Here is a 57671-nt window from a genome sequence, read left to right on the forward strand (position 1 = left end):
GTGGGGTTTAGTCCGGGCCGCCCCGGGGTCCCGCCGGGGCCCGTCGGGGGGATTCCGGTGCCCGGGACCGGTCCGGGCCGGCCCGGACCGTTCCCGGCAACGGCGGCTGGTGGCCGGTGGCCGGTTACCCCGTGATGGAACGCGTCGGCCGGACGCACCAAGCGGCCGCGCTGCTGTTCCGGGCCGCTTCGTTCGGCCGCCGCCCGTACGCCGTCGCCCGTCCGCGCGACCGCGGACCCCGGCGGCGCTCCGGCCGGGTGACCGCGGACCCCGGCGGCCGTCCGGCCGGGTGAGCGCGCCGGATGCCCCGGCGGCTATTTGAGCAGCCGGGACATCCGCCGGTCCGCGAGCGGGCGCCCACCGGTCTGGCACGTCGGGCAGTACTGCAACGACGAGTCGCTGAACGACACCTCCCGGATGGTGTCGCCGCAGACCGGGCAGGGCTCGCCGGTCCGCCCGTGGACCCGCAGCCCGCTCTTCTTCTCCGCCTTCAGACCCGCCGCCGCAACGCCCCGCGCACGGTCGACGGCCTCGCCGAGGGTGCTGCGCAGTGCCTCGTACAGCCGCGTGACCTCCTCCTCGTCCAGCCGGCCGGTCTGTTTGAACGGGGACATCCGCGCGGCGTGGAGGATTTCGTCGCTGTAGGCGTTGCCGATACCGGCGATGAGGCTCTGGTCGCGGAGGGCGCCTTTGATCTGCCGGTGCTCCCCCGCGAGCACGGCGGCGAAGGCGTCCCGGCCGAAGGCGTCGGCGAGCGGGTCGGGGCCGAGCCGGGCGATCGCGGGCACGTCCGCGGGGTCCCTGACGAGATGCACCGCGAGGCGTTTGGTGGTGCCGGCCTCGGTGAGGTCGAATCCGGCGCCGGACGCGAGGGCGGTCCGCAGGGCGAGCGGGCCCTTTCCGGGGCGCGGGGGCACGGCGGGCAGTTCGTCGTACCAGCGCAGCCAGCCCGCGCGGGCGAGATGGCAGACGAGGTGGAGCCCGCCTGCGGTGATGTCGAGCCATTTGCCGTGCCGTCCGACGGCGGTGACCGAAGCACCCTCGACGGCGCTCAGGGGCGGGTCGTAGGTCTTGAGGACGCTGATGGCCAGGGGCAGCACCCGGGTGATGCGCAGGCCCGTCACCCTGGTGTCGAGGAACTCTCGCAGTGATTCCACTTCGGGCAGTTCGGGCATGGCTCCAGCCTGCCGCAGGCCGGGCTGACCCGCAGGTCCACCGGGTACCGGAGCGTTGTCGCGGAGGGCCGGGGCGAGGGCGCCGACGGGGCTCCGGAACGCCGGATCCGTACGCCCTTACCGGCCCGTACCCGCGCCGTACCCGCCCCGTACCGGCCCGCACACGCCCCGGACCGGGCCGCACCGGGCCCGCACCGGCCCCGGCGGCTCACTCCTCCGGGGCGAGGGCCGCCAGCTCCTCCAGTTCGTCGCTCATGGCCGCGGCCAGCAGGCCGACGTCCGGTACCGCCTCGCCGTCGGCCACCAGGCCGACGTGGATCCGCCCTCCGTAGACGGTCAGGGCCACTGCCAGGGACTGCCCCCGGGCGAGCGGCGCCATCGGGTAGAGGGACCGCAGGGGGCAGCCGGCGAAGGACAGCTCCGAACGCGGCAGCGGAACGCTGGTGACCAGGAGGTCGAAGAGCATCCGGGCCGCCCCGCCCGCCAGCGGTGCGCCGAACCGGTGGGCGATCGGCGGGAGCTGGTCGGCGAGTACGGCGAGCGCCCCGGCCCCGCGCAGCGGACCGGCTTCCTTGTTGCGGTCCATCGCGGTACGGACCAGGGCGAGCCTGGTACGGGGGTCGGGTTCGGCGACGGGCAGGTCGAGAAGGTAGGCGGAGAGGTCGTTGCCCGGTCCCGGGGCTCCTCCGGGGCGGCGGCGGGAGACGGGCACCAGGGCCCGCGGGCCGTCCGCGGGCAGTGGCTCGCCGCGCCCGGTGAGCCAGCGGCGCAGCCCTCCGGCGACGACCGCGAGCAGGACGTCGTTGGTGGTGCCGCCGGATGCCCCGCGGGCCCGGCGTACGTCGGCGGCGTCGAGGACGGCCGTACCGAGCCGGCGGGTGCCGCTGGCCCCGGCGGCCAGGGACGGCGGCAGTCCGCGCGGGTCGAGCCGGCTGGCCAGCACGACGGAGGCGCCGACCCCGACGGCCCGGCCCAGCCCGTCGATCCGGTCCCGGGCGAAGCCGACGAGCCGGCGCGGGTCGGCGGACCAGGAGCGGGCGGGACCGGCGGCGGCCCCGCGCAGCCGCGCCCGGGCCCGGGCGCGTACCCCTCGGGGGTCGGCGATCTCGTCGAAGACCGCCGAGCCGATGGCGACGGCCCGCATCCCGTCGGCCAGGGCGTGGTGAAGCTTGACCAGCACGGCGAACGGCCCGCCTTCGGGGCCGGTCAGGAGGTACATCTCCCACGGCGGGCGGCCGCGCTCCAGGGGCCGTTCCATCAGCTCCCCGGCGAGCGCGACGGCTTCCGCCGCCACGGGGGCCGCCCCGGGGAGCCGGATCCGGTGGACGTGCCGGGTGACGTCGAAGTCGGGGTCGGGGGCCCAGGCGGCGCCGCCGACGGGCAGCAGTACGTCCCGTACCCGGGTCCGCAGCCTCCGGACGGCGGCGGCCCGGGTGGCGAGCCGCGCGAGCAGCACATGGGCGGCGGGCGCGGGCCCGGCCGGACCCGGGGCGAAGAGGGCGAGCGCCCCGAGGTGTATCGGGTGCCCGGCGGATTCGAGATGCCAGAACGCCAGGTCGAGTGGGGCGAGTCGCTCGGTGCTCACGGTGTCCTCGTGCTCCGGGAGGGCCTGTGTCGGGTGCCGTGCCGCGACAGGGCGGCCGACGGCGGGGGTCCGCTCTCCGGGTGTCCCGAACGTCCCGGGTCCCGGCGGCGGATCGCGGCGCGGCCGGGCGGTACAGCGGTACGGAACTCCTCAGCCGTGCCGCTCGGTCCCGCCCCGGCCGGTCACCTTCGATCGGTTACGTTCACAAACAGTCGCTCTACGGAGCGTAACCCTAACCCCACGGCCGGTGCGCGGCCTCCGGCGACAAGCCCCGGCGGCCCCGAATCAGCCGACCGGGCGGGGCGTACGCCCCGCCCCCGGCGGACGCCGGAGCGGTCCGCCGCCGCACCCGCCCGCTCCCCCGTGCGCCCTGCCCCCGGCGTCCCCCCGCGGGCAGCTTCCTCACGGCCCGGCACCCGGCCCCGTCGGGCCCGGCCGGGGGCCGGTACGGCGCATCCGTCCGGGGCCGGGACGGTGTATGCGCCCGGGCCGGGACGGCGTATGCGGCCCGGTCTCCGGCGCGCTGCCCTGCCGGGAGCCGTGCCGTGGTGGGCCCGCGCGCCCTCTCAGCCCCGCCGGGTGGAGCGCTCCGGTACCGCGAACTCGCACCAGACGCACTTGCCGGTGCCACGCGGTTCCACACCCCAGGCGTCGGCGAGCCGGTCGACCAGCAGGAGTCCGCGGCCGGAGACTCCGGACTCGCCCGCCTCCCGGCGGCGGGGCAGCGCGCTGGAGCCGTCCTCCACCTCGACCCGGAGCCGCCGCTGGGCGCCGGTGAGCACCCGGACGGTCACCTCCGCTCCGCCGTCGGTGTGCATCAGGGCGTTGGTGGTCAGTTCGTCGGCGACCAGTTCGATCTCGTCGGCGCGCGCTCCGGCGCCCCAGGCGACGACGGCGGAGCGGACCATCCCGCGGGCCGAGCGCAGCGCCCCGGGGTCGTTCTGGGGGACGGCCTGGTGGAGCCGGCCGCCGGAGCGGGGGGTGAGGGCGCCGCGGCGGCGCAACAGCAGCAGGGCGACGTCGTCCTCGCCGCCGCGCTCGTCGACGACCTCGCAGAGACGGTCGGCGAGGTGCTGGATGTCCCGGGGGCCGCCGCGCACCAGCGAGGTCAGCAGCAGCATGCCGTCGTCGAGGTCGGAGCCGGGCTGCTCGACCAGTCCGTCGGTGTAGAGCAGCAGGGTCTGGCCGGGGTCGAGTTCGAGGGTGGTGACCGGGTACTCCAGCCGGCCGAACTCGGCGGAGAGTCCGAGCGGCAGCCCGCCGTCCACCGGGATCCGGCGGCAGCTGCCGTCGGTGTCCCGCACCAGCGGGTCGACATGGCCGGCCCGGACCACCTGGACCACTCCGGTGGACAGGTCGGCCTCCGCGTACAGGCAGGTGGCGAAGCGGTCGGTGTCCAGCTCGTGGAGGAAGCCGGAGGCGCGGGCCATCACGGTGGCCGGGGTGTGGCCCTCGGCCGCGTACGCCCTCAGGACGATCCGGAGCTGGCCCATGACGGCCGCGGCGTCCGTGTCGTGGCCCTGGACGTCGCCGATGACGGCGCCGACCCGGCCGCCGGGCAGGGTGATGACGTCGTACCAGTCGCCGCCGATGTCCCGTCCGATCCGGGCCGAGCGGTAGCGCACGGCGATCTGGGCGCCCGGCACGTCCGGGATCCGGCGCGGCAGCATCGCCTGCTGGAGCCCCTCGGCCAGATCGTGTTCCTGGTCGTAGAGCACGGCGCGCTGGACGCTCTGGGCGATGGTGCTGCCGAGGGCGACCAGGAGGTTGCGCTCATCGGCGGTGAAGCCGGTCCGGTCGGCGTAGAGCAGTCCGAAGGCGCCGATCGGGCGGCCCTGGGCGATCAGCGGCAGATAGGCGGCGGCCTCGACGCCGAGGGGTTCGATATGGGGCCAGAGGATCGGGTAGGACCCGGCGAAGTCGTCGCCGCCCTCGATAAAGCGGGGGGACAGGGTGCGGATGACCTCGCTCATCGGGTACTGCTCGTCGACCCGGGTGTAGCGGGTGCCGGGGACGAACGCCTCCTGCGGGCCCTCGGCGACCAGATGGATCCGGCCGCCCGGCTCCAGCAGGCCCATCACCAGGCTTCTGGCGCCGAAGATCTCCAGGCCGTGGGCGTCCTTGAGGATGTCGATGACGTCCTGGACGGTACGGGCGTGGGCGAGGGCCGCGGTGGTGGCCTCGACGACGCTGGTCTGCCGGCGGCGTTCGGCGTCGGCGGCGATCCGGGCGGTGGAGTCGGCGAGTTCGGCCGTGGCGTCCCGGACGATGCCGGTGATCCGCACCGGACGGCCCTCGGTGTCCCGGCGGACCCGGCCCTGGGAGTGGGTCCAGCGCAGGGTGCCGTCCTGCCGGCGGATACGGAAGTAGACGCCGTAGTGGTCGCGGCCGCTCTTGAGGGCCTGGGCGACCCGGGCGTCCAGCCGCACGGCCTCGTCGGGGGGCATCCGGTCCATCAGACTGGCCCGCCGGCCGTCGTACTCCTCCGGCGGCAGGTCGAGCACGCGGTGCGCGTACTCGTCCAGATGCATCAGTCCGCTGGCCAGGTCCCAGTCGAAGCTGCCCGTACGGGTGAGGGCCAGACACGTCTCCGGGGCGGCAGGCCAGTCGTCGGGAAGCGCCGGGGCCCCCGCTGCCCGATCAACCATGCAGCCACTCTGCCATCATTTGTCGGATTATTCGACTGGTTAGGGCGGCCGGGCAGGTCAGCCCGGGGATCCGGCCGGTGCGCCGCTCCCGCCGAATCCGGCGTACCCGGCGTACCCGGCGTACCCGGTCGCCGGTTCCTCCGCGTCGAGCAGCGGCTCCTCGTCGATCAGGGGCTCGCCGGGATCCGCCTCGGTACCGTCGAGCGGGTCCAGCTCGGCGTCCGGCAGCCCGGTGTCGGCATCCGCGTCCGTGCCGTCCGTCCCCGCCGCGTCCGGGTCACCGGTGTCCCCGCCGCCCGTGTCCGGAGTACCGGAGGAGGCCGTGGCGGAGCCGTCGGGGGCCTCGGCGTCGGCGTCGGTACGCGATCCCTGGTCCGCCGGATAGGCGTAGACGTCGTCGGGGTTGACCGGCGGCAGTACCTCGGGGCGCCGGTCGTCCTCACCGTCCGTCCCGGTGCCCCGGTCGATCCACGTGTCCTCGGCGACATCGACGATCACCAGGCTCTCCAGCGGCCGGGTGGTGCCCTTGACCACCACCACCCGGTCCGTCCGGTAGCCGTTCCAGGCCGCGCCCTTCTGGATGACCCCGCCCTTGACCGCGACCGGGTCCGACAGCGGGGTGCCCGAAGCGCAGCGCACTCTCGGCCGGCCCCGGTCGTCCACCAGGACCGCCGTGCCCGCCTGGAGCACCGTCTGCCGGGCGGGGGCCCAGCCGCCCGCCCGGTAGCCGTGACCGGTGACCCGGGTGTCGGCCCGCAGGACGACGGGGGTGAGACCGCGCAGGAAAGACGGCAGCGCCTTGCGGGAGATGTCCGCGTCCCCGGCGAAGGCGCTCGCCTTGGCACCGTCCGCCCGCAGCAGGGTGATCTGCTTCTCCACATCGCAGCTGCCCACGGAGCGGGTGCCGCCGTAGAGGCCCGGCGTCGCGCCCGACATGGTCCGCAGCGTATGACCGCGCTCCGGCGTTCCGCCGCCCCCGCTGCCGGGGACGACCGGTTCCGGCACCGGGGTGGCCAGGGCCCGGGCGGAGGTGGCGGTGTACGGGTCGGGGCCCTGCTCCGTCGCGGGCTGGAGGTAGACCTCCTCGTCCCGCTCCGGTACCGGCGCGGAGCCGCCGCAGCCGGAGGCGAGGGCACTCAGGCAGACCGCGGCGGGCAGGGCGGCAACGGCGGGCCAGCGGCGGCGGCCGCCCCGGCGCCGGCGATCGGAACGCTTGGACATCTTCCGCTTCCGCCTCTCCGCCCCGCCCGTTCCCCGGGGGCCGGTCTGTGGGCAGACGCCGGGGACGGAGGTCCTCGGGCCTGTGCACCCTTTCTTCCGGATCACCGGCCGCCCCGCGACTTGAACGCGTTCAACAGGGCACCTAGGCTCGGCCGGGAGGGGGACGGGACCGATCCGGCCCCGGGAGCGGGGCGGTTGGTGCCGATGCTGGTCAGACGGTGGTCCGGGGGCGGCGTACGGCCCCCGGCGGACGGCGGGCCGGACCCGTCCGCCCGCCTGGTGCCCGTTCGGAGCAGCGTGACGTACCGCGAGACCGGGGCGACCCGGCACGGCCCGCTGCCGGACGGCTACCACCACCTCCGGTACGCCACCGGGATCGGCCGGGGCCGCACGGTGTACGAGGCGGCGGGCGCGGCCGTACTGGACTGGCGGATGCACCGGGCGTCCGGCGCCCGGCTGCGCACCACGGCGCCCCGCGCCGAACCCGGCGCGCAGGTCGAGGTCTCCCTGGGCGCGGGACCGCTGCGGGTCTCGGGGCGGTGCGCGGTGGTCTGGGCGGAGACCGGCCCGGAACGGACCGGTTTCGGCTACGGAACGCTGCCGGGGCATCCGGAGCGCGGCGAGGAGTGCTTTCTCGTCGAACTGCGGGGCGACGGGTCGGTGTGGTTCACCGTCCGGGCCTTCAGCCGCCCGGCCCGCTGGTACACCCGCCTCGCCGGCCCCCTGGTGCCACCGGTCCAGCGGGCGTACGTCCGCGGGCTGGGCCGGGCGCTGCGGCGGCTCGCCGGGGAGTCCTGAGGGTGCCGGTCCGCGGGGCCGGGTCCGATACTGGACGTGATGGAGTGGTTCGGTGACAACGGCTACTGGCTGAGCCGGCTCGTCTTCCAGCGGGCCCTGGCCGCCGTCTATCTGGTCGCCTTTCTGACCGCCGCGCTCCAGTTCCGGGCACTGATCGGCGAGAAGGGCATGCTGCCGGTGCCCGCGTATCTGCGGCGGGTGCCGTTCCGCCGGGCGCCCGGCCTCTTCCATCTCCACTACTCCGACCGGCTGTTCGCCTGCTGCGCCTGGACGGGGGCGGCACTCTCGGCGGCGCTGGTCGCGGGCGCGGCGGACACCGTCCCGCTGCCGGCGGCGATGGCCTGCTGGGCGCTGCTGTGGGTGCTCTACCTCTCCGTCGTCAACGTAGGGCAGGTCTGGTACGCCTTCGGCTGGGAGTCACTGCTGCTGGAGACGGGTTTCCTCGCCGTCTTCCTCGGCAACGAGCGGACCGCGCCCCCGGTGCTGGTGCTGTTCCTGCTGCGCTGGGTGCTGTTCCGGGTCGAGTTCGGCGCCGGGCTGATCAAACTCCGCGGCGACCGCTGCTGGCGGGATCTGACCTGCCTGTACTACCACCACGAGACCCAGCCGATGCCGGGTCCGCTGAGCCGGTTCTTCCATCTGCTGCCACGCCCGCTGCACCGGGTGGAGACCGCGGCGAACCATGTCGTGCAGCTCGTGGTGCCGTTCGGTCTGTTCGCTCCGCAGCCGGTGGCGACCGTGGCGGCGGGGCTGATCGTCGCCACCCAGCTGTGGCTGGTGCTCTCCGGGAACTTCGCCTGGCTCAACTGGCTGACCATCGCCCTGGCGCTGTCCGCCGTCGACTTCCCGCTCTTCACCCCGGCGGCGGGCGGTCCGGCGGAGACGCCGCTGTGGTTCGCGGCCCTGGTGATCGCGGTCACCGCCCTGGTCCTGGTCCGCAGTTACCATCCGGTCCGCAATCTGCTCTCCCGCCGCCAGCGCATGAACACCAGCTGGGACCCGCTGCACCTGGTGAACTCCTACGGCGCGTTCGGGACGGTGGGCCGGGTACGCCGGGAGGTGGTCGTCGAGGGGACCGACGCGCCCTTCCCCGGGCCGGACGCGGTATGGCGGGAGTACGAGTTCCGGGGCAAGCCCACCGATCCGTACCGGATGCCGCGCCAGTTCGCCCCGTACCATCTGCGGCTCGACTGGCTGATGTGGTTCGCCGCGCTCTCCCCCGCCTATGCCCGGCCCTGGTTCGGCCCGCTGGTGGAGCGGCTGCTGACGGCCGACCGGGACACGCTGAAGCTGCTGCGGACCGATCCCTTCCACGGCGTCCCGCCGACGTACGTCCGGGCCCGGATCATGCGCTACCGGTTCACCGGCCGGAGCGAGCGGCGGGAGACCGGGGCGTGGTGGCACCGGGACCAGGCACGGGAGTTCTGGCCGCCGACCCGGCTGGACGGCTGAGGGTACGGCCGTGCCCCCGCCGCGGGGCGGGGGGCACGGGCGCGGTCCACGGTCGCTCCGGCCGGTGGATACCGGCCGGTCGTTGCCGGGGCGGTCGTTGCCGGGGCGGTCGTTGCCCGGCCGGCCGATACCGGGTCAGTCGATACCGGGCAGGATGTGCGGCTCGGCGAGGTCGTCCTCGTAACCGGCCAGCCGGATCGGGGCCGACCGGGCCCACACGTCCAGACTGCCGAGTTCGTCCTTGCGGGCGCCTCGCTCCCGGATCCGTTCCGGGGGGCGGGTCTCGTGCTGCTTCACTTCAGGTGTCACCGCGAACTCCTCTGTGTCGCGTAACGGGGACAGGGCGATTCGGTCGCGGTGGCGCCGGCTTTCGGGCGGGACCGCAGCCTGGTTGCAGACGTGTCCCAGGACGGCCAAGAGACTGTTCGTGGATCCTCTTGGTGGCGTCCGTGCCCCTCAGAGTAACCACATGAGCGCACTTGTGCTCGATGGGGCTGGAAAATGTGTTGTATTCCGGCCGTCACGGACCGGAACGGCCGGAGGCCCGCGGCGACGGACGGCGACCGGAAGGGACGGGGAACGTCCGGCTTCAGCGGCGGAAGGGGCGCCGAGCGTCTCCCGGGACGGGAGTGGCGAAGGGGGCGCGGGCCGTGTTCCGTGACCGCTGTCGGCCGGGCCGCGGCGACCCGCCCGGGAATCGGCGCATTCCGGGCGCCGCTTCGGGGCGGGCCAGGGGCGGCGGGCCGGCGGTGGCGGGGCGTCCGGGGCGCGGTCACGGCGGGGGCGAGGGGGCTGGGACGGTTCCGGGGACGCACGACGGGGCCCGGAGCGCGCCCGCAAACAGACGCAGGCCCGGAGCACGCCCGGAAACGCAGGACGGGCCCGGGGCAGTGCCCCGGGCCCGTCCTGGAGTGCGTCCTACCACTTGCCGGGCGCGTAGTCCTTGAGGAAGCAGCCGTACAGATCCTCACCAGCCTCGCCGCGCACGATCGGGTCGTAGACCCGGGCGGCGCCGTCGACCAAGTCCAGGGGGGCGTGGAAGCCCTCTTCGGCGAGCCGCATCTTGTCGGGGTGCGGGCGCTCGTCGGTGATCCAGCCGGTGTCGACGGCCGTCATCAGGATCCGGTCGCTCTGGAACATCTCCTCCGCGCTGGTGCGGGTGAGCATGTTGAGCGCGGCCTTCGCCATGTTGGTGTGCGGATGCCCGGCGCCCTTGTAGCCCCGGTTGAACACGCCTTCCATCGCGGAGACGTTGACGACGTACGTCCGCCGGGCCGACGACGCGGCCATCGCCGCGCGCAACTTGCTGATCAGGATGAACGGGGCGGTGGAGTTGCAGAGCTGCACCTCCAGCAGTTCCACCGGACCGACCTCGGAGACGCTCTGGATCCAGCTGTTGGTGGGGTCGAGGTCGGGGACGAGACCGCCCGCGTCGATCGCGGTACCGGCTTCGATCCGGGCCGGGGTCGCGGATCCGGACACCAGGGCGAGCCCGGTGACATCGTCGGCGGAGAGGCCCTCGCCCGCGGCCCGGGGCAGGGCGGCGACCGTGTCCACGGCCCCGCTGCCGAAGGCGCCGATGATCTCGGCGGCGGGCAGGGCGCCCGCGGGGAGCGGGGCGGACTCCGCGGCCACCAGTTCCCGGTAGGCGGCGGGCGAGCGGCGGACGGTCTGCGCCGCGTTGTTGATCAGCACGTCCAGCGGGCCCTCGGCGGCCACCGATTCGGCGAGCGCCACGACCTGCGCCGGGTCCCGGAGGTCAATGCCGACGATCTTCAGCCGGTGGATCCATTCGTCGCTGTCGGGCATGGCCTTGAAGCGGCGGACGGCGTCGTTGGGGAACCGGGTGGTGATGGTGGTGTGGGCGCCGTCGCGGAGCAGCCGCAGCGCGATGTACATGCCGATCTTGGCGCGGCCGCCGGTGAGCAGGGCGCGCCTGCCGGTCAGATCGGTGCGGGCGTCGCGGCGGGCCCGGTTCTCGATGGCGCAGTCCGGGCAGAGCTGGTGGTAGAACGCGTCGACCTCGACGTAACGCGCCTTGCAGACGTAGCAGGACCGGGGCCGCTTGAGTATCCCGGCGAGCTCACCGCGGGTGGAGGAGGACGGCAGCAGGCCCTCGGTCTCGTCGTCGATGCGGTCGGCGGACCCGGTGGCGGTGGCCTCGGTGACGGCCTTGTCGTGGGCGGTCTTGGCGGCCCGGCGCTCCTGGCGCCTGCGCTGCTTGACCGTGCGGTAGATGCCCGCGGTCGCCCGGCGGACGGTGATGGCGTCGGGGTGGTCGACGTCCAGCTCGTCCAGCTCGTCGAGCACGCTCAGGCAGATGGCCAGCCGCTCCGGGTCGATCCCGGGTCCGTCGACCGCGGGGCCGTCCTCGACCACGGGGCTGTCCTCTGTCACCGTCATGAGCTGTGCCATTCCTCGATCGCCGGGCGCTCGGGCGGTGGCTCGCTGATCACGCCCGGGGGTTCCAAAAGCGCAACTGTACTGAGCGGAGGAGAAGCCGCCAAATGAGCGCCGTCCGGCCCCGGGTCCCCCGGGGCCGGGAGGCTCCCCTGCTCCGGGACCAGCTCCGCCGCCGTCCCCCGCCGCCGGGGCGGGCCGGGGAGGCTCCGCCGCCGCGTACCGGGGCGGGACTCAGCGGCACCCCCTGGTCGACCGGGGCCGCCGGGGCGCCCGGTGCGTACCGGGGCCGCCGCGTACCGGGGCCCGGCGCGGGCAGTCCCGCGGCGCCGGGGGGCGGCTCCCCCGGCGTGTACCGGGACCGAGGTTCCCGGAGCGGGCGCGGCAGGACGGGCCGGGGCAGGCCCCGGGATCACCCCGTTCGCCGACCGGGGCAGCCGGTGCGCGCGCACGGGGACTCGGCGCGGGCGGTCCGGCGGCGCCGGGGCGGCCCGGAACGGGGGCGCGGCCGGTCAGGGGCGCCGCGCGGGGCGTCCGGCCGCCGGGGGCGTATCGAAAACGCAGTCCCCGCAGAGCCCGCCGCCCGCCCGCCAGTAGAGGCAGCAGCTCCGGCGGCGCATCCGGGGGCCCTCCACGGTGCCCGCGAGGGCCGGGTGGGCGAAAAGCCCCCCGGCGAGGGCACGGGCCCGTCCGGCGGCCTCGGGGCGGCCCGCCCGTGCGGCCCAGGTGTCGATCTCCCGGACGGCACCGGCCAGGGCGGATCCCGCGTTGCCCCGCAGCAGCCCCGGGGAGATCGGGGTGTCGCGCCGCAGCGCGGCGGCGAGCGGCCCGAGATGGCCGTCCTGCACGGTCGCGAGGATCGTTTCGACGGAGGCCGGCAGGGTGTCCCGGCCGGTCAGCAGCAGATCGTCCGGGGAGGAGTGGTCGGGGCTCCAGCGCAGGTCCGCGGGGCGCAGGGCGGGCAGGGTGCCGTGCAGGGCGGCGCTGCCGAGGGCGATCGACCACAGCCGGGCGGCGAGGCCGAGATGGGCGATGGACGCGGCGACCCGGCGCTCCTCGATTCCGAGCCGGGCGGCGACCCGGTCGACGCGCCGGGCGAGCGGTCCGCCGTCGCCCCCGTACACGGCGGCCAGGGTGGTCACCACGGCGCCGTGGGCCGGGCCGCCGTCCGTTGGGGTGCCGGGCGCCGGGTCCCCGTTTCCCGCGGTGCCACGAGCCCGGCCGCCGTCCGTCGCCGCGCCGGGCGCCGCAACGGCACTCCCCGGGTCACCGTGCCCCGTACCGCGTCGCGCCGTACCGGCTGCCGCCGGGCCGTCGCCGGAGCCGTCCGCCGCTCCCGTACGCAGCGCGAAGAACCCCCCGATGGCTGCCACCTCGGCCATCGGCCCCGCTCCCCCGCTCATCCCGCTCCGCCCTCCGTGTCCGGTCGTGCGCCCACCGTACGTGCCCCGCTGCCGGGCCTGACCCGGCGACGGGCGTCCGGGCCGCCGTCGGCCCGCACCGTGCTCCCTTCGTTCTCCACCCAACTACCGCCGCGCTGACCTGCATAAACGACATTCGTCAGACTTTGGGCCTACGCTCGTACTCCGTCGGTAGTACGAGGAAATGCCTGCTCCAGGACGACGACGGGGCGTCGGATCAGAGGGATCGTGATCTCTATGAGTCCCCTTCTGCTCGCCGTGCTGCTGTCCCTGGTCTCCGCGGTCGCCTACGCGGCCGGGGCGATCGTTCAGGAGCGCGTCGCGGCGACCACGCCCTCCCGTACGTATGCGCCGCTCCGGCAAGCCGTCTGGTGGTGTGCGGTCGCGCTCAACGGGATCGGCGCCCTGCTGCACGTCATAGCCCTGGCGTACGGGCCGCTGAGCGTGGTGCAGCCGCTCGGCGCGCTGACGATCGTGTTCGCCCTGCCGATGGCGGCCGTCTTCGTCCGCCGCCGGGCCGGGGCCGCAGCCTGGCGCGGTGCGCTGGTGGCGACGGTGGGACTGGCGGGGCTGCTGGCACTCAGCGGGGACGCCGGGAACACCGCGTCCTCGTCCCTCGGCACCGGGCAGCGCGGGGTGCTGGCCGCGGTGACGTTCGGGACGGTCGCCATGGTGTTCCTGGTGGCGCAGACGATCAACCGTCCGGTGCTGCGGAGTGTGCTGCTGGCCACCGCGGCGGGTGTGGCGTTCGGTATCGCGTCGGTGTTCACGAAGACCGTCGCGATGGACTGGGAGTGGTCGGCGCCGCTCGCCCAGTGGTCCAGCCTGATCGCGGTGGCGGTGCTCGCCACCGGCGGGCTGCTGCTGTCGCAGGCGTCCTACCGGGGCGCGGGGCTCGCCGCGCCGCTGGCCACGGTGACCGTGGTCAATCCGGTGGTGGCGACGGCGGTGGGGCTGACGATGTTCGGCGAGAGCTTCCGCGGCGGTGTCTTCGGTACGGTCCTGGCGCTCGGCTTCGGCGCACTCGCCGCCACCGGTCTCGCCCTGCTGACCTCGGAGCGGCTCGCCGCGTCCCGGCGCTCCGCCGGGGCCGGGGCGGCCCCGTCCGCGGCGGGCGGCGCCGTCGCGCCGGAGGACCGCGGGACGAGCGGTGGAGCGGACGGCCCGGTCCACGGGGACCCGTCGGCGGAAGGACTGCCCGGCGGGGGCGCACCCGGGGCGTACGGTCCGGGCCCGGCGGGCGGCCGGACCACGGAGACCGGGCGGCACAGGTTTCGCACCGCCTGCCACCGGACCCGCCGCCCGGCGCGCGGCGCCGCCGGTACCGATCACCGGCGGGCGCGCCGCGCGGTCACGGCGGGGCCGGCCGCCGGGGCGGAGCAGCGGGCCGCCGCCCCGGCACTCCGCTCAGAGCGAGACGCCGCCGGACCTGAGGTAGGCCACGGGGTCGATATCGGTGCCGTACCCCGGCCCGGTGCGGACCTCGAAGTGCAGGTGCGGCCCTGAGCTGTTGCCGGTGGAGCCGGAGCGGCCGATCCGCTGGCCGCTCGCGACCTGCTGGCCGGAGCGCACGGTGAGCGCCGAGAGATGGGCGTACTGGCTGTAGCGGCCGTCGTTGTGCCGGACGACGACCTGGTAGCCGTAGGCCCCCGCCCAGCCCGCCGAGATGACCAGGCCGTTGGCGACCGACTTCACGGAGGTCCCGGTGGCGACGGGGAAGTCGATACCGGTGTGGTAGCCGCTGGACCAGGCCGAACCGGACTTCCGGTAGGCCGTGCCGACGGAGCCGTCGACGGGGGCGCTCAGCCCGGCCCGGGAGGGCGCCGCCTGCTTCCGGGTCTGCTGCTGGGAGCGCTGCTGCGCCTGGTCCGGCTTGGCGGCCTTGGCGGCGGGCCGCTCGGCGCGGGTGTCCTTCTTCCGCGGCTCGGCGGCGGGCTTCGCCGGGGCCTGCTGACGGCTCTGGGGCGGGGTGGCCTGCTTGGCGGGGGCCTTGCGCGGGGCCTCGGTCCGCTCCTTCGCGGGCGCCTGCTTGGCGGGGGCGGCCATCCGGATCACCAGCCGCTGGCCGGGCATGATCAGGTCCGGGTCGGAACCGACGGTGGCACGGTTCTGCTCGTACAGCTGCGGCCAGCCGCCCCGGACGTTCTTGGCGTCGGCGATTCTGGACAGCGAGTCGCCGCGGGCGACCGTATAGCCGTCGCGCTGGGTGGGGACGGTCGTCGGGGTGGCCTTCGGCTGCTGCTTGGGAGCGGTCCGCTGCGGGGCCGCGGCCTGCCGCGCGGACTCGGCGGCGGTCCGTCCGCCCTGGGCGGTGGTGCCCTTGCGGTCCCCGCCGCGCTCGGGCGACACCTCGGGCGAGTCGCCGCCGCGGGTCAGCCCGGCCTTCTGGGAGCAGGTCGGCCAGGCGCCGGGACCCTGGGCGTCCAGCACCCGCTCGGCGACGGCGATCTGCTGGTCCTTGCTGGCGAGGTCGGCACGGGGCGCGTACTCGCGGCCGCCGAACGCCTCCCAGGTGGACTGGCTGAACTGGAGTCCGCCGTAGTAGCCGTTGCCGGTGTTGATCCGCCAGTTGTTGGTCGACTCGCAGGCGGCGACCTTCTCCCAGACATCGACGGACGCGGCCTGTCCGGTCCCGGCGGCGATCAGCGGCAGGGCCATTCCGGCACCGCTCGCGGTCACCGTCAACGACGCGCGGTTGATTCGGCTCGGCTGTTGGCGGCGGTGGCGACCGGTTGCGGCCATGGAGTGTCTCCCCCTGGTTGCAGGCAGAACTGAACGACGATCACGAACGGTAGATCACGGAACGGTCACGTACCAAGCGGCAACCTAGGCGCTGGGCTCCGGCCGTGACAAGGGCTCAGGTACCGCGCACGACGGCAGAGGGGGCGGACGCGGCCTCCGGAAGGGGACGGACCGCACCGCGCCATCGGGGCGAATCTCCGGGCCCGGCGGGAAATTTTCGGCCTCAACCCGGAATTGATGACAAGTGAGCGGCCGGGCCCGCGACAGCACGGCCGGCCGACCGGAACCGACCGGAAATCACCGATGAGAGCGTCATGGGTGATCTTCGGCACACACCACTGGAGCCAGGAGTTCTCTTATGAGCGGTACCGCCCGGATCGGCGTCACGGGGCTCGCGGTGATGGGCCGTAACCTCGCCCGCAACTTCGCCCGCAACGGCTTCACGGTCGCCGTGCACAATCGCACCGCGGCGAAGACCCGCGCGCTGGTCGAGGAGTTCGGCCACGAGGGCACGTTCGTGGCGGCGGAGTCCGCCGAGGAGTTCGTCGCGGCCCTCGAGCGGCCCCGACGCCTGGTGATCATGGTGAAGGCGGGGGAACCGACGGACGCGGTGATCAGCGAGTTCGCGCCGCTGCTGGAGGAGGGCGACGTCATCATCGACGGCGGCAACGCGCACTTCGCCGACACCCGCCGCCGGGAGCGGGAGCTGCGGGAGCGCGGTATCCACTTCGTGGGCACGGGCATCTCCGGCGGCGAGGAGGGCGCCCTGCACGGGCCCAGCATCATGCCGGGCGGCTCGGCCGAGTCGTACGCCTCCCTCGGCCCCCTGCTGGAACGCATCGCGGCGAAGGCGCCCGACGGCACGCCGACCGTCGCCCATATCGGCCCCGACGGCGCGGGACACTTCGTCAAGATGGTCCACAACGGCATCGAGTACGCGGACATGCAGCTCATCGCCGAGGCGTACGACCTGCTCCGGTCGGTCGCCGGCTACTCCCCCGCCCGGATCGCCGAAACCTTCCGGGAGTGGAACCGCGGCCGGCTGGGCTCGTATCTCATCGAGATCACCGCCGAGGTGCTCGCCCACACGGACGCGGCAACCGGCCGGCCGTTCGTGGACATCGTCGCCGACCGGGCCGAGCAGAAGGGCACCGGCCGCTGGACCGTCCAGACGGCGCTGGACCTCGGGGTACCGGTCTCCGGTATCGCCGAGGCGGTCTTCGCCCGCTCCGTCTCGGGCCATGCGGCGCTGCGCGAGGCGTCCCGGGACCTGCCCGGACCCGTTCCCGGCCCGCTCCCGGCGGCGGAGGCGGCCCGGTTCGCCGCCCGGGTGGAGCAGGCCCTGTACGCGTCGAAGATCGTCTCGTACACCCAGGGCTTCCACCAGATCACGGCGGGCAGCGAGGAGTACGGCTGGGACGTCGACCTCGGCTCGGTCGCCGCGATCTGGCGGGCCGGGTGCATCATCCGGGCGGACTTCCTGGACCGGATCCGGGAGGCGTACGACGCCCGGCCCGACCTGCCGAGCCTGCTGTCGGACAAGCGGTTCGCCGAGGAGACCGGCGCGGCGCAGGACGACTGGCGGGAGGTCGTCGCGACGGCCGTCCGGGAGGGCGTGCCGACGCCGGGCTTCGCGGCGTCCCTGGCGTACTACGACGCCCTGCGCGCCGAGCGCCTCCCGGCGGCGCTCACCCAGGGCCAGCGGGACTTCTTCGGCGCGCACACCTACCACCGCACGGACCGCCCCGGCGCGTTCCACACGCTGTGGGGCGGCGACCGTTCGGAGGTGTCGGCGGGCTGACCCCGCGACGGCTCAGGCCGGCCCGGGCCGGGGCACCGGCTCGGGCTCCGGTCCCGGTCCGGGACCGGGCCCCGGCGGTGTCACGGGGTCCGGCGGTACGGGCGGCGGCTGCGGAGTGGGCACCGGCCCGGGCAACGGCCCCGGATCGGGCCCCGGCCCGGGTCCGGGCTGCGGAAGGGGCGACGGGGGTACGGGGGGCTGGGTCATTCCTGCCTCCGAAGTCCGGGGACGCTGCGCTTCCACTCTCCCGCCGCGGGCGCGGGGGCGCCTGCCGGGCGGGGCTACGGTGCCTTGCCTGCCGGGCGCTGCGGGCGCGGGGCCTTTGCCTGCCAGGGGGCGGGGACTCCGCGACCTTCGCTTCCCGGGCGGGGCGGCCCCTGACCGTCGCGCGAGCGGGGTCCCACCCCCGTACCCCTCCAGATCCCTACCCGGCCCCCGGCCTCTCAGTCACCACCCCTCACCGGATGGTCACCGCCCGGCGCAGGCCGCCACCGCGGCTCGAAGCCCCGGCCCGGGGCTGGAGAGCACCGGCACGCCGGTCGTGACCCGTAGCGCCGCGGGGGCCATCGACGCCTGGGCGAGGACGATCACCCCGGCAGCCTCCCGCCCCCGGAAATCCGCGACGGAGTCCGCCGCGCGGGCGACTGCGTCGAGATACCCCTCGATATCCCCGGCGAGGAACAGCTCCCAGGCTCCCGGCACCACCACGCTCCGGATACTCGACGCCCGCCCGGCGGCCTCTTCCCTGATCAGCGCCTCCGTGGGCGCCAGGGTGCTCGCCAGCGCCGCGAGGACGACCACCCGCTCCCGGGCGGCCGCCTCGGCTGCCATCGGCCGGTCCACCCGCAGGACGGGCACCCCGTAACGGGCGCCGCTCGCCTCGGCGGCGGCCCCGATGGTGGAACAGGTACAGAGCACGGCCCGCGCCCCCGCCGCGACGGCCCGCCCCACGGCCGCGGCGACATCACCGGCGACCGCCGCGACCCCGTCGGCCACGGCGCGCTCCAGCAGCCCCTCGTCCACGAAGTGGCGCAGCTCGACACCGGGATGGTCACGGTCGCGGAGCGCGTCGAAGACCGGCGGGTGAACGGGCGAGGTGTGCAACAGGGCGAGCATCCCGGCAGCCTAAGCGGCCGGGACCCCGCCCCGGGGCTCGGTCAGGCGACGACGGCCCCCGGACTCCGCTCGGTCCGGCTCCCGGGCACCGGCGCCCCGGCATCGGCGCCCAGCTCCACGATGCGATTGTCCGCACCGACATGCACCACCCGGGGCACAAGCGCCCGCGCCTCCGCGTCGTCGACCTGCGCGTAACTGATGAGGATGACCGTGTCCCCGGGGTGCACCAGATGGGCGGCGGCCCCGTTGATCCCGATCACACCGGAGCCGCGCTCGCCTTCGATGACGTACGTCTCCAGCCGCGCCCCGTTGGTGACGTCGACGATGTGCACCAACTCCCCGGCCAGCAGATCGGCCGCCGCCATGAGGTCGGCGTCGATGGTGACGGACCCGACGTAATGCAGGTCGGCATGGGTCACCGTGGCACGGTGGATCTTGGACTTGAACATGGTGCGCAGCATGGAGAAACTCCCGAATCTAGGCTCCCTGCCTGCGTTTTTGCAGGTCAAGTGCTCTTTGCACACTTTACCGCGCGACGACCACAGGGACACCTGTCCCCGGCCTTCCGTGATTCGCCCTGAGCCCGGCCGGCAAGGGGAGACCGTCCGGCAGCCATTCACTGAGCGGTTCGCGCAACCGCTGGTCGAACATGGAACCGATCCGGAGCCGCCCCTTCTTGAGGCCGGATCTGACACCATGACCGTGATGGAGAAACCTGATGGTCAAGAGACGGCAAAGCCCATCCGAAACCGCAGGTGAAAAAGAGTGCTTCCCGCGCGAGCGGGGGTGGACCGGAGATGACGGCCGAGGTGATCCGGGCGTACGTGTGCTTCCCGCGCGAGCGGGGGTGGACCGATGGTCGTCCGCTTGCCGTGTGGGTTGGCGAAGTGCTTCCCGCGCGAGCGGGGGTGGACCGTCCTTGACCGCTCGTACCAGGTCTCGCCGCTTGTGCTTCCCGCGCGAGCGGGGGTGGACCGCCTGCGCCGCACTCGCCGCCGACGGGGCGTCAGTGCTTCCCGCGCGAGCGGGGGTGGACCGGTGATCCGAAGGTGTCCGCCCTGCACTGGAATGTGCTTCCCGCGCGAGCGGGGGTGGACCGCCGGGTCCCCGGTGAACGTGCCGGAGATGCGCGTGCTTCCCGCGCGAGCGGGGGTGGACCGCAGCGGGACGCCGAGGAGGCCAGCCGGACCGCGTGCTTCCCGCGCGAGCGGGGGTGGACCGACGCGGTCGGCCAGACCGACGGCGGTGCCGGAGTGCTTCCCGCGCGAGCGGGGGTGGACCGTCCGTGAACGTGGACAGCGGGGATGTCGGTGGGTGCTTCCCGCGCGAGCGGGGGTGGACCGCGGATGCCCTGCTGTCCCGCAGCGTCGTCATCGTGCTTCCCGCGCGAGCGGGGGTGGACCGCGAGGCCGGGCAGCCCCGGAACCGCCGTCATAGTGCTTCCCGCGCGAGCGGGGGTGGACCGCTGGTGCGGTACGGCCTGGTGCAGGAGCACGGGTGCTTCCCGCGCGAGCGGGGGTGGACCGGTGGCCAAGGGCGTCTGTGGGACGCCGTCGAGGTGCTTCCCGCGCGAGCGGGGGTGGACCGGTCCGCGGCCATGAGTACGAACTGGAGCGAGAGTGCTTCCCGCGCGAGCGGGGGTGGACCGGCAGGCCGCACGGCCGCCGCCGCCGAATACGGGTGCTTCCCGCGCGAGCGGGGGTGGACCGTACAGCTTCACGCCCGACCACCACCAGGAGGCGTGCTTCCCGCGCGAGCGGGGGTGGACCGTGTCCGTTCTGGTAGGCGGCGGCCGTGTCGGCGTGCTTCCCGCGCGAGCGGGGGTGGACCGGTGTTCAGAGCGTCCTCACCGGACAGCCCCAGGTGCTTCCCGCGCGAGCGGGGGTGACCTGCCTGGCCCGGGGCTGCAACACCGAGTCCCCCGCGTCCCGCGCGGACCACGCTCTCGTCAGCCGAGCCTGTTCCGCGCGGACCGCGGGCCCGAGGCCGAGCGGCGGCCTCGGGCGCGGCGGGCGGGGGGAGTAGCGGGAGACGCCTCCCGCTGAGCGGCCGCGCGGAGGGCCATGGTCTCGAAAACGGACAGCGGCATGCCCGACGCCGCGACGATCCGTTCGGCGCGGCGGCGGCACTCCCGCGTCGCGCAGTGGACCGGGCCGGCGGTGACGTCCGGGTGTGAGGGGTAGGTCATGGACTCCGGCGGGAGGTAGTGGGATTCGCATGCGAGGCACTGGTACCACGTGCGCACAGGAGTGCTCCTTACTGTGGGGGCTGGTAGCCGGTGCCGGACCCCGAGCAGCGATTGCATGCTCCGGTCCATCGGTGCACCACTGCTCTCTGCTGACCGTTCTCGTCCAGTTCTATGGTGTGCCGTTCGTGCTCGGTCAGCCCGCTCCCACGACAGCCTGTGCACGGCTGGTCACTCATGGAGCCAGGATGGCCCATCCGACGGCGCGATCGAAAGACCTCGGCTTTCGGCGCGGGGCACACCAGCCGTTGGCGTTCCGGCATCGCTACTGGTCTTCTGGATTCTGGTCGCTCTCCGGCGCCCTGAAGTCCATCAGCGTCAGCCCGTCGAAGTCCACGGGCAGCCGTCTCCGGTCCCCGGCGGTGCGGAGTTCGAAACCCTGTTCGTTGGGCGCGGGGTGGATCAGGGTGGCCGCTCCCGTACCGATGGAAGCGCGGATGACGGCCCAGAGTTCATCGCGTACGCGAGCGGAGAGAGTGCCCACGTACAACCCCGGCGTGGGTTCGATCATCCAGCGGGTGAGGGCGCCGCGGACATGGTCGGGTACGGCGGTGGCCGACAGGACGGTCATGGACGGCACGGTGTGCTCCTGATTCTTCCGCTGTGCTGCATCGCCGAAAGGGGGCGGCTTACTCGTCGTGGCCCGCGTAGTTGGTACCGCCGGGCACCGAGCCCGCCTCGGGGTCCCAGAGGTTGACCAACACCACCTCCTGCCCTTCCTCCAGTGCTTCCGTTTCCTCCGGTGCGAGGAGTTTCTGTACGTCGTTCACGATGCGCGGCAGCAGCCTGAAGAGGTGGAGGTCGCGGCGGAACTCCCGTCTGGCATCGCGTTCGGGGTTGGCGGAATCGTGCAGGGAGAAGGCGAGAGGGACGGTCAGATCGGCCTTGTAGAGGTCCGCGATGTCGTAGACGAAAGCGTGTTGCTTGCCCTGGTGGACGAAGCCCAGGGCGGGTGAGCACCCGAGGGCCGTCAGCGCGGAGTGGACGATTCCGTAGAGGCAGGTGTTGGCGGAGGAGAGGGCCAGGTTGGCGGGGTCCTGGCTGTCCCAGGCTGCCGGGTCGTACGAGCGGCGGAAGCGTCCGATCCCGTGTTGCCGGGCGAGGAGTTTGTAGAGGGCTTTCATCCGCTGGCCCTCCAGGCCGCGGAGTTGGTTCAGTCCGGTCCCCGGGGGCACCTTGGCCGAGAAGCGCATGAGGTACATCTGCCGGGCGACTTCGAGGCGGCGGTCGGGGTCGGCCCATTGGTGGACCTGGCGCTCCAGCCAGCGGGTGGTCAGGGAGTCCGGGGTGGTGGCGGAGTAGCAGCGCACCCCGCCGGAGCCCGTGCAGACGACCGTGGTGCCGTGGCGGGCGAAGGTGGCGAGGGCGGGCTGGGTGATGGATGTGCCCGGTCCGAGGAGGAGGCAGGACACCAGGGAGGTCGGGAGGTAGACCCGGGAGATCTCGCCGTCGGCGGAGGTCGTCTCGGCGCAGACGCCGGTGTCGTCCTGGACGATGCGCACGACATCGGCGTAGAGGAAGGAGAGGGAGTCGCCGATGCGGGGAAGCATGGCGAGTGTCGGTGCCGCGATCCTGCGCCTGGCGTTGGACGGGGGCATTCCGGGGCCGGTCGGGCCCGAGCCGTTGCCGGATGGCATGCCGGTCACCCGGCGGGGGCGAGGCTCAGCAGCCCGCACCCGTACGACTTGCTGCGGCCGATGCCCTGGAGCAGCGCGATACGGAGCGCTTCGGGATCGCGTACGGTCGCCGTTCCCTCGAAGAGCACCACGGCCCGGTTGATCCGAGCCTCGTCGTTCCGGGTGCTGACGGCCGCGGCGGACTCGGAGCGGGTGGTGTGGAGGTCGAGTCCGGCCGTTCGGGAGCGCTCGGCCCACCACTGGTCGGCGTCGGCACCGCGCAGCGGGACGGCCTGCCGCCACTTGCCCGCGGTGCTGTTGGGGCCGCAGCGGCGTACGGCGTTGCCGAGGATGCGGTACCGCACCGGCAGCCCGGGGCGGAGCGCCCCGAGCATGGGCCGCATGTCCCGGGTCCGGGCCTGGGTGAGATAGCCGCCGGGCAGACGTCCGGTGTCCGGCGGTACCTGGGTCTGAACGAGGACGACGGGCGCTCCGGGCATGTCACCCGGGCGCTGCGGGGTATCGGCCTCGACGCGGAAGAGGACGCCGGCCCGGGCCCGGGGACTGTCACCGAGCCCGTCGGGTACGAGGGTCATCACACGCCGGTGGAGAGCCGCGGCGTTGCCGAGGTCGTAGTGGGTCTGCCGGTGAGCCGGGTTGAGGACGAGCCTGGTGAGCCATGCGGCGGTCACGGTGATGGATTCGGTGGTGGTCACCGGGAGGCTCCTTCGGGGCGCTCGGGAAGGTAGCGGGTCAGCGCGTCGAGGTAGTCGGTTCCGTAGCCTCCGCAGAGCGCCGCGGGCAGGCGGCGACTGGTGGCATACGCGGGGCGGGTGTGATGGACCCGGTCCCTGGCGGTGAGGCGCACGGGTTCGTCGTTGAGCATCGTCACCGCGGTCCGGCTGCCTGCCGTGGAGGACGCGTCGGGTGCCTCGGCGAACGGGGTGTCCGCGGTGAAGTGCACGGTGACCCCGGCCGCGGCTTCACCGTGTGGTGGTGCGGTGCGGGCGAGCGGCAGTGCCAGCAGTTCGGCGACCGGGTCCGGGCTTGCTGGGCGGAGTACGAAGAGCGCGCCGGGCGGGCAGGACCGCCGACCCTGGTGGAGCGGCCAGCGCGGTGCCGCCAGAGCGTCGGCGCAGTCGGTCAGCAGGGTCGGCGCGGTGCTGCCGGGCTCGGTCACCGCGACCGTGAACACCGCGTCGCTCAGGTAGTGCCGTTGGGAGATGATCGTGGCTGTTTCGACCTGGCGCCGTGCGCCCTTCGCGGTGGGCACGGTGCGGTGTTGGGGCAGTCCGCCGCCCACGGTGTGGAAGTCGGCCAGCCGGGTTCCGGGCCGGTCGACGCGGATGGTGAACCGCAGCCGGGTGAGCCCGGCGAACAGGGAACCCCCGGCGATGGTCGCCTTGGCACGCGGGATGCCGAGGGCGGCGGAGAGCATGCCGATCAGTCCCGATCGGGTGGGGTGTGCGGCGGTGTCGCGGTCCGCGGCGAATGCGCTGTGCTCGCCCCAGGACTGGAGCGGCCCGCCGAGCTGGAACAGGAAACCCGGCTCCCGGCGGCCGGTCAGTGGCCTGACGGCCGTGTTATCGGGTCCGTTTCCGGGTACGGCGGCGGATTGCGGTCCCGCGGCGGCGGACACGTTCATGCCGCCGTGCCGTTCTGCGGCCATACCGCCGCGACGGCCTCGGTGACCAGCACCGGGTAGGAGTCGACCCTCCGGCCGAGTCCGGACCGCTTCTCGTCGTCGACGGCAGCGTGCGCGCCGTAGAGAACGCCGGTGTCGCCGAGCAGTTTCCCAACCCGCTCCGCATAGTCGGCGAGGGCCGTGCGGGATGCCGTTCCCCAGCCGGATTCCCGGGCCCGTACGGGCTTCTCGAAGGCCGCGGCCAGAGACAGTGGACGGTCCGAGCGGACGGCGAGGTGGACCAGGTCGGGCACGGTGTGGGGTGCGGTGGAGGTCCGCTTCGCGCCCGGCAGCGAGTGGATGAAAGCGGACACGAAGGCCGTGGCCAGGGTACGAGCCGTAGCGGCGTCGTCGATGTTCCCGGTGAGGGCGGCCAGGTCGAGAGTGGCGTAACGGTAGAAGACTCCGCTGCTGAACTCGCCCGTGTTCATATGGGCGCTGCCCGCATCCGTGGCCCATTCACCGGCGTCGTCGACGGCGGTGAAGAAGTCCGCCTGCACGGACGTTTCATGGGTGGTAAACGCATGTGCGACCTGGACGGCTCCGTCCACCCCTGCCCCGGGGATCTCCGCGAGCATCCGCCCGAAGAGCGCGATCGACCCGTTGCGCGAGCGCAGGATCTCGTGCACGGCGTCCTTCGGCAGGACGGCCTTCGCCGCGGCCGCCTTGTTCCCGAGTGCCTTCTCCAGCGCGGGACGGTGCTCCTCGGCCAGCTCTGCCAGCGCCTCGACCGCGCTGTCGGGCAGGAACAGCAGAGAGGTGGTGGTCCGGTCGCCCTTCTCCAGGGCGAGTTTCGTCTCGGCGGACCTGATGACCTGCGCTCCGGCCAGTTCGGCGAGTTCCCGCGGCCAGCCACGCCCATCGGCCAGCGCGCTCGCGACCTGCTGCGGGAGCCTGCGCGTCCGTACGGCGTGCTCTCCCACCGCCTCCTCGACGGCCTGCCGGGTGGGACGTTTCCACGCCTGGCTGGAGACGCGGGTACGGCTGGTGCCGCCGAACGTCATGGTTTTCGGTGAGCCGAGGTCGTCCCGGTTCACATTGCTGTACGGGAGGGTCTGGAGGATATGGACATCGAGGAAGCGGGGTGCGGGAGACGGGGTCATGGAAGGGGCTTTCTCCGTGGCTGGTGCGGTACGGGAGGGTGGGCGAGGGGCCGATGCCGGGCCCGCGAGGGTTACTCGGAGCGCGGGTCCGCTACAAGGCAGTTCAGGGGCGGGTCGAAGACGGCTGCGCCGGATTCCGTTTCCGCGCCTTCACGGCGGCGCGTTCCCGGTTGATCGTGCGGTAGTGGTCGGTGAGCCAGCGCGTCGCGACGGAGTCGCGGTGCCAACGCCAGGCGCTGAGATCCCTGAGCAGGCACGCGTAGTCGACGGGCGTATCTGTCGACACGACCTGGCGGAGGACGCCGGGGAGCATTCGGTGCAGCCCCTCCGGGTCCTGACGGACCATGAGGTGCAGCCGGGCTTCCAGCCCGGCCACTCCGGCGGCTTCGGTACCGGAATCGCGCGTGATGATGTCCGGGTTACGGACGATGGCAGCCCGTGCCAGGCTCTCGCCGAGGTTGGTGCCACCCGGTTTGAACGTCCGTCTCGACGGTCCGCCGCTCTCGTCCCGGCCGTCCGGATCCGCTGGCGATTCGGACGGCCGGTCGGGCAGGAGTGCCGAGATCTCCGCGCGGGGAAGATCCGCGATCAGCGCGGCCACCGCGTAGTGCGCTCGCCGCGCGTCTCCCCCTGCCCCGTCGGGCAGGATTCCGTTCCGCAGCAGGACGGCATGGGTTCGGGCGGGTACACCGTCCACCGGTTTCCCGAGCGCGCGCCGCAGAGCCTGCTGGGAGCCGGGGATTCCGCATTCGGCCGCCACCGCTGCGACGAAGGCGTCGTGTCGCTCCAGCGAGGGCTGCCGCTGCTCTGCCGGGTCGGCCCCTGGCACAGGCGGGGTGGTCATGTACGTACTCATGCTGTTTCCCGTCTCTCGGTCGGCTGAGGTGTCCGAGGCTCCGGAGTCCGGCCGGATGCACAACCGGAGCCGCGCTACGAAGTCGGCGGCGGTTCACCCGGGGCACCGAGCAGGCTGGTGATCAGTCCTCTGGCGTTCTCCCGGGCCCGCGCCCCGCGCGGTGACGCGGCCGCTGAACGTGTCGCCTCGTCGAAAGCGGCGAGCGCGAGCCGTGCGAAGGAGACGCGGGCGTCGGAGAAGTCGCGGGCGTGGAACGAGTCCCAGAACCGGGCCTCCGCGGCCGGCCAGTAGACGGCGGCTCCGGTCCGGGGCCATGGTCCGCCGCCGCGCTTCTTCCGGTCGTCCGGGCCGGCGCCGAAGGGTGTCGTGTACCCCTGCCACGCTCTGCGCAACGCCATGTCCAGCCGTCCGGCCGTGTGTTCCGCGGCGTCCCTGGCATCCCGTACGCCCAGCGCGAGCCGGTTGCCGTCCGGCTCCGCCGACTCCTCCAGCAGGGCGAGAAGGGGTGGGGTCGAGCCGCTGAAGTACGTACGGTCTCGGGTCTGCCCGTCCTGGTCGAATCCGTACGCGAAGACCCTCAGCGACTCGAAGACGTCTCCGGGGATCACGCCCCCCGCCAGCCCGTCGAGGATGGGCGGGCGGCGACCGCCCCGGCCGCCGTCCCGGCCGACGCGCTGTTTGAGCACCAGCGCGTCCAGGTCGCGCCAGAGCGAGCGTTCCGCCTCGGCGTCACGCGGCCGGAGCGCGCCTTCTTTTGTCTCGTCCCAGATCAGATAGGGGTCCTTGTAGTCGGGACGGCCTTCCCTGAACGCCCAGGTGATGGTGGCGTCCACCACGGTTTCCCCGTCCGGGCCCGGCTGGAGCAGCACGGCGTGCTGGTACCGCTCGGTGAGCGCCGAGAGCGGGCCCACCGGGCCACCCGGCACCTTCCTCGGTTCGGGAAGTTCGTCCCGCTCCCAGGGGCAGGCGTCCGGCGTGCCGTGCCTTCCTTGCGGCCAGGTGCCCGGGGTGGGGATGCCGAGCACCAGCGACTCGTAGAGCGACCGCCCGACCGGGTGGTACGACATGGCCCGCCGCAGCGGTCCGGCCCGGGTGTTGCCGAACCGCTCCCCGTCGACCGTGCGGGGTGTGCACTGGCCGGACGGGCCGTAGTACAGCTGGGCGATGAGGTGCAGTGCGGCATCCGCCGAGGTGAGTGCGGTCTGGTCGGCGTCGTGGAAGTGGCCGAAGAAGACCTGGTTGTTTCCGGCGGGGCGGGCCATGACCAGTTTGTTGACGCCGGATCGGGACGGAGACTGTTCTGCCAGACGCGGATCCTGGAGGAAGGGGCGCTCGGGGCAGTGGAGCCGGAGGCGGTCCGCGTACGTATGCAGGTAGTTGTCGACCGCTTCGGCGTGGAAACCCTGTTCCGCCCGTTGGAGGGCCGCGTAGCGGAGGTCCGACCAGAGGGGCGGCTCGTCGTCGGCACCGGCACCGGCGTCGTCGGAGCCGAAGCCGGAGTCGTCGGGCCCGGAGTCGTCGGGCCCGGGGTCGGCCGGATCCCGGTGGAGGCCGGTGATACGTGCGGCCATCGCGCACAGCACGCGCAGCAGTCCGGACGCCGCGGGCGGTAAGGCCACCGCCAGTCCCTCGATCCGGTGAGCATCGTGGAAGAGCTGACGCAGACCGACCACGGCGGAGACTCCGTCCAGGCTCCGGACGGGGATCCACGGGCGGGTCGCAAGACAGAACAGGTCGTCGCCGGGAGGGGAAGCGGACACGTCAGAGCACACCTCTGAGGCGTAGGGGACGGGAGTGCGGCGTCGGAACCAATGCCGAATCGTCAGACTAGACAGATGAAATGAGTTTCACCGGATAATCCAGAAATCGGGGATCTCGGCGCACTAGGGCATGGATTATGGAGTGTTCGCGGTACGGCTCATCCGGCTTTCGTCGCGGCCACCTGCCGATGCGGCGGTTCCTTGTGCGAGCGGCGACAGAACACGACGGGCGAGCGGGCACGGGTCCTCAGTTTCGGTCCATGACAAGACCGAGGTCGTACGAAACCGACAGCGAGCGATCCCCCAGCCGCTGCCCTTCGGCACCGGCGTCCGGCCCGGGTCCGATCCGGTGCGGCAGCAGCACCAGCCGGGCCAGGCGGGGCTCCGTCTCCCAGGAAGCCGGGACCTGGTTCGCCTGCGTACGTGACGCCATCCAGGGTCCGTACGCACAGGGCACCACATATCCCAGCAACTCGCGCACCTCTGCCCGGGTGAAACGACGGTCCCCACGCCCGCCGCCGTCCGGCATCGGAATGCTGCACTCCTCGTCGAGGTACCGGACCCCGTCGCCGCGCTCGTACACCGGCAGAAGCTGAACGGTCTCCGCACCCAGCCGGGTCGCGATCAAATCCTCGTCCGCCTGGCTGGTCGTCAGCGGGAACAGTCCGCCCGCCGCGGTCGGCTTGGGCAGCATCACCATCGACGCCACACCTTCCGCAGCCATCTCGGCGCCCAGCCGTTCGAGGTCCCGGGTCATCAGCGCATCGGGATCCGCCGAATCGAACTCCTCGTCGTAGACGCCGTCCACCAGCCGCTGGACCCCTTCGGGAATCTCGACGGGGGTCCCGTCGTGGTGCCGCTCCAGCAGCTCCAGCGTGCGCTGGAGCAGGGAAGGCGAATACACATCGCCCCATGCGGTCGGCGGGCGCAGGTTCCCGTCGCCGTCGGCCGGGGCCAGGACGGCCAGCCGCGGCCCGGTGCTCCAGCCGGGGCGCGGCGGAGCGGGGTCGGCATGCCGCCATACGCGGCCGGCCCGCTGCAAGAGCAACGCCATCGGTGCCAGGTCGGAGACGATCAGGTCGAAGTCGAAATCAAGCGACTGTTCGATGACCTGCGTCGACACGAGCACGGCTGCGCGAGGGCGCTCCACCCCTGCGCTGTCGGTCCGCCCGAACCAGCGCTCCGCCTCCGTCGTGATCCCGGCTCGCCGCCGCCCCGGAAAGCGCGCATGTAGCAAACGCAGCCGGAGCCGGTCCAGGTCTTCGGCGCCGTCTCCCTCCCCGGCCCCGGGGGCACGGTCGTCCCAGCCGCGCCAGTCGGATCCGAGCAGCGAGGCGAAATGTTCGCGCAGCGCTTCGTATGTCTTCTGCGCCTCGGCGACGGTCGTACAGATGACCGCCGCGCAGCCGCCCTCTTCCGTCACCGGACGCAACTCTTCGAGAAGCGCGGCGAGCCGGCCGTCCGGGACCCCTGCGTCGTAGGTATGCCGCACCCGGCGCACGGCCATGTCCAGGCTGCGTGATCGCACGCTTCCGACGGGCCGGTCCGGTCCGGACACCTGTCCCTTATCCGCGTACAGCCAGCCCGGGTACGCGGTCGCGGTCGGGGTCGGGGTCGCGGGCAGAACGGACCCGGCGGCCCGGCGCCGTCCGAGCCCCTCCAGATATGCCTCCACCAGCCCGGCGGCCGTATGCCCGGTCAGCGTCGCCGACAACAGCACGACGGGTACGCGCATCGCGCCCAGCCAGGTGAGCAGCCGCAGAAGCAGCGCATGAGTGAAGGCGTCGAACGAGTGGGCCTCGTCGATGATCACCGTTTTGCCGGACAGCCCCAGATGCCGCAGCGCGTTCCGCTTGACCGGCAGAACACCCAGCAGGGCCTGGTCCACCGTTCCCACCGCGATCGGCGCCAGCAGACCCCGCCCGCGCGTCCGCAGCCATCGGGAGGCTGTCACCGAAATGCCGCTCGCGTCCGTTTCCTGACGGTGGGACAGCACCCGCGGCTCCACCGCCCCGGCTCCGTCGCTCTCCCCCGCGTACCCCTCGTACAGATCCGCCGCGCCGTGCAGCAACGTCAACTGTGCCGAGTCCACGAGGTTCCGCTGGGCGAAGCGCCGCACCCGCTCGTACATCTGGTTCGCCGTGGCCTGTGTCGGCAGGGCGAAGAACAGGCCGTTACTGCCGAACCTCTCCCCCAGGACGGTCGCCGCATACAGCGCCGCCTCCGTTTTACCCTCACCCGGCGGCGCGGTCACCAACAGCACACCGGGCCCGTGCCCCGCGGCGACTGCGGCGGGAAGGCCCTCCTGGAGACTCGCCTGCAACGGAAAGGGCTTCCGGATCTCCGGGAACAGCCCGGAGAAGGAACGGTCGCGGAACACCGCCCGGCCGAGGCCCGCTCCGGACACCAGCCCCGGCGCGATCGCACCGGCCCGCGCGGCATGAGCGTGCCGGACGGCAGGTATCCCGAGCCCGCCCGAACGGGCACTCAGCGCCTGCTGCTGGCCGATGACGACGTGCTCCTGGCTGGCAAGCCAATCGGACACAATCACCAGCCCCGCGACCACCACCGCCAACGCCAACGGCATCCCTCGTCCGGGCCCGAAGGGGCCGGAACGGCCCGGAGGCGCATCAGGACAGCCGAGTGCCTCGTGCAGAGCCCGCATATGCTCGCGCCGCTGCGTATGCCATGCGCCCCCGCCCAGTTCCGGGCAGTCGAGCAGGGGATCCTTGAGAGCCTTCTCTTCAATGCCCTGCGGATACCGCCCGTGATGCCCACCGAGGATCTGTGCGACCTGCGACACGAGCAGTTGCCCCAGTGGCCCTGCGACCGGGTATCCGGCTCCGTCCAGAAGTTGCGGCAGCACCAGATTCGTCGCCACCTCGTGCCTCAGCCGGGCCTCCTTGCCTGCGTTATGCCCCCCGTGGGCGTAGGCCGCTTCCGTGAGGAACCCCCGGTGGTCGGGCCGGTCCCGTAGAAGCATCTGCTGGAACTGAGGGATGATCTTCCCCAGGTCGTGAAGCCCGGCCCAGAACATCACGGTCTGCCTGGCGGCATCGACCTCGGCCCCGAGCGCCGCGCCGATTGCGGCACGCTGAGGCTCGGTGAGAACCGCGTCCCACATGGCACCGGCGATCATCGCGGTGTCCAGCAGGTGCCCTATCAGGGGGTACGGCTCGACGAGATCACCGGACTTGCCGCGTATGCGGTCGTCAACCACGCCAACCCCCCGTAGGTACGGCCACTTGAGGTGGAATCCGCCGGACGGGTACTCCAGCACAGGGGTCTGACATCATGGGCTGCGATGAGCGAAGCCGACGGTCAAGACATGGCAAAGCGCTTGTGACGTCGCAGGTCAGGAAGAGTGGTTCCCGCGCGAGCGGGGGTGGACCGTGTCTACCCGGGCGCTCCAAGAGCTGGAGGCCGTGGTTCCCGCGCGAGCGGGGGTGGACCGAAGACGTCCGGGTCGCTGCTGGCGCAGGCGGCGTGGTTCCCGCGCGAGCGGGGGTGGACCGGTGATCAGCTGCTCGCGGATCGCCGCGTTGAGGTGGTTCCCGCGCGAGCGGGGGTGGACCGTTGCCGCTGGCGTTGGCGCCGGTGACGGGCGCGTGGTTCCCGCGCGAGCGGGGGTGGACCGGACCATGTTCCGCAGTGCCGCGCGCACCAGCTGTGGTTCCCGCGCGAGCGGGGGTGGACCGTCCTCGGCGACGACGTGTAGGAGGTGGCGCCTGTGGTTCCCGCGCGAGCGGGGGTGGACCGTACCGCTACCGCACCGACATCGCCGCCCGTCTGTGGTTCCCGCGCGAGCGGGGGTGGACCGACGACCACTGAGTTCGGGGGTGCCCGTGTCCAGTGGTTCCCGCGCGAGCGGGGGTGGACCGCTCGCGGCTGTATTCGAGAGGGCGCGGCCCCTGTGGTTCCCGCGCGAGCGGGGGTGGACCGGTGGTGGCCAGGGCGGCGGAGGCGGCGACCCAGTGGTTCCCGCGCGAGCGGGGGTGGACCGCGGCTTGTTCCGCCAACAACTTCCGGGACTGTGTGGTTCCCGCGCGAGCGGGGGTGGACCGCCGTCCTGCTCCATGGCCACCTCGTCATCGGAGTGGTTCCCGCGCGAGCGGGGGTGGACCAGCAGGCATGACGGCGCGGTGGTGGGCCAGATAGTGGTTCCCGCGCGAGCGGGGGTGGACCGCTGGATCCGACCACCGCCGACGTCGACACCGGGTGGTTCCCGCGCGAGCGGGGGTGGACCGATGCGCGGGTCGTTCGAGGAACAGGCGGTGGCGTGGTTCCCGCGCGAGCGGGGTGGACCGACTCAGGAGACGCAGAGCCGGAACTGCTCCGGGTGGTTCCCGCGCGAGCGGGGGTGGACCGCCGCCGGCCGTGAAGCCGCCCGCCAAGCCGAAGTGGTTCCCGCGCGAGCGGGGGTGGACCGGTGGCCAAGGGCGTCTGGGGGACGCCGTCGAGGTGGTTCCCGCGCGAGCGGGGGTGGACCGATCTCCGCCCTGCTGAGCGGAAAGCGCGCGACGTGGTTCCCGCGCGAGCGGGGGTGGACCGGGCAGCCTCGACGACTACCGGACCGCGCTGGCGTGCTTCCTGCGCGAGCGGGGGTGGACCGTACCTCCGGGAACTCGGCGCCCTGGCCTGGGCGTGGTTGCCGCGCAAGCAGGGGGTGACTCGCCCCACCGCGGACGTTCATCACCGCCTGCGGCCGGGGCTCAACGCCGCCGTCGGCCCCGCGGGCGGGGCCGCGGCCGCGGGGATAGGCAGGTCGCGCACAGCCACATCGCCGGACGCGCGCCCGACGCAGCGTCGTCGCCCTCGATCCGGGTGGCATCCGACTCCGCCACAACCCGGCCGCACCGCTGGCACGACGCCATCCTGCTACCCACGGCTCATCCCCAGTTCGTCCTCCACGGCCTCCAGTTCCCGGAGCGCCCGGGTGGAGACCTCGTCAGCATGTCCAGCGCAGGCAAGGAGGCGCCGGTCCGGCCCGGACGACCGCGGTACCGTAGCCACTTCCTCCACCTCGGTCGGGCTGCCGCACACTATGCACACCATGGCCACCGGGAGCGCGGTCACCGTCGCCGGGGCCGGTTCGGCGTCCGGGACGGATGCGGGGGCGACGCGGAAGACGACCGGCATGCTGCCGGTGAACTCGAGGTGACCCGGATAGCGGCCCGTGTGGGCCAGAGCCCAGCTCTCCACCTCGGCCCGGGACTGTGACCTCACCATGTCGCCGCACAGCGTGCACGCCATCTCGCGCAGCGGGGGCGTGTCCTTTGGGGTGTCCGGGGCCAGACGCCACGGCGCATCCCCAAGTCCCCGCGCCGTTCCTGCGCAACCGGGCCGTGGCCACAGCCCGTCTGGATCTCGCCCAGCTGCACCAGCGCGACATCGAGCAGGCCTGCACCACGGCCTCGGCCGTCTTCTCGCTGATGTCCGGACATCCGGTCCCGGGGCAGATGCGATGTCTCCTCGGCGACTTCTACCGGGACCTGACCACCCTTGTCCCCAAGACGCGGGTCGCCCGAGAGTGGGGAGACCGTTACCGATCCGAATGGAGCCAGCGTGAATGCCGCCCTGGAGATCCGGCACTTCACCCACCACGACCTCTCGCAGATCCGCCGGACGCTCATCGATGTCCACGCGGACGCCTACGCCGGCGCGATGGAGGACGACTTCAACCAGCGTTTTCCCTGGTTCGTGGACCACTGGGGCAGCGACCCGGATTTTGCGTGCGTGATCGCCTTCGACGGAGATACCGCCGCGGGGTTCGCGTACGGGGCACCGGCCCCGCCCTACCGCGAGTGGTGGCGCGAGCACCTCAGCCCGGCCCCGGAGCGGGACCGGACCTTCGCCTACTCCGAACTCGCCGTCCGCACGGCGTACCGGAAGACGGGTACGGGCGAAGCGCTCTCCCGGGCGCTACTGGGTGACCGGGACGAAGACCTCGCCGTCCTCCTGGTCGACACCGAGCATCCCCGGGTTCAGTATCTCTACGAGTCCTGGGGGTTCCGGAAGGTCGGCGAGCGACAGCCCTTCCCGGACTCCCCGCTCTACGCAGTCATGCTTGCTGAACTCCCGTTGAAGTAGCCCCGGGCTCGCCGCCGGTGGCCGTCCTGGCGATCGGCTGGTCAGTCACCGCCACCGCAGCTCGCGTAGTCCCCCGAGTCTCCGCCGTCGGGGAGGCCGCTCGAACTGCGGCCCGCCCGGCCGACCGCGTACCAGATCAGGGCTGCGACCAGGGCGAAGCCCGAGAGGCCGATGGTCCACAGGGTGGCGGTGGAGGGTGCGTGGCCCTGGGTCTCCTCCAGGATTCCGCCGCCCAGCAGGGCGATCAGGAATCCGCTCTCGGGTGCGAAGAGGAGTATGAGGAGCAGACGGTCCTTGATATCCGACACCCGTGGCCCCCTTGTCGGTTGGATCGGCGCCCGACCAGTCTGGCATCGGGGTGGGGTTTCGGTCCGGGGTTTCGGGGCGGCGTTACCAGGTGATGAGGGCGAGCGCTCCGCCTCCCGGTTCGCCGTTGTGGCCCGGGTTGCCGGAGAAGCCGTCGGTGGAGGAGAGGGTCAGATCGACGCCGCCGTTGCCGCCTCTGCCGCCGCCTCCTCCGGTACCGCCGCGGCCTCCTGCTCCGGTGCCTTCCGGTGGGGTGAACGACGTGCCGTCGGGGAGGGTGACCGGTAGCAGGGGGAGTACGCCGCCTTCGCCGCCGTATCCTCCGCCGCCGCCCGCGCCTCCGGGAGACTGATTGCCGGTGGTCTCCCGCCCTGTTTTGCCCGTGCCGCCGGGCTGCCCGGCGGCGGAATGCGCACCGTCGACGCAGAGAATGTCCGGGACATTGTCGGTCGCCGGACCGCCGGGGGCGGGCGCGGTGCTTCCGGTGCCACCGTCGGCGGAACCCGAGCCGCCCTGTCCGCCGCCGCCCGCGTCGCCTCCCACCCGGGGGCGGAAACCTCCCTGGGCCGACACCACGGTTCGGGTGATGATGCCGCTCGGGCTGGACTGTTCGATACGGATGGTCGTGCCGAAGCCGCTCTGCTCGCCCTCGGTGGCGTCCCCGCCCGCGCTGCCGTCCTGGCCGATCGTGCCCACTCCCCGCGGGCCGCCCGAACCTGCGGTGCCACCGGGTCCGGCAGGGCCTCGCGGCGTCATCTCGATCGCCAGGGGGCGATCGGCCCACGGCAGCGACGTCACGAAGACCGTGCACTTCTGGTACCGGCCGCTCGCACCGCCGCCACCACCTCCGCCACCTCCGCCGCCGCCACCTCCCACCCCGGCCGTCGACGTGCCCAGGGAGACATAGGCGGCCTCGCCTCCTCCTCCCCCACCGCCGCCACCACCGCCCGCGCCTCCTGCGCCGCCGCTCCACAGGTAGATGGTCAGGACGGTCGCATCGGCCGGGACCCGCCATTCGGCCGTCGCGGTGAAAGTCCGATGGCCGGGGGCCGCCTGCCGTCCTCGCTCAAGGGGCAGATCGCCGGCCGACACGGGCGGAACTCCCGCGACCGACAGCGCGCAGGCCGTCGCACCGGCCACCAGGATCCTTCTGTGCAGGCGCATCGGCCGGCCCTTCCCTTCCCGCGTCATTGAGGGGGAACGCGCCGGAGGATTGCCCTGCCCGGGGCCCTGCGTAACCGTCACCACCCCATCGGTCGTACCGGGGTGTGTGCCGTGGCTCCGGGTCAGGAGGTCCTGAGCTTGCGGTAGTCCAGGGCGCCCTCCGCGAGCTTCGCGGACGGGGTCTCGCCGTGCTGCGCCTGGCGGGAGCGGTCGGCGATCACCTTGCCGAGGCTCACCAGCTCCTCCCCGGTGTAGATCTTCGCGTTGAGCCCGCCGGTCTCGACGATCAGCAGGCTGGTCCCGACCCGGCTCACCACAACCGCGCCCTGGGAGCGCAGTTTCGTCCTGCCGCGCTTGGCCCGCGAGGACTCGCCGACCACACCGGGGAGTCGGCTGGAGACGGTGTCGGAGGGGAGCAGGTTCGCCGCGGCGTACCGGTCCAGCATGGGCACCGAAGCGGCCATGGCGGCCGAGTCCTTGTCGTACGCGTACACACTGATGGTGATCGTGCCCGCCTCCGGGTGGGCGAACATGGCGGTGCTCGCGAAGAGCGCGCCCGGGCAGATGGGGTCCTTCCGCTTCACACAGCTCACCGGAAGCGAGTCCTCCGTACGGAGGTCGATCGTGACGGGTGCGCCGGTGGGGCCGCCCCAGCCGGGCAGATCGCCCTCGCGGGGCATCACGGCCGTGACCCGGTCGGCGGTGAGCACGGCCGCCTTGACCTGGCCGGGGCCGCTGCCGGGGCTGTCGCTCGTACCGGTCGTGGGCGACGGTTCCTTGCCGGTTCTGCCGCCCTTGTCGCTCCCGCCGTCGCCGGAGCATCCCGTCAGCAGCAGCGCGGCGGCCAGTACGCCGGCCGTCGCGAGGCGCGTGCGGTGACGGGTGCGGCCCGTGGTGCTTCCCATGAGTGTGTCTTCCCCCTGCGGTTGGCCGCGGTCATGCGGACGGAACGCCGTACGAGACTCTGTACAAGAGCCGTACGAGATTCAGTACGCGGCGGGGCCGCCATCCGGTTCCACGGGCCGGGAGCCGGTGCCGGGGCCGCGGGCGGCGGCTCCGGCACCTGGTCTCCCGGGTCAGACGAGGAAGTCGGCGACCATCGCGGCGAACTCCTCGGGGTCGACGACCCTGATGCCCAGGCTTTCGGCCTTGGTCCGCTTGGACCCGGCCTTCTCACCGGCGACCACCAGGTCGGTTTTGGCCGACACGCTGCCGGAGACCCTGCCGCCCGCGCGCTCGATCAGGTCGTTCATCGCGGAGCGGCTGTAGGACTCCAGCCGTCCGGTCATCGTGCCGGTGCAGACGACCGCCTGTCCGGCGAGCGGCTTGTCCCCGGTGTCCGGTTCCGGCTGCCGGACCGGCTCGGTCATATTGACCCCGGCGGCGGCGAGTTTGTCGAGGACCGGCCCGAGGGCGGCGATCTGGACGGCGATGAGCCGGGCCTTCTCCGTACCGATGCCGTCCACCCCCGCCAGCTCCGCCTCGTCCGCCGCCCGGACGGCGTCCATGGTGGTGAAGTGCTCGGCCATCCGGCGGGAGATCCGGCGGCCGGTGCCCTTGATGCCGAGGGCGCAGAGCACCTGGTGGAGGGGCCGGGTGCGGGCCGCGGCGAGCTGGGCGCGGAGGGTCAGGCCCCGCTTGTCGCTGTCGGAGGCGGCCGACAGCTGCTCGGTCGTCAGTGCGAACAGGTCGGCCATATCGCCGACGGCCCCGCTGTCGACCAGGGCCTTGACGACGTGCGGGCCCAGGCCGTCCACATCGAGCTGCTCGCGCCCGGCGGCGTAGAGGATCGCGGCGGGGAGCCCGCAGGCGGTGCCGTCGGCGCAGCGCCACCGCTCCTCGGTCTTGTCGATATCGCCGCCGCAGCTCGGGCAGGCCACCGGTTCGGGGATCTCCGTCTCCGCGCCGGTCCGCAGTTCGACGACGGGGGCCTCCACCCGCGGGATGACGTCGCCGGTCCGGAAGACCTCCACGAGGTCCCCGACGCGCAGGCCGCGCCGCTGGATGTCGGCCCAGTTGTGGAGGGTCGCGGCGCTGATGGTGGTGCCGGCGACATAGACGGGTTCCAGGACGGCGCGCGGGGCGATGTAGAAGCGTCCGGCGTTCCATTCGACGTCCAGGAGCCGGGTGCGGACGCGCTCGGCGGGCAGCTTGTAGGCGACGGCGTAGTACGGGAAGCGGGATCCGGTCCCCGCCGCGATCCGGTCGGCGAGCCCGTTGGCGGTCACGACGACTCCGTCGATCTCCACGGGGAGGCCGGCGCGCATCGCCGCGATCTCCCCGACCCGGTGCCGGACTTCGTCGAGCGTCGCGCAGGACAGCAGCCCGGCGTCGGAGGCGGCCGTGGTCCGGATGCCCGTCGCGGCGACCCGGGCCATCGCCTCGGCGTGCGTCGCCGCGCCCCCGAGGAGCGTGTCACCGTCCGGTTCCACCACGCCGTACGCGTAGAAGGACATGGTCAGCCGGTACGGGCGGTCCTTGGCCCGCAGCGTCCCGGCGACTCCGTTACGGGGGTTGGCGAACGCCTTCGCCCGGTGCTCCTCCCTGATCCGGTTGGCCTCGGCGAACTGCTCGCGGGTGAACAGGACCTCGCCGCGCACCTCGAAGGTGGCGGGTTCGGCCAGCCGGGGCGGGAGGCCGGTGATGGATTCGGCGGCGTGCGAGACGTCCTCGCCGGTGCGGCCGTCGCCGCGGGTGACCAACTGCTCCAGCCAGCCGTCACGGTAGCGGGCGCTGACCGCGACGCCGTCGAGTTTGGGTTCGACGGTGTATCCGTTTCGCGCGGGGTGGCCCATGCGCCGGGTGAGCGATGCCTCCCAGGCCGTCAGCTCCTCCGGTGTGAAGACGTTGTCGAGGGAGAGCATCGGCACCGTGTGCGGCACATCGCCCGCCGGGGCCGCGCCCGCGGCCACCTTGCCGGTCGGCGAATCGGGGGATATCCGGTCCGGGTGGGCCTGCTCCCAGGTCTCGACGGAGCGCAGGAGGCGGTCGTAGGCCGCGTCGTCGAGAGGGCTCTCGCCACCGCTGTAGTAGGCCGCGGCGCAGCTGCGGGCGAGCCGGACGGCGTCCTCGTACTGGGCATGGCTGCTGAACGCCGTTTCGGCGGTGGGAGTGGTCATGGGGGAATCCTGGCGCAGGGGTCTGACATCGACTCCCGTAGCGGGTGCCGGTGATCGTCTCGGGATGGGCGCGCCGGAGGTCCGGACGGGGGCGGGTTGGCCGCGGTGGGGTTCGTCAGGAGGTGGACTGCGCGCGGGCCCGGTCCGCGGGGGCCAGGACCGCGATGTCCCGTCCGAATCCCACCACCGCCCGGCCGTCCGGGGTGACGGTCACCGCGTGCACCGGCCGGGGGAAGACGGGGTCGGGTCCGGTCCGCCGGGCGGTGGCCAGGTCCCGTATCCGTAGCGTTCCGCCGGTGTCGGCGGTGAAGGCGGCGGGGCGGCCGTCCACCGGGCCCGTTGTCAGCGCGGTTACGCCGCCGGTGTGGCCGGTAAGGGGGGCACCTACCGGCTCGCGGGTGGTGAGGTCCCAGATCCGTACGGTTGTGTCCCGGCTTCCGGTCACCGCGACCGGACGGCCGTCCAGTAGGCCCGTGGCGACCGCGGTCACGCCGCCGGTGTGGCCGGTGAGGGGTTCACCGACCGGTTCGTGCGTCTCCAGGTCCCATATCCGCACCGTCGTGTCCAGGCTTCCGGTCACCGCGACCGGGCGGCCGTCGACGACGGCCGTGGCCACGGCCCGCACCCAGTGGGTGTGGCCCTGGAGCCGTTCGCCGACGGTCCGGTCGGCGTCGGCGAGATCCCATACCCGGGCCGTGTCGTCGACGCTGCCGGTGACGGCCACGGTGCGGCCGCCCACCGCTGCCATGGCCAGAGACCAGACCGTGTAGGTGTGCCGCTGGAGGAAGCTCCCGGTCCGACGGCGGGTCGTCAGGTCCCAGAGGCGTACCGTGTCATAGCCACCCGCGAGGGCGACCGGACGGCCGTCGACGACCGTCGTCGCCACGGAACAGACCTCGTCCCCGTCGGTGTTGAGGGGTTCGCCGACGGGCCGGCCGGTGGACAGGTCCCAGATCCGTACCGTCCCGTCCTCGGCGCCGCTGACGGCGACCGACCTGGCGTCGACCACTGCGGTCGCCACAGCGGTCACCTTGCCCGTGTGGCCGGGCGACGGGCGCCCGCGGCAGGAGTCGGCGATACCGCCGGTGGCCCGGACGACTCTCCAGCGCGTGCCGGGAACGATGTACGCCCCGGCAGCCGGAGGGTCGTCGGACCGTGGCCGGTCGGGCCGGAGATCGTCGGACATGACGGGTATGAAATCACCCTTCGCGCCGGGACGGCACGGCCTCGGGGCGACAACTCCGTTGGGCCCGGGGCGGGACGCGTTGTCAGTGCCTGCGGGTAGCGTCGTGGTCATGAGTATTCGACAGGAGGACGTGACGGTCCGCAGGGCCGGGCACGCCGATATTGCCGGGCTCGTCGCGTGCAGCAGCGCCTTGTTCGCCGAGGACGCCGGGGTCAGGGATCCGAGCGTCAATATCGGCTGGCCCCGCGAGCACGGGGCCCGGCGGTTCGCCGCCGGTGTGGACGATCCGGACCGGCTGTTGCTGGTCGCCGATTGCGACGGCGAGGTCGTGGGGCACCTCGTCGGGGTGCTGGCCGACGCCTCGGAGCTGAGAACGGTGCGGGTGGCGACGCTGGTGAGCATGTATGTGCGGCCCGCGTTCCGCCGTGGCCGGATCGGCGGGCGGCTGGTCGCCGAATTCTTCGACTGGGCTACGAACGCGGGCGCCGGGGCCGTCGAGGTGACCGCCTACTCCGGTAATGCCGAGGCCGTCCGGTTCTACGAGCGGCACGGTTTCGCGCCCCGGTCGGTGACCTTGCAGAGATCCCTGTAGTCCCGGGGTCCCTGTAGCCCGGAGCCCGGCGGGCTCAGGCGTCCGGAGAGCTTCCGGGGTCCTTGCGCGGGCTCCGCAGCGCCAGCCGGGCCGACCAGACCACGGCGACCAGGGGGACCGCCACCACCGCGCCGATCACACCTGCCGTGACCGCGCCCCCGATCACGGCGAGCGCCACCACGACCGGATGCAGCCGGACCGCCCAGCTCATCACCAGGGGGTGCAGCAGATGGCCTTCGATCTGTCCGATGACCACGATGAGCAGCAGGACGATCCCCGCCACCAGCGGGCCCTTGGACGCCAGTGCCACCACCACCGCGACGGCCAGGGCGATCGGTGAGCCGATCAGGGGGACGAAGGCGGCGAAGAACTCCAGCAGTGCCAGCGGCAGCGCGAGGGGGACACCGAGGAGGGTGAGCGCGATACCGACGAGCACCGCGTTGGTCAGCGCGACCAGCAGCACGCCGTGGGTGTATCCGGTGAAGGTCCGCCAGGCCGCGCGGCCCGCCGTGTCGGCGCGGCCGCGGAACCGGGACGGCAGCTCGGTGCAGAACCAGGCCCAGTAGCGTTCGCCGGAGTGGATGAAGAAGACGGAGCAGAACACGGCGAGGGCGAGCACGGTGAACAGCTCGATCACCCGCCCGGCGCCGCTGAGCGCGGTGTTCAGGAGCGCGGAGCGGTGAGTCGAGACCAGTTCGCCGAGCTGGGTCTGGAAATCGCTCAGGGTGTGCGGCGGCAGCCGGAAAGGCGGCCCTTCCAGCAGGTCGGTGATCCGGTCGAAGCCGCTGCGGAACTCGCGTGACAGGGTGCCCGTCTGCCCGGCGACGACCTCGCCGATGAGTGCGAGGACGCCGAGAACGAGGGCGATGCTGCCGATCACCGTCAGTCCGACCGCGAGGGCACGGGGCAGCTTCCGGGCCAGCAGTCCGGCGGTGGGCCGGAGTACGGCGGTGGCCACCAGGGCCAGAAAGACGGCGAGCGCGAGCTGGTGGAAGCGGCCGAGGACCGCGAAGACCCCGTAGACGACGACGGCCACCACCGCGATACGCCAGGCGTACGCGGCGGCGACCCGCAGTCCCGCGGGGACGGCCGGATACGGGGACGGAGCGGGCGGCGGGCGCTCGGCTGGGCGGGGCATCCCCCTAGTCATTACCGCGGGCGGCGTGTGCCGCCACGCCGGTAGCGCCCGGTTCACCCGGAGGCACCGCCCGGATCCGCCGACCGGCCGGGGGGAGGGAAAGCGGAGGCGGCGGGCAGGCCGTGCCCTCCTGCGCGGGCCCGCTGCGCCGGTGGAGTGGCCGTCCCACCGGCTCCCCGCACACCGGGCAGGCATCAGCGCATCCGTACGGGGGCGTCCGGCGGAAGTACCGGGTGCAGATGACGGACAGCGAGAAGGGGTTTGCGCATGCTGGGACTGCGGCCCACCGGGGCCGAACCGGTCGGGACGGCCGACGGCCCGCTCACCGCCCTCGATGCGGCCCGGGCCGTCGGGGCGGAGCTGGGGCGGGTCCTCGACGAAGGAGTGGAGCGGGCCCGGGCGGCGGATCCGGTGTTCGCCCGGGACATCGCCGGACGGGTCGCTTCGCTGGCGCTCCGCGGCGGGAAGCGGCTGCGGACCTCCTTCGTCTGGTGCGGCTGGCGGGCCGCCGGCGGATCGGGGGACGCGACCGCGGTGCTGCGTACGGGGGCGGCCCTGGAACTCGTCCAGGCGTGCGCCCTCGTCCACGACGATGTGATGGACGGATCGCCGCTGCGGCGCGGCGCGCCCGCCGTCCATGTGGAGCTGGCCCGGATGCACGAGGCCGGGGCCATGGCGGGCCCGTCCGGGGCGTTCGGGGCCGCCGGGGCCGTGCTCGCCGGGGATCTGGCGCTGGTCTGGGCGGACGATCTGCTGACCGAGACGGCGCTCGCGTCGCGGGAGGGCCCGCGGCTGCTCCGGGAGTGGCGGGCCATGCGGGGCGAGATGGTCGCCGGGCAGTACCGGGACCTCCACGCCCAGGCCACCGGCGCGTCCGGGGTGGACCAGGCGGTCACCGTCGCCGTACTCAAGAGCGCCCTGTACACGGTCGGGCGTCCGCTGGCGCTGGGCGCGGTCCTGGCGGGGGCCGACGACGCCGTGCTGGACGCGCTGCACTCCGCGGGGCGGTGCGCCGGGCTCGCCTTCCAGCTCCGCGACGACCTGATCGGTGCCTTCGGCGATCCGGCGCTGACCGGCAAACCGGCCGACGAGGACCTGCGGACCCGCAAGCTGACGTATCTGCTCGCCGTCGGGGTGCAGCTCGCCGAGCTCCGCGGTGACCGGGAGGCCGCCGCGGTGCTCGCGCCGCGGGCGCCCTCGGCGTCCGACGACACGGTGCGCCGGATGCGGGCGGCGCTGGAGCGGACCGGGGCGCGGACCGTCGTCGAATCGAAGATCGCGGAGCTGGCCGCGGCGAGCCTGCGGCACTTCGGCCGGACCGGCGCGGAGCCTTTCGTACGGCAGGAGTTCGAGGCGCTGGTGGAGCGGGCGGCGGGGCCCGCGCGGCGATGTGCCGGGGAGGCGGCGTGAGGACGGTACCGGGACCGGTCGACCATGTGGTCGTGGTGGGCGCCGGTCTGTCCGGGCTGGCGTGTGCGCTGCACCTGCTGGGCGCGGGCCGCCGGGTGACGGTCGTGGAGCGGGACGGCGGTCCCGGCGGCCGGGCCGGGCGGGTGGAGCTGGGCGGCTACGGCATCGACACCGGGCCGACGGTGCTGACCATGCCGGAGCTGGCCGACGAGGCGTTCGCCGCGGTGGGCGACAGCCTCGCCCGGCATGTCGAGCTGACCGCCCTGCACCCGGCCTACCGGGCCGCGTTCGCGGACGGGACGTCCCTGGACGTCCATACGGACGGCGGGGCGATGGAGGAGGAGGTCAGGCGGTTCGCGGGGCCGGCCGAAGCGGCCGGCTACCGGGCTCTGCGGGATTGGCTGGAGCGGCTGTACCGGGCGCAGATGCGGCGGTTCGTGGACGCGAACTTCGACTCGCCCTTCCAGTTGCTCCATCCCGATCTGGCCCGGCTGGCGGCCCTCGGGGGCTTCGGACGGCTGGACCGGCGGATCGGCCGGTTCCTCTCGGATCCCCGGCTTCAGCGGGTGTTCTCCTTCCAGTCGCTGTACGCCGGGGTCGCCCCGGCCAGGGCCCTCGCCGCGTACGCGGTGATCGCCTATATGGACACGGTGGCCGGTGTCTGGTTCCCGAAGGGCGGGATGCACGCCCTGCCGCGCGGTATGGCGAACGCGGCGGCCCGGGCGGGGGCCCGGTTCCACTGGTCGGACGGGGTGACGGAGCTGGAGCGGGCCGGGGGCCGGGTCCGTGCCGTACGGCTGGCCTCGGGCGAGCGGATCGCCTGCGACGCCGTGGTGCTGACGTGCGAGCTGCCCGCCGCGTACGAACTCCTGGGGCGGACGCCGAAACGCCCGGTGCGGCTGCGGCGCTCGCCGTCCGCGGTCGTGCTGCACGCCGGAACGGACCGTACCTGGCCCGGTCTGGCCCATCACACCCTGTCCTTCGGTGCTGCCTGGGAGGACACCTTCGACGAACTGACCCGCAGGGGGCGGCTGATGAGCGACCCGTCGCTGCTGATCACCCGGCCGACCTCGCACGATCCGGAGCTGGCCCCGCCGGGCCGCCATCTGCACTACGTGCTGGCGCCCTGCCCGAATACCGATGTGGGGCCGTCGGCCGCGGAGTGGCGCGATCTGGGGCCGCGGTACCGCGACGGTCTGATGGCCGAGCTGGAGCGGCGGGGGCTCGACGGGTTCGCGGCGAGCGTCCGGGAGGAGCTGCTGGTGACCCCGCTGGACTGGGCGGCGCAGGGCCATGCGGCGGGCACCCCGTTCTCGGTGTCCCACACCTTCGCCCAGACCGGTCCGTTCCGGCCGCGGAATCTGGTGCGCGGTACGGAGAACGTGGTGCTGGCGGGCTGCGGCACCACCCCGGGTGTCGGGGTGCCGACGGTTCTCATCAGCGGCAAGCTCGCGGCGGCGCGCGTCACCGGCGGGCCGTCCCGGCTCCGCCGCGTCCACCACGGTCCGGGGCCGCGGGGCGTCCGGACCACCGAACCGACCCGGGAGGCCGTACATGACCCGTCGTGAACTGGACGCCGCGGGGATCACCGATCCCGGCCTGCGGGCCGCGTACGGCGAATGCCGACGGCTCAACGCCCGCCACGGCCGGAGCTATTTCCTGGCCACCCGGCTGCTTCCGGTGGAGCGGCGGTCCGCCGTGCACGCGCTGTACGGTTTCGCCCGCCGGGCGGACGACATCGTGGACGCCGTCGCGGACGACGGCACCGGCGGCACCGGCCCGCGCGGGACGGCCGCCGAACGCGACCGGCTGCTGCGGCGGCTGGAGGACGACTTCGCGCACGCGCTGCGGACCGGCTCCGGCGAGGACCCCGTGGTCAGGGCCGTCGCCGACACGGCGGGGCGGTACGGCATCGAGCACGCGCTGTTCGCGGACTTCCTCGCTTCGATGCGCAGCGACCTGCACGTCACGGACTATCCGGCCTACGCCGACCTGCGGGCCTATATGCACGGTTCGGCGGCGGTGATCGGACTGCAGATGCTGCCGGTGCTCGGTACGGTCACCGAGCGGGAGGAGGCGGCGCCGCACGCGGCGGCCCTGGGGATCGCGTTCCAGCTCACCAACTTCCTGCGGGATGTGGGCGAGGACCTCGACCGGGGCCGGGTCTATCTGCCCGCGGACCTGCTGGCCGCGCACGGGGTGGACCGGCAGCTGCTGGAGTGGAGCCGCCGTACGGGCCGGGACGATCCGCGGATCCGCTCGGCCCTGGTCGCCGTGGAAGCCCTGACGCGGGAGGTGTACCGCACCGCGGAGCCGGGCATCGGGATGCTCGATCCGCTGACCCGCCCCTGTATCCGTACGGCGTACCACCTGTACGGCGGCATTCTCGACGCCGTCGCGGACCAGGGGTATGCGGTGCTGCACCGCCGCGCGGTGGTGTCCCGCCGCCGCCGGGCCGCGCTGGCCGCGGCCGGGGTGGTACGGATCGCCGCCGCCCGGCGGGCCCGTGGCGGCGGCGACGACCGCGGGGGCCGGGTGTTCCGGAGGCAGGAGTCGGGGAAGGGGGCGGCGGCATGAGCGGGCGTACGGGCCGGGCGGGCCGGGCGGCCTGGACACCGCCTCTGCGGCGGCGGCGCCGGTCGGGCTGGGCCGACCAGGAGCCGACCTGGCGGGAGGCACGGCCTTCCGTGATCGCGGAGGCGCTGAAGCGGGCTTCGGCGCGGCCGTCCGGGAACTGGTTCGTCGTCGGCGCCTCGCGGGAGGTCCGGCCCGGCGGGCCGCCCCGCGGCAGGACGGTGGGCGGTACCGAGGTGGTGCTCTGGCGTACGGATACGGGTGCGCTCCGCGCGGGCCCCGGCAGTTGCCCGCACCTCGGGGCGCCGCTGCGGGAGAGCCGGGTGGTGTGCGGGACGCTGGTGTGCCACTGGCACGGACTGGCCCTGGACGGCGGTCCGTTCGCGGGCTGGGAGCCGTATCCGGTCCATGACGACGGTGTGCTGGTGTGGGTGCGGCTGGACGCGGTCGGCGGCGAGGAGCCTTCGGAGCGGCCCGCGGTGCCGGAGCGGCCGGCGGCGGGCAGCGGGGTGGACGCGGTCTGGACGGGTGTGGGGCGGTGCGAGCCCCAGGACGTGGTCGCCAACCGGCTCGACCCCTGGCACGGCGCGTGGTTCCACCCGTACTCGTTCGTGGATCTGACGGTGGCCCGGCCGCCGGAGGGCGAGGACGACGACGCCTTCGTCGTCGATGTGTCGTTCCGGGTGAGCGACCGTCTGGTGGTCCCGGTCCGGGCGGAGTTCACCGCGCCCGGGCCGCGGACGGTCGTCATGCGCATCACCTCTGGCGAGGGCGCGTCGTCCGTGGTGGAGACGCACGCCACGCCCCTGACCGGCGCGGCGGCGGAGCGGCCGCGGACCGCCGTGGTGGAGGCCGTGGTCGCCGCGTCGGACCGGCGGGGCTTCGCGCTGGCGCGGGCCGCCGGGCCCGTACTGCGGCCGCTGATGCGCCGGACGGCGGGCCGGCTCTGGCGCGACGACCTGGCCTATGCGGAGCGGCGCTGGGAGCTGCGCAGTACGGGCCGGTTCCCGGGGTGAACGCGGGCGGGTGCCGTCAGGGGCCACCGCCTCCGGCGAGCGCCCGCAGCGCGCGCGACCGGCCGGCCCGGGGGACGGTCCACAGCAACTGGCCCCGGACGCCCCACTTCCCGAGGAGGTCCCCGGCGGCCAGGAACCCGGTGGTGGCGGCGCGTTCCATCAGGGCCACCGGGAGGTCGCAGCGGATCGCGTCACCGGCGAGCACGATCCGCGGGTCCGGGGTCCGGACGGGGGGCCGCCGGGCGTACGAACCGACGGGGAAGAAGGGGCAGTCGGCGCGCCATTCGTGCCGGACGTCGACGATGCGGGCGTCCCGGGTCTCCGGGTAGACACGGCGGAGGCTTTCGGTGAGCCGGTTCTGCACGGTCTCACGCGGGGTGTCCGGGCCGACGGCGTACGCGTGGAGTTCGACCACGGAGCCGCCGCTGCGGGCGGCCCAGCGCGCGGCCTCCCCTTCGTAGCGGTCGAGGACGCTGATGTTGTCGAGGCCGTCGTAGCCGCTGGTGCCGAGGAAGCCGGGCCGGTCCGCGCGGACCGGCCGGTCGAGCCAGAGCCGGGAGACGAGGAACGGCGGGGCGGTCGCCAGGGAGTCGATGTCGGCGCGCCAGGCGGGGGTGCCGAGCCCGGGGGACGCGGCGACGAGGCCGCGCAGGGCTCCCGGGTCGAGGGCGAGGACCGCGGCGTCGTAGCGGTCGGCGGTGTCCCCGGCGTGTACCTCCACTCCCCCATCGGTCTCGGGGTGGACGCGGTCCACCGGGGTGCCGGTGCGGATGTCCGCGCCGAGGCTCAGGAGGTAGTCGCCCAGAGGCTCCCACAGGGCCTGGGGGAAGGGTTCGTCCGGTACGTCGAAGAGCAGCCCTTCGGCGGAGCCCAGGAAGTAGATGTGGAACATCAGGAGGAGTTCGGCGGCGGACAGCTCCCGGGGGTCGGCGAAGAAGCTGCGGGAGAACACTTCGAAGGCCAGATGGTGCGCGGCCGCGGGGAAGTTGACCCGTTCCAGGAAGGCGGTGGCGCTCATGCCGTCGAAGCGTTCGTAGACTTCGGGGACGCGGACGTCGAGGAGGGGCAGTGCGGCGCGGGCGTCCAGGGCGGCGAGGTCGCGCCAGCCGAAGGTGGGGCTGAGGGCGACGAAGCCGAGGGCGCTGAACGGGGGTGTCCTGGGGACCCGGGCGAAGCTGTCGGTCAGTCCGCCGCTGTGCCGCAGCGGGTAGTCCGGCAGGGGGCGGAGGCGGTCGAGTCCGGGATCGGTACGCCGCAGCAGGCCGCGCAGGTTGTAGTACTGGCGGAAGAAGGCGTGGAAGCCGCGGCTCATGGTCGCCGCGGATCCGTCGGCGAGCCGGATGCGCCGGCCCGCGAGACGGCCGCCGAGTGCCTCCTCCCGTTCGTAGAGGGTGACCCGGGCGCCCCGTTCGGCCAGCAGGGTGGCGGCGGCGAGACCGGCGATACCGCCGCCGGCGACGGCGACGGCCGGTGCGTCATGGGGGGCGAAGCGCTCCCGTCCACCGACGGGCAGCAGGATTTCGGCCTTGCGGTCGCGGCCCCGGCGGGCGGTCCTGCGGGGCGCGTTGCGGGGCGTGGTCACCGGGCCTCCTCGGGGTGCGGGCCGTTCTGCGCGGGCGCGGGGTGCGGGCCGCTGTGCGGGGGCTCGGGGTGCTCCCGGGGCGCGCCGCCTTCCTGAGGCGGGCCGTCTTCCGGCGGCGGGCCGCTTTCCTGGTGCGCGGGGTACTCCGGCACGGGGTCGGTGCCGTTGCGGGCCAGGAAGGTGTGCGTGATGCCGGTCTGCCAGCCCGCGACCGGGGCCGTACGCACTCCGGTGAATCCGGCGTCCGCCAGCCGTGCGGTGAAGTCGGGGACGGTGTCGAAGTCGAGGACGCTTCGCCACAGATGCCGGTAGAGGGCGCGGTCGCCGGTGAGGGTGCCCACGGGAACGATCAGACCGCGGCAGACGGCCGTCCACAGGGCGCGGTGCACGGCGGAGCCGCTGAGGCTGTACTCGTGGACGGCGAGCCGGCCGCCGGGGCGCAGCAGGGACCGGACGGCCCGCAGGACCCCGTCCGGGTCGGTGACGTTGCGGAACAGATAGGCGGCGAACACCGCGTCGTACGGGCCCTCTCCGGAGGTCGCGACCTGTTCGGCCGTCAGCTGCCGGAAGCGGACCCCGGCGGGCCAGGGTTTGGCCTGCGCGCGCCGGAGCATCCCCGGTGAGGCGTCGACGGCGGTGATCGTGGCGCGCGGCGCGGCCCGCAGCAGGGCGGCGGTGGAGGCGCCGGTGCCGCAGCCGAGGTCCAGCAGGTGCAGTCCGGACCCGTCCCGGGGCAGCCGGAGGCGGCGTGCCGAGCGGAGGAGGTCGGTGCGGTAGCCGGGGTTGAGGGCGGTGAGCCGGTCGTAGGTGGCCGAGGCGTGGTCGAAGGCCCGGGCCAGTTCGTGGTCGCGCAGGAGGGTCATCGGTGGTGGTCTCCCGGGTGGGGGTCGGGGGCGGGGCCCGGTGCCGGACGGCGGGGCAGGAAGGGCAGTTCGACGGCGGTACGGAGCATGGCGCCCACGGGGGTGCGGAGGCCGATGAGCCACTCCTCCCGGGGCGAGGTGCCGCCGTCGAGGAAGCGCAGCAGTCGCTCCGGGGGGACCCGGCGGAACAGTTCGGTGAAGAAGCCGGGGCCGTCGATCCGCCCGGTGTCCAGCGCCCGCAGCAGTACGGCGTCCATGGCGAGGGCCCGGCGGCCGTGGGGCGGCGGCACGGTCCCACGGCCGGTTCGCCCCTGGTGGAGGGCCTCGGCGACGGCCCGGCTCTGCCGCTGGGCGGCGGCGAAGGTGTAGCCGGTGGAGGGGCGGGTGGCGCCGCCCGCGGTCCCGATCCGGAAGACGGCGGGGCCCGCCCGGCGGGCGAATCGGGCGTCGGTCATGGGGATGCCGCCCTGCTCGGCCGATTCCACGGTGAGCGGGCCGAGCGCCAGGACGTTCCGGGTGTAGTGGGTCAGGGCGGCCTCGTACGCCGCGGTGCTCAGCGGGGTACGGGAGAACTCGGTGTACTCGACCAGCGCCCGGTCGGCCGCCAGGGGCAGGACGTAGCCGAAGGCGAGCCCGTGGCGGGGCTGGGGGACGCGGAAGTCCATCAGGTCGGCGACGCCCGGGTCGAACCGGGCCTCCCGGGTGCGGACGAACCAGCCGCGGAAGTGCTGGAGCAGCCGGGTCCTGGCCGGTGGCAGGGTCCGCGGCGGGCGGGAGTCGAAGACGCGGCGGGCGCGGAGCGTCAGGGTCCGGCCGCCGGGTGTCGTACAGCGGACTTCCGCGCCCCCGGCGGTGCCGCGTACCTCGCCGGCCGTGGCGCGCACGATCCGGACGCCGGGAGTGGCGGCCAGCCGGGCGTGGACCAGCCGTTCGAAGTCGGTGGAGCGGAGCATGCGGTAGGTGAGCGGGGCCGGATCCACGGTGGTGGCCCGGCCGCCGGTGCCGTGCACCCGCAGCCGGGACCAGGAGGCGCTGACCGCCGCGTCGAAGTCCCCGGTGCCGTGGTCCCAGTAGCACCAGGTCCGTTCGGGGGGCCGCAGGGGGCCGTCGGGGGCCTCGACCAGGGTGATGGTGAAGGAGCCGTACGCGGCCAGCCGGTGGGCGAGGCCGAGACCGGACGCGCCGCCGCCGACGATGAGGACATCGCACGGCTCCGGGGCCCGGTCCGGATCCGATACCGGGACCGTTACCGGGTCCGGGACCGATGCCTGGTCCGGTTCCTGTTCCGATGCCTGGTCCGGTTCCGGAGCATGCGCGCCGGTGTGCTGCACATCCACTCCCACTCGCAGGGGCGGACCGGCCGCGGTCGGGCCGGTTCACCGTCTCTTCCGCGCGACCGCCGCCCGTGGATGCGGTGTTCCGCGATCCGGTGCGCCGGAGGGCGCGAAGCCTCACCAGAGCACGTTCGCCCCGGCGAGGCCAGGCGCCACCACGTGCGGGTACCCGAGCGGCGGCGCGCCTCACCCGTACACGGCCGACTCCACCGCCGCGACGGCCTCCGCCAGCCCGGGCGGGCGCGGCAGCCCCGGCACGGCCCGTCCGGCCCAGCCGGGGCCGAGCGTCAGTACGGCCGGTTTCCGGCGGGCGCCGCGCACCCCCCACTCCATGCCCGCGATATGCCCGGCCAGCGAGCCGCTGGCCGTGGTCCGGGACTGCGCCCAGAGTCCGACCACCGCGGGCCCGGTCCTCCGTACGGCCGTGACCAGGGATTCGGCCGGGACCGCGGCGCCGAACATCCGGACCGGAAGCCGCCGTTCGGCCAGTGCGGCTGCCAGCGCTTCGAGCGGCAGGGTGTGGTTCTCCCCGGGGACACAGGCGAGCACGGTGGTGGTGCCGGGACGGCCGGGCGCCACCGGCGGGGCATGGCGCCGGAGCGCGCCGGAGACGTGCCAGGACAGGAAGTGCTCGACCTCGACGTACCGCTCCCCCGAGGTCTCCCACTTGCGGCCGACGGCCTGGAGCGTCGGCATGATGACCTCCGTCCAGGCGGCGATCAGTCCGTGCTCCTCGACGGCGGTCCGCAGCAGGGTGTCGAGGGCGACGGCGTCGAGGCGCAGGGCGGCACGGGCGACGCCCTTGCACTCCTGTCGTACGTCGCCGAGTCGCAGCCCGGTAGCCGCACGGCTGCGTCCGGGGGTCCCGGAAGGTTCGGAAGGTGAGGAGGGCGTGGCACCCCGCTGAGCGGGCAGAACGCCCGGTTCCGTCCGGCCGAGGGCCAGCCGGGCGGCCTCCGCGGGGGCCAGGCCGGTCGCCGTCAGCGCGCACATGCGTTCCAGCCTGGCCAGGTCGCCGTCGGTCCAGCGGCGGTGGCGGCCACCGGCGCGCGCGGCGGGGCCGAGTCCGTAACGGCGGTCCCACGAGCGGATCGTCGTCGGCGCCACCCCCAGACGCCGCGCCACCTCGCCGGTGGTCAGCCCCCCGGCCCGGCCGTCGCGTCGGAGGTCGGTCCGTCCGGGGCCGTCGTGGTGACCGTCGTTGCCGTGACCGTCGTTGCGGTGACCGCCGTGGTCGTCGTCGCTCGTATCCACGGCGACACCTTACGACGCACAAACGACGCAAGTTGTCGGTATCGGCGCCGGTCACAAGACTGCCCGGGAGAAACCGGTGACGACGGCGGTGCGGCCCACCCGGGCCGCACCCGGTCGGCAACGGACCGAGTACGGCGCGGACGGCAGGGGGAAGGGGCCATGCCCACCAGCATTCGACGGACCGACACCCGCCTCGCGGCCGCGGGTGATCCGCCGCCGTCCCCCGGCCCGGGGGCGCGGCGCGGGCCCCGCCTCGCGGCCGCACCGGAACCTCGGTCCGACGAGGACCTCGCCCGCGGCCTGGCCGCCGCCGACGCGTATGCCTTCGCCGCGGTGTACCGGCGCTGGGGCGTACTCGTCCACACCATGGCCACCCGCTCGCTCGGTGACACCCACGAGGCCGAGGACGTGACCCAGCAGGTCTTTCTCGGTGCCTGGCGCGGACGGGACGGATACCGGTCGGAGCGCGGACCGCTCGGCGGCTGGCTCGTCGGTATCACCCGGCGCAAGATCGTCGACGCGCTGACGGCCCGGACCAGGCGGCTCACCCTGGTGGACGCCGTGGCCCGCGAAAACGGCGGGCGCCACCGGGACCGGGACCGGGACGAGGACTCACCGGACGCGGTCCTGAACCGGGTGCTCCTGACCGAAGCGCTGTCCCGGCTGCCGGACCATCAGCGCGAGGTCCTGCTGCTGGCGTTCTACGAGGACCTCACCCAGACCCAGATCGCCGAGCGCACCGGAATGCCGCTGGGCACGGTGAAGAGCCATACCCGGCGCGGCCTGCACCGGCTGCGCGAGGGCATCGAACAGGGCCGGGCGGACACGGACACGGACACCGGCACAAGGACGGACACCAGGACGGAGGCGGGGACGGACGCGGCGTAGCCCTTGGGCGCCGACCCCCGCCGGGTGCGCCTGTCACGCCCGTCTCGTCCCGCCGTCCGCGCGCCCCGGGAGACCGCCGAGGCCGGATGCCTCATGGGGCCGCACCCGCAAGGTCGGCGCCGGAGCTATCGGAGGGGGAGGCCGGTGGGCCCTCATGGCCCGCGCACGCGGGGGCGGCGGCCGCACCGCGAACCCCGGCCCGGTCGGCGGGCGGGGGGAAGGCGGGTCGGCGGGTCGGCGGGTCGGCGGGTCGGCGGGGAAGGCAACGGCCGGTGTCGGCCGTTGTTCAGACCGGCGGCCCGGCGGCACGGACCGCGGTACGGGCGATGTCGGGGAGCCCGGGGAGGGCCGCGGCCTCCCGGGGTTCATGGACCCGGGCCAGCGCGGTCAGCAGCAGGGCGACGGCGACCGCGCCGGGATCCGGCACGCCCGCCGAGTGACCGCCCGTGTAACTGGCCCGGCCGCGCCGGGCGGTGAGGGCGGCGGTGCGGTGGGCCCCGGCGATCGCGGCCCGGGCGGCGGCCGTCAGCGCGCCCGCCGCGGCGGCGGGAGCGGCGGGACCGGCGGCCAGGGTCTCCGCCGCGGGCGCCAGGGCATCGACGAGGGTGCAGTCGCCGGGGCGGGCGCCGCCGATGGCGGTGATCCGGTTCAGGGCCCGGCGCAGCGCGCCGCCGATCGCCGGAACGTCGGCCGCGGGGCCGTCCGCGCCGGGCGCCAGGGCGGTGAACAGCACCCCGAAGAGCGGGCCGCTGGAGCCGCCGACCCGGTCGCGGAAGGTTTCGGCGAGCGCCCCGGCGCCGGTGAGGCCCTGCCGGTCGGCGAGCTGGACGGCCGCGGCCACCCCGCCGCAGAAGTTGTCCCCGAAATCGCCGTCGCCCGTGGCCTGGTCGAGTGCGGTGAGGGCGGGGTGGACGAGCAGGCAGATGCGGTGGAGTTCGTCGAGGAAGGCCCGGTCGCCGGCCGGTCCCGCCGGCCGCCGGGCCGGGGCGCCCCGGTCACCGGCCGTGGGCTCCCCCGCCGCCGCGGCCGGAGCGGCGGCCCGGCCGGGCAGTCTCAGCGGGGTGTCCGTCGGGAAGTCCCAGAGGTTCGCCCAGCCGGGGGCCAGGGCGGTGAGGGTGATGCCGAAGCCCGCCATGTCGAGCGCCGCGGCATAGGTTCCGGCGGCCAGGGCGTGGACGGCCGCGCCGCGCGCGGTCAGCTCCCGGTGGACGAGCGCGCTCACGGCGCGCAGCTCCAGTTCGCCGGTGCCGCCGAGGCCCGATACGACGGCGATCACCCCGTGGCGGCCGGCGGGGACGCCGTCCAGGAGGCTGCCGGTCATCCGGGCGACGAGGTCTTCGACCCGGCCCGGTGCGCCGGTGTGCGCGGCGCGCTCGCCGTGTATGCCGATCCCGTAGTCGATTTCGTCCGGGCGGAGGAGGAACGCGGGTGCCCGGCGCAGCGGCTGGGTGTGTGCCCGGGCGCAGACGGCGAGGCTGCGGGAGGCGGCGGCGACCCGGGCGCCGAGCCCGGCGAGCGCGTCGAGTCCGGCGCCGCGGTCCGCCAGGGCGCCGAGGAGCTTCTCCACGACGAGGGCGGCGCCCGTGCCGCGCCGTCCGGTGGCCGCGGTGTCGGTGGCGAGGTCGTCGTCGACCACGACCTCGGCCACGGGGATCCCCTCGGCCCGGAGCCGGTCGGCGGCGAGCGCGAAGTTGATCCGGTCACCGGTGTAGTTCTTGACGATGTGGAGCACCCCGTCCCGGTGGTGCAGTGCGGCGGCGGCCCGGGAGGCCGCCGCGATCTGGGCACTGCCGGGTGAGGTGAAGACGGGGCCGGGGACGACGGCGTCCAGCCCGCCGCGGCCCAGAAGGCCGGTGTGCAGGGGTTCGTGGCCCGCGCCGCCCCCGGAGACCAGGGCGATGCGCCGCCGGAGCGCGGGGCGGGTGGCGAGCAGGAACAGCGGGTCGGGGTTCAGGGCGATCCCGGGATGGCTGAGCGCGAGCCCCTGGCACGCCGTCAGAACGGCTTCGTCTTCGGGGAGGAAGTAGCTCATCGTGCCTCCAAACGGGTGAGGGCGACGACGGTGCGACGCCTTCTGTCCACGCATCCGGAGAAACGCCGTACGGCCGGACGGGATCCGCTGCCGGTCGTAACGGGCGGCCGCCCACTGCGTGCCCCGGGGCTCCGAGCACCCGGAGCACAACACCGATGACGTTGAGCACGATACCGGGGGTCCGGGGGGTCCGCAGGCCCGCCGGCCGTCAAACGGTCAACGGAATCGGACCCGGTGCGGTGTTTTCCCCGGCGGGGCTCCGCCTTCGCTCAGCGGTTTGCGCCGATGTTTTTCAGCGGTCCGCTCCGCGCCAGTTCCCGGCCCAGGAGACGAGTTCCGGATCTTCCAGGGAAGCGACCCAGCCGTCCGCCAGTTGCAGACTCTCGGGGGCCGGATTCTCACCGATTCCGATCACGGGAATTCCCGCACTGACAGCCGAACGAATTCCGCAGAGCGAGTCCTCGAAGGCAAGGCATTCCGCGGGTTCGGCCGCGCACCTGGCCGCGGCCTCCGCGTAGACGTCGGGCTCCGGCTTGGGTCTGACCGGCCCGCCGGGGACGACGACATGACGGAAGTGGCGCAGCAGACCGGCGCCCGCGAGGCCGGTCTCCACCACGTCCTGGGGGCAGTTGCTGGCGACGGCGAGCGGCATCCGGTCCGCCGCGGACGCCACGAGTGCCGGGGCGCCCGGGCAGGTGACGGGCCGTGCCGCGGACAGCTCGCGGAAGGCTCCGAGCAGGGCGGCGGTCAGCTCGGCGGCCATCCCGGGACGCCCGGCCATGGTGGCCATGAGCCGGCCGCACTCCGTGTAGTGGACCCCCTGGGCCAGGTCCGTGAACTTCTCGTCCGGGATCACTCCGTGCTCCGCCAGCACTCTGTGCCGGGCGTCGACCCAGTGCTTCTCACTGTCCAGCAGCGTTCCGTCGCAGTCGAACACGACGGCCCGTGGCGACCAGTGCGGACTTCTGTTTCTCAGCATGCAGGCACCCTTCAAAGGGTTCTGAAGCGGATCGAACTCCGGAGTGGTTCCGCTCCGCGGAATCCACCGGGAACGGTTCGCGCATCGAGGGCGAACCCGGCCGGAGTCGACAAATGAACAAGCCGCAAGCTATTTCCCGCTAGAGCGACAAGTCAACAAAGTCCAAGAAAGTGACACAAGCGGAAAATGCGCGACACGCCCCCCATCTCATGCAAGTGCGATGATCACTCGGGGATCGGCGGAGAACGGCGCTCCGATGATTTTCGGCCCGGCGGACCCGCCGGAAGAAATAAACCGGTCGGCAACGGGCCGGTAATAGGTCGGCAATTTTCTTTTTACGCCGGACAGCGCTCCGAAAGGGACCTCTTCCCGCCCGGGTGCGGGAAGACGTTCCCCGGGGCAGGATCGGAGGGGTGCCGGGGTGCCGGAGGTGCGCGCCGGACGCGAGGAGGGCCGATGGTGCTGCAACCCGATCCGAACGTCGTTCGGGAGCTGATCCACCGCTACGACAAGCTCACCGCGCACGATGTGCCGCGGGCCGATTCGTCGACCCGGACCCGGATCGAGGGAATCGTCTACACCCTCCGTGTCATGACCGGCGCAGGTGACGAGACCAAGGCCGTGTCCGCCGCGCGCGGTCTGCTCGCGGGGCGGGACGGCGGGCCGCGCCGCTCCTGACCCCGGGGAGGCGGGCGGGGCCGGGCGGCCGGTTCAGTCGCAGGTGTTCCGGTACGGAACGTCCCTCAGCTGCGCCTTCCACTCGGCCCGTGACAGTCCGCCGCCCGTACGCGCGCAGACCGCCGCAGCCAGGGCCCCGGGGTCCAGGTCGTGCCGCGCGGGCCCCGAGTGCAGTCCCGCCGTGTGCAGCGTCCGGCCGTCCGCGGAGAAGGCGACGGAGAGGACCGGGTCGCCCGCCGTGGGCAGCGGCGAGCCGAGCGGCCGCCCGGACGCCACGTCCCAGAGCCGGACCCCTTCGGAGCCGCCCGCGGCCAGGGTCCGGCCGTCGGGTGTGAAGGCGAGGGCGGTGACCCGGGCGAAGGTGACCTGAACGACCGTTCCGGTCCGGCCGTCCTTCTGTACGGTCACCGACCGGGAGGTGTCCCGGCCCCCGCCGGACAGGGTGAGCAGACGGTGCCGGAGCCTGCCGTCCCAGAGGGTGACCCGCCCCAGGGGGCTGGCCACGGCCAGCCGCTCCCCGTCGGGGCTGAGCGCCGTCGTCGCCACCCCGTTCCCGTCCAGGATGCGCCGGACGGCGCGGCCGGTCCGGAGATCGGCGAAGGCTCCGCCGGAGCTGATCAGGCCCGTCGCGTCGCCGAGGACGGTGATCGCGTCACCGCCGATCCCGGGAAGGGCGCCGGAGTAGCGTCCGGCACCTGCCGTCCGCACGTCCCAGACGTCGATCAGCTCCCGGCCGTCGGCGCCGGTCCGGGGGGTGTAGAGGCGGTGGCCGTCGGCGCTGAGGGCGAAGGCGCCGACGGCCTCGCCGACGGCGTGGGGGCGGGTGTACGCGTGCGGACGGCGGCGCTCGACGTCCCAGACGGCGACCCGCCGCCGTACCGCGTCCCAGTGGGCGAACCGCTGCCCGTCGGCGCTGAACGCCGAGTGCAGCCGGCACTCCTGTGCCGGGCGGTCCGGTCCGGCGGTCCCGCCGGGCGGCGGCGCGCAGGGGCTGCCGGGCGGGGCACCGACGGTCCGGCCGGTGGCCGTGTCCAGCAGGGTGAACCCGCGTCCCGGCCCGGCCGGGCGGGCCAGCACCCGGCCGTCGGCGGTCAGCCGCTGCGGCAGGGCGGGCCGGGGGCTCCAGTCGTCGTCGGTGACCCGGTCGAGGCGCAGGGTCCGGACGGCGGTCTCGTCCCCGTTCGCGTAACGCAGCGCCCCGGGGCCGCGCCGGGGCAGGTCGAGGGCGAAGGTGTGGACGTCGTCGCCTTCGAGGGTGTGGCGGAACACGGGCGCGGCGGGGTAGGCGGGCCGCCACAGGAGGAGTTCGCCGGTGGTGGCGGCCAGCAGGAAGGTGCCGTCGTGGCTGAACCGCAGCGCGCCGGGGCGCTCCCCGGGCAGCTCGGCCAGTTCACGGCCGGTGCCGGTGTCCCAGCGCCGGATGCCCCGGTCGGTGGCGACGGCCGCCGTCCGGCCGTCCGGTGACAGGTCGAAGGCGCCGAGGGCGCACTCCGCGGGACCGCGCGCGGGCGCGGGCAGCGCGGTGCGTGCGGTGATGTCCCAGATCCCGAGCGGGCGTCCGGTGCCGCAGACGGCGACCCGGGTGCCGTCTGCGCTGACGGCCACCGCCTCGACGCCGTACCGGCCGCCGGTCCGCGCCACCAGGGTGCGGCGGCGCGCGCCCGTGTCCCACACCTCGGCCGTGCCGTCGGTCCGTGCCACGACGAGGACGCGTCCGCCGCGGGCGACGGTGAGTCCGGTGGGTTCGGCGGCCGGGATCCGGCCGCTGCTCCGGCCGGTGTGCAGATCCCGTACGCGTACGCCGCCGTTGCCGTCGGCCACGGCGAGGTGGCGGCCGTCCGGG

At 73.9% G+C, this 57671-nt stretch carries 43 protein-coding genes, 2 pseudogenes and 3 CRISPR repeat arrays (1 of these 48 running past the window's edge); of the genes and pseudogenes, 12 read left to right on the forward strand and 33 right to left on the reverse strand.

Annotated features, from left to right (window positions below):
- Positions 1-314: 314 nt before the first annotated feature.
- The 4 genes from ACWDR0_RS22335 to ACWDR0_RS22350 form a co-directional block, all read right to left on the reverse strand.
- On the reverse strand, positions 315-1175 hold the full coding sequence (locus tag ACWDR0_RS22335) for an Fpg/Nei family DNA glycosylase (protein ID WP_456353488.1): 861 nt from the start codon (positions 1173-1175) through the stop codon (positions 315-317).
- A 208-nt stretch (positions 1176-1383) separates the two neighbouring features.
- Positions 1384-2760 (reverse strand): wax ester/triacylglycerol synthase family O-acyltransferase, encoded by a 1377-nt coding sequence (locus ACWDR0_RS22340; protein WP_456353489.1) that lies wholly within the window; start codon positions 2758-2760, stop codon positions 1384-1386.
- Between the two features lie 566 nt (positions 2761-3326).
- Positions 3327-5408, reverse strand: a complete 2082-nt coding sequence (locus tag ACWDR0_RS22345) for a SpoIIE family protein phosphatase (protein WP_456353490.1) — start codon at positions 5406-5408, stop codon at positions 3327-3329.
- A 57-nt stretch (positions 5409-5465) separates the two neighbouring features.
- Positions 5466-6629 carry a DUF6777 domain-containing protein gene (locus ACWDR0_RS22350; protein ID WP_456353491.1) on the reverse strand — a complete coding sequence of 388 codons (1164 nt, stop codon included), beginning with the start codon at positions 6627-6629 and terminating at the stop codon, positions 5466-5468.
- A 297-nt stretch (positions 6630-6926) separates the two neighbouring features.
- Between ACWDR0_RS22350 and ACWDR0_RS22355 the strand changes: the two genes are divergently transcribed.
- Entirely contained in the window at positions 6927-7427 is a 501-nt protein-coding gene (locus ACWDR0_RS22355) for a DUF1990 family protein (protein ID WP_456353492.1), read from the forward strand.
- Between the two features lie 39 nt (positions 7428-7466).
- On the forward strand, positions 7467-8879 hold the full coding sequence (locus tag ACWDR0_RS22360) for a lipase maturation factor family protein (RefSeq protein WP_456353493.1): 1413 nt from the start codon (positions 7467-7469) through the stop codon (positions 8877-8879).
- A gap of 135 nt (positions 8880-9014) precedes the next feature.
- On the opposite strand, the gene ACWDR0_RS22365 is transcribed toward ACWDR0_RS22360, so the two are convergent.
- The 3 genes from ACWDR0_RS22365 to ACWDR0_RS22375 form a co-directional block, all read right to left on the reverse strand.
- Positions 9015-9188 carry a hypothetical protein gene (locus ACWDR0_RS22365; RefSeq protein WP_456353494.1) on the reverse strand — a complete coding sequence of 58 codons (174 nt, stop codon included), beginning with the start codon at positions 9186-9188 and terminating at the stop codon, positions 9015-9017.
- Between the two features lie 609 nt (positions 9189-9797).
- Positions 9798-11282 (reverse strand): SDR family NAD(P)-dependent oxidoreductase, encoded by a 1485-nt coding sequence (locus tag ACWDR0_RS22370; RefSeq protein WP_456353495.1) that lies wholly within the window; start codon positions 11280-11282, stop codon positions 9798-9800.
- Positions 11283-11791: 509 nt separating this feature from the next.
- Positions 11792-12661 (reverse strand): (2Fe-2S)-binding protein, encoded by an 870-nt coding sequence (locus tag ACWDR0_RS22375; protein WP_456353496.1) that lies wholly within the window; start codon positions 12659-12661, stop codon positions 11792-11794.
- 276 nt (positions 12662-12937) lie between these two features.
- On the opposite strand from ACWDR0_RS22375, the gene ACWDR0_RS22380 reads away from it, so the two are divergent.
- On the forward strand, positions 12938-14206 hold the full coding sequence (locus ACWDR0_RS22380; RefSeq protein WP_456353497.1) for a DMT family transporter: 1269 nt from the start codon (positions 12938-12940) through the stop codon (positions 14204-14206).
- Here ACWDR0_RS22380 and ACWDR0_RS22385 read toward each other — a convergent pair.
- Positions 14108-15442: a transglycosylase family protein gene (locus ACWDR0_RS22385; protein WP_456353498.1), complete on the reverse strand. Its 1335-nt coding sequence runs from the start codon at positions 15440-15442 to the stop codon at positions 14108-14110. The two genes, ACWDR0_RS22380 and ACWDR0_RS22385, sit on opposite strands and share 99 nt — an antisense overlap.
- 358 nt (positions 15443-15800) lie before the next feature.
- Here ACWDR0_RS22385 and gndA point away from each other — a divergent pair, with 358 nt between their 5' ends.
- A complete protein-coding gene (gndA, locus tag ACWDR0_RS22390; RefSeq protein ID WP_456353499.1) occupies positions 15801-17243 on the forward strand; it encodes an NADP-dependent phosphogluconate dehydrogenase in 1443 nt (480 codons plus the stop codon).
- A gap of 468 nt (positions 17244-17711) precedes the next feature.
- Here gndA and ACWDR0_RS22395 read toward each other — a convergent pair whose 3' ends face one another.
- The 11 genes from ACWDR0_RS22395 to ACWDR0_RS22445 form a co-directional block, all read right to left on the reverse strand.
- Positions 17712-18359 carry an aspartate/glutamate racemase family protein gene (locus tag ACWDR0_RS22395; protein WP_456353500.1) on the reverse strand — a complete coding sequence of 216 codons (648 nt, stop codon included), beginning with the start codon at positions 18357-18359 and terminating at the stop codon, positions 17712-17714.
- A gap of 41 nt (positions 18360-18400) precedes the next feature.
- Complete coding sequence (gene panD, locus ACWDR0_RS22400; protein WP_456353501.1) at positions 18401-18820, reverse strand: aspartate 1-decarboxylase; 420 nt, start codon at positions 18818-18820, stop codon at positions 18401-18403.
- A 304-nt stretch (positions 18821-19124) separates the two neighbouring features.
- Positions 19125-20251: direct repeats of the CRISPR family, unit length 29 nt; unit sequence GTGCTTCCCGCGCGAGCGGGGGTGGACCG.
- 618 nt (positions 20252-20869) lie between these two features.
- Positions 20870-21184, reverse strand: coding sequence for a type I-E CRISPR-associated endoribonuclease Cas2e (gene cas2e, locus ACWDR0_RS22405; protein ID WP_456353502.1), 315 nt, complete (start codon positions 21182-21184; stop codon positions 20870-20872).
- A gap of 49 nt (positions 21185-21233) precedes the next feature.
- Complete coding sequence (cas1e, locus tag ACWDR0_RS22410) at positions 21234-22241, reverse strand: type I-E CRISPR-associated endonuclease Cas1e (RefSeq protein ID WP_456353503.1); 1008 nt, start codon at positions 22239-22241, stop codon at positions 21234-21236.
- Between the two features lie 5 nt (positions 22242-22246).
- A complete protein-coding gene (gene cas6e / locus ACWDR0_RS22415) occupies positions 22247-22936 on the reverse strand; it encodes a type I-E CRISPR-associated protein Cas6/Cse3/CasE (protein WP_456353504.1) in 690 nt (229 codons plus the stop codon).
- Positions 22933-23865 carry a type I-E CRISPR-associated protein Cas5/CasD gene (gene cas5e / locus ACWDR0_RS22420; protein ID WP_456353505.1) on the reverse strand — a complete coding sequence of 311 codons (933 nt, stop codon included), beginning with the start codon at positions 23863-23865 and terminating at the stop codon, positions 22933-22935. The genes cas6e and cas5e overlap by 4 nt, the downstream gene beginning before the upstream one ends.
- Positions 23862-25007 carry a type I-E CRISPR-associated protein Cas7/Cse4/CasC gene (gene cas7e / locus ACWDR0_RS22425; protein WP_456353506.1) on the reverse strand — a complete coding sequence of 382 codons (1146 nt, stop codon included), beginning with the start codon at positions 25005-25007 and terminating at the stop codon, positions 23862-23864. Before cas7e ends, cas5e begins: the two co-directional genes overlap by 4 nt.
- A gap of 103 nt (positions 25008-25110) precedes the next feature.
- The gene (casB, locus tag ACWDR0_RS22430; RefSeq protein WP_456353507.1) at positions 25111-25851 is read right to left on the reverse strand and encodes a type I-E CRISPR-associated protein Cse2/CasB; all 741 of its coding nucleotides are present in this window, start codon (positions 25849-25851) and stop codon (positions 25111-25113) included.
- Positions 25852-25937: 86 nt separating this feature from the next.
- Positions 25938-27623: a type I-E CRISPR-associated protein Cse1/CasA gene (gene casA / locus ACWDR0_RS22435; protein WP_456353508.1), complete on the reverse strand. Its 1686-nt coding sequence runs from the start codon at positions 27621-27623 to the stop codon at positions 25938-25940.
- 247 nt (positions 27624-27870) lie between these two features.
- Positions 27871-30843: a CRISPR-associated endonuclease Cas3'' gene (locus ACWDR0_RS22440; RefSeq protein ID WP_456353509.1), complete on the reverse strand. Its 2973-nt coding sequence runs from the start codon at positions 30841-30843 to the stop codon at positions 27871-27873.
- A gap of 144 nt (positions 30844-30987) precedes the next feature.
- Positions 30988-31871: a CRISPR direct-repeat array (repeat unit 29 nt; unit sequence GTGGTTCCCGCGCGAGCGGGGGTGGACCG).
- A gap of 91 nt (positions 31872-31962) precedes the next feature.
- A CRISPR array of direct repeats spans positions 31963-32235; the repeat unit is 29 nt; unit sequence GTGGTTCCCGCGCGAGCGGGGGTGGACCG.
- Between the two features lie 266 nt (positions 32236-32501).
- On the reverse strand, positions 32502-32876 hold the full coding sequence (locus tag ACWDR0_RS22445; protein ID WP_456353510.1) for a DUF7848 domain-containing protein: 375 nt from the start codon (positions 32874-32876) through the stop codon (positions 32502-32504).
- A 312-nt stretch (positions 32877-33188) separates the two neighbouring features.
- On the opposite strand from ACWDR0_RS22445, the gene ACWDR0_RS22450 reads away from it, so the two are divergent.
- Positions 33189-33713, forward strand: a complete 525-nt coding sequence (locus ACWDR0_RS22450; protein ID WP_456353511.1) for a GNAT family N-acetyltransferase — start codon at positions 33189-33191, stop codon at positions 33711-33713.
- 41 nt (positions 33714-33754) lie between these two features.
- Here ACWDR0_RS22450 and ACWDR0_RS22455 read toward each other — a convergent pair whose 3' ends face one another.
- The 5 genes from ACWDR0_RS22455 to ACWDR0_RS22475 all read right to left on the reverse strand — a co-directional run bounded on the left by ACWDR0_RS22455 (position 33755) and on the right by ACWDR0_RS22475 (position 39488).
- Positions 33755-34021 carry a hypothetical protein gene (locus tag ACWDR0_RS22455; protein WP_456353512.1) on the reverse strand — a complete coding sequence of 89 codons (267 nt, stop codon included), beginning with the start codon at positions 34019-34021 and terminating at the stop codon, positions 33755-33757.
- Between the two features lie 82 nt (positions 34022-34103).
- Positions 34104-35183, reverse strand: coding sequence for a hypothetical protein (locus ACWDR0_RS22460; RefSeq protein ID WP_456353513.1), 1080 nt, complete (start codon positions 35181-35183; stop codon positions 34104-34106).
- A 122-nt stretch (positions 35184-35305) separates the two neighbouring features.
- Positions 35306-36088 (reverse strand): hypothetical protein, encoded by a 783-nt coding sequence (locus ACWDR0_RS22465; RefSeq protein WP_456353514.1) that lies wholly within the window; start codon positions 36086-36088, stop codon positions 35306-35308.
- Positions 36089-36259: 171 nt separating this feature from the next.
- The gene (gene ligA / locus ACWDR0_RS22470; RefSeq protein WP_456353515.1) at positions 36260-38302 is read right to left on the reverse strand and encodes an NAD-dependent DNA ligase LigA; all 2043 of its coding nucleotides are present in this window, start codon (positions 38300-38302) and stop codon (positions 36260-36262) included.
- A gap of 115 nt (positions 38303-38417) precedes the next feature.
- The gene (locus ACWDR0_RS22475) at positions 38418-39488 is read right to left on the reverse strand and encodes a hypothetical protein (protein WP_456353516.1); all 1071 of its coding nucleotides are present in this window, start codon (positions 39486-39488) and stop codon (positions 38418-38420) included.
- A gap of 109 nt (positions 39489-39597) precedes the next feature.
- On the opposite strand from ACWDR0_RS22475, the gene ACWDR0_RS22480 reads away from it, so the two are divergent.
- Entirely contained in the window at positions 39598-40080 is a 483-nt protein-coding gene (locus ACWDR0_RS22480) for an N-acetyltransferase family protein (protein WP_456353517.1), read from the forward strand.
- Between the two features lie 34 nt (positions 40081-40114).
- Here ACWDR0_RS22480 and ACWDR0_RS22485 read toward each other — a convergent pair whose 3' ends face one another.
- Positions 40115-41218, reverse strand: a complete 1104-nt coding sequence (locus ACWDR0_RS22485) for an AI-2E family transporter (protein WP_456353518.1) — start codon at positions 41216-41218, stop codon at positions 40115-40117.
- A gap of 267 nt (positions 41219-41485) precedes the next feature.
- Between ACWDR0_RS22485 and ACWDR0_RS22490 the strand changes: the two genes are divergently transcribed.
- From ACWDR0_RS22490 to ACWDR0_RS22505, 4 genes are read left to right on the forward strand one after another with little or no spacing between them, the layout of a single operon-like run.
- Positions 41486-42628, forward strand: coding sequence for a polyprenyl synthetase family protein (locus ACWDR0_RS22490; protein ID WP_456353519.1), 1143 nt, complete (start codon positions 41486-41488; stop codon positions 42626-42628).
- Positions 42625-44196 (forward strand): phytoene desaturase family protein, encoded by a 1572-nt coding sequence (gene crtI, locus ACWDR0_RS22495; RefSeq protein ID WP_456353520.1) that lies wholly within the window; start codon positions 42625-42627, stop codon positions 44194-44196. The genes ACWDR0_RS22490 and crtI overlap by 4 nt, the downstream gene beginning before the upstream one ends.
- A complete protein-coding gene (locus ACWDR0_RS22500) occupies positions 44183-45205 on the forward strand; it encodes a phytoene/squalene synthase family protein (protein WP_456353521.1) in 1023 nt (340 codons plus the stop codon). Before crtI ends, ACWDR0_RS22500 begins: the two co-directional genes overlap by 14 nt.
- Positions 45202-46218, forward strand: a complete 1017-nt coding sequence (locus ACWDR0_RS22505) for a DUF5914 domain-containing protein (RefSeq protein ID WP_456353522.1) — start codon at positions 45202-45204, stop codon at positions 46216-46218. The genes ACWDR0_RS22500 and ACWDR0_RS22505 overlap by 4 nt, the downstream gene beginning before the upstream one ends.
- A gap of 16 nt (positions 46219-46234) precedes the next feature.
- On the opposite strand, the gene ACWDR0_RS22510 is transcribed toward ACWDR0_RS22505, so the two are convergent.
- From ACWDR0_RS22510 to ACWDR0_RS22525, 4 genes and pseudogenes are all read right to left on the reverse strand, one after another.
- On the reverse strand, positions 46235-47800 hold the full coding sequence (locus ACWDR0_RS22510) for an FAD-dependent oxidoreductase (protein ID WP_456353523.1): 1566 nt from the start codon (positions 47798-47800) through the stop codon (positions 46235-46237).
- A gap of 161 nt (positions 47801-47961) precedes the next feature.
- Positions 47962-48663: pseudogene (locus ACWDR0_RS22515) on the reverse strand (class I SAM-dependent methyltransferase); the annotation flags it as partial.
- Positions 48660-49859, reverse strand: a complete 1200-nt coding sequence (locus ACWDR0_RS22520; protein WP_456353531.1) for a lycopene cyclase family protein — start codon at positions 49857-49859, stop codon at positions 48660-48662. The pseudogene ACWDR0_RS22515 and the gene ACWDR0_RS22520, both read right to left, overlap by 4 nt.
- A gap of 324 nt (positions 49860-50183) precedes the next feature.
- Entirely contained in the window at positions 50184-51137 is a 954-nt protein-coding gene (locus tag ACWDR0_RS22525; protein WP_456353532.1) for a MerR family transcriptional regulator, read from the reverse strand.
- A 273-nt stretch (positions 51138-51410) separates the two neighbouring features.
- Here ACWDR0_RS22525 and ACWDR0_RS22530 point away from each other — a divergent pair, with 273 nt between their 5' ends.
- A complete protein-coding gene (locus ACWDR0_RS22530) occupies positions 51411-52139 on the forward strand; it encodes a sigma-70 family RNA polymerase sigma factor (protein WP_456353524.1) in 729 nt (242 codons plus the stop codon).
- A gap of 286 nt (positions 52140-52425) precedes the next feature.
- On the opposite strand, the gene ACWDR0_RS22535 is transcribed toward ACWDR0_RS22530, so the two are convergent.
- The 3 genes and pseudogenes from ACWDR0_RS22535 to ACWDR0_RS22545 form a co-directional block, all read right to left on the reverse strand.
- Complete coding sequence (locus ACWDR0_RS22535; RefSeq protein ID WP_456353533.1) at positions 52426-53196, reverse strand: DAK2 domain-containing protein; 771 nt, start codon at positions 53194-53196, stop codon at positions 52426-52428.
- Positions 53197-54171 (reverse strand): annotated as a pseudogene (locus tag ACWDR0_RS22540) (dihydroxyacetone kinase subunit DhaK); the annotation flags it as partial. It lies immediately after the preceding gene.
- A 292-nt stretch (positions 54172-54463) separates the two neighbouring features.
- Positions 54464-55150, reverse strand: a complete 687-nt coding sequence (locus tag ACWDR0_RS22545) for an HAD family hydrolase (RefSeq protein WP_456353525.1) — start codon at positions 55148-55150, stop codon at positions 54464-54466.
- Positions 55151-55606: 456 nt separating this feature from the next.
- On the opposite strand from ACWDR0_RS22545, the gene ACWDR0_RS22550 reads away from it, so the two are divergent.
- Positions 55607-55828, forward strand: coding sequence for a DUF5133 domain-containing protein (locus ACWDR0_RS22550; protein ID WP_456353526.1), 222 nt, complete (start codon positions 55607-55609; stop codon positions 55826-55828).
- Between the two features lie 33 nt (positions 55829-55861).
- On the opposite strand, the gene ACWDR0_RS22555 is transcribed toward ACWDR0_RS22550, so the two are convergent.
- Positions 55862-57671: the end of an nSTAND1 domain-containing NTPase gene (locus ACWDR0_RS22555; protein ID WP_456353527.1), read on the reverse strand. It continues 2432 nt past the right edge of the window; 1810 of the gene's 4242 nt are visible here — the last part of the coding sequence; its start codon lies off the right edge, out of view — the gene reads right to left on this strand; it ends in the stop codon at positions 55862-55864.

The sequence above is a fragment of the Streptomyces sp. NPDC003691 genome (assembly GCF_053981115.1).

Coding starts and splice junctions, on each gene's coding strand:
- ACWDR0_RS22505 (WP_456353522.1), top strand. CDS start 45,202: ATGAGCGGGCGTACGGGCCGGGCGGGCCGGGCGGCCTGGACACCGCCT.
- panD (WP_456353501.1), bottom strand. CDS start 18,820: ATGCTGCGCACCATGTTCAAGTCCAAGATCCACCGTGCCACGGTGACC.
- ACWDR0_RS22345 (WP_456353490.1), bottom strand. CDS start 5,408: ATGGTTGATCGGGCAGCGGGGGCCCCGGCGCTTCCCGACGACTGGCCT.
- ACWDR0_RS22380 (WP_456353497.1), top strand. CDS start 12,938: ATGAGTCCCCTTCTGCTCGCCGTGCTGCTGTCCCTGGTCTCCGCGGTC.
- cas1e (WP_456353503.1), bottom strand. CDS start 22,241: ATGCCATCCGGCAACGGCTCGGGCCCGACCGGCCCCGGAATGCCCCCG.
- cas7e (WP_456353506.1), bottom strand. CDS start 25,007: ATGACCCCGTCTCCCGCACCCCGCTTCCTCGATGTCCATATCCTCCAG.
- ACWDR0_RS22350 (WP_456353491.1), bottom strand. CDS start 6,629: ATGTCCAAGCGTTCCGATCGCCGGCGCCGGGGCGGCCGCCGCCGCTGG.
- ACWDR0_RS22485 (WP_456353518.1), bottom strand. CDS start 41,218: ATGCCCCGCCCAGCCGAGCGCCCGCCGCCCGCTCCGTCCCCGTATCCG.
- casB (WP_456353507.1), bottom strand. CDS start 25,851: ATGACCACCCCGCCTGTGCCAGGGGCCGACCCGGCAGAGCAGCGGCAG.
- ACWDR0_RS22530 (WP_456353524.1), top strand. CDS start 51,411: ATGCCCACCAGCATTCGACGGACCGACACCCGCCTCGCGGCCGCGGGT.
- ACWDR0_RS22385 (WP_456353498.1), bottom strand. CDS start 15,442: ATGGCCGCAACCGGTCGCCACCGCCGCCAACAGCCGAGCCGAATCAAC.
- ACWDR0_RS22500 (WP_456353521.1), top strand. CDS start 44,183: ATGACCCGTCGTGAACTGGACGCCGCGGGGATCACCGATCCCGGCCTG.
- ACWDR0_RS22465 (WP_456353514.1), bottom strand. CDS start 36,088: ATGGGAAGCACCACGGGCCGCACCCGTCACCGCACGCGCCTCGCGACG.
- ACWDR0_RS22475 (WP_456353516.1), bottom strand. CDS start 39,488: ATGTCCGACGATCTCCGGCCCGACCGGCCACGGTCCGACGACCCTCCG.
- ligA (WP_456353515.1), bottom strand. CDS start 38,302: ATGACCACTCCCACCGCCGAAACGGCGTTCAGCAGCCATGCCCAGTAC.
- ACWDR0_RS22480 (WP_456353517.1), top strand. CDS start 39,598: ATGAGTATTCGACAGGAGGACGTGACGGTCCGCAGGGCCGGGCACGCC.
- ACWDR0_RS22370 (WP_456353495.1), bottom strand. CDS start 11,282: ATGACGGTGACAGAGGACAGCCCCGTGGTCGAGGACGGCCCCGCGGTC.
- ACWDR0_RS22550 (WP_456353526.1), top strand. CDS start 55,607: ATGGTGCTGCAACCCGATCCGAACGTCGTTCGGGAGCTGATCCACCGC.
- cas5e (WP_456353505.1), bottom strand. CDS start 23,865: ATGAACGTGTCCGCCGCCGCGGGACCGCAATCCGCCGCCGTACCCGGA.
- ACWDR0_RS22395 (WP_456353500.1), bottom strand. CDS start 18,359: ATGCTCGCCCTGTTGCACACCTCGCCCGTTCACCCGCCGGTCTTCGAC.
- gndA (WP_456353499.1), top strand. CDS start 15,801: ATGAGCGGTACCGCCCGGATCGGCGTCACGGGGCTCGCGGTGATGGGC.
- ACWDR0_RS22545 (WP_456353525.1), bottom strand. CDS start 55,150: ATGCTGAGAAACAGAAGTCCGCACTGGTCGCCACGGGCCGTCGTGTTC.
- ACWDR0_RS22460 (WP_456353513.1), bottom strand. CDS start 35,183: ATGCGCCTGCACAGAAGGATCCTGGTGGCCGGTGCGACGGCCTGCGCG.
- ACWDR0_RS22445 (WP_456353510.1), bottom strand. CDS start 32,876: ATGGCGTGCACGCTGTGCGGCGACATGGTGAGGTCACAGTCCCGGGCC.
- ACWDR0_RS22490 (WP_456353519.1), top strand. CDS start 41,486: ATGCTGGGACTGCGGCCCACCGGGGCCGAACCGGTCGGGACGGCCGAC.
- ACWDR0_RS22360 (WP_456353493.1), top strand. CDS start 7,467: ATGGAGTGGTTCGGTGACAACGGCTACTGGCTGAGCCGGCTCGTCTTC.
- ACWDR0_RS22375 (WP_456353496.1), bottom strand. CDS start 12,661: ATGGCCGAGGTGGCAGCCATCGGGGGGTTCTTCGCGCTGCGTACGGGA.
- ACWDR0_RS22335 (WP_456353488.1), bottom strand. CDS start 1,175: ATGCCCGAACTGCCCGAAGTGGAATCACTGCGAGAGTTCCTCGACACC.